Genomic DNA, 48,352 nt, shown 5'->3' on the forward strand with positions numbered 1-48,352 from the left:
CCAACGCCCCTTGTGTCGAGTGATCGTGTAATTGGTGGTGTGAGACAGGCATGTGAGTGGTCATGAACTTGCAGTGTCGGGTGCATCCGCCGATCCCCAGCAGCGTCACGAAAAGCCCGTTCCGTCGATGCGGACCAGTTTGGTAATCATCCGCAATCTGGATATTATCCTTTCCGGTCTCGCCCTGCTGTTCCTGCTGCCGGTGATGGTCGTTCTGGCGATCGTGACCTGGGTCGGCGATCCGGGGCCTATCTTCTTCGGACATGTCAGGATCGGCAAGAACGGACGCAGCTTCCGCTGTTTTAAATTCCGCACGATGGTGACGGATGCGGAGCAGCGCCTGACCCACCTGCTGCAGACGGATCCCGTCGCGCGCGCAGACTGGGAGCGCGATCGCAAACTGACCAACGACCCCCGGATCACCGGGATCGGTCGCTTCATGCGCAAATCGAGCCTCGACGAACTGCCACAGCTCTGGAACGTGATCTGTGGTGAGATGAGCCTCATCGGCCCGCGCCCGATCGTTCAGGCCGAGGTGCCTCGCTATGGTCGCTATATCGCCGATTATATGGCGACGCGTCCCGGCATCAGTGGTTTGTGGCAGATCAGCGGACGCAACGATGTCAGCTATCGTCGGCGTGTCGCGCTCGATGTGGCGTTTGCCCGGTCACAGTCGTTGAAACTGTACCTGCGAATTCTGGTGCTGACCGTACCGGCGGTCTTGTTCCAGCGCGGGTCTTATTGACCGGCTCGAAGCTGGACATGATGGAAGCCGCAACCCCATTCGACGGTCGAGGGTTGCGGCCAGTCCTTACGGTTAAAGGCTGACAGCCGCGATCACGGCAGCCCACAACATGCCGGACAATGCCAGCGCGATGATGAGTCCTCGCGGAGCCTCTATCGGTTTGCGGCTCGAGGCCCCGATCGAGCTACCGCTCGCCTGCAGACGTGCCAGATGCGGCATGCCCTTGATGCGATGGTGACGGATGCGAACCGTCGTTACGACGCGCTCTTTCATAACCTCTCCATATTATCCCGCTATTAACGGTCGGTTCGATATGTTGTTCCGTTTCAAGACAGTCAAGCGATTGATGACCATACTTCCGCTGGCAATCGGGTATCGGAAAATAAGGTTTTGGCGGGAAACTGCCTTCAGGGTCGGGCGCAGGAGCCAAAGATGAGCGGCCGAACATGGGTACGTGACAACGTTTTTTCGATCGGCAAACGCGTCCTCGGGCGGGCGGAGATCGCCCGCTATTTCGCTACGGAATCCGACCGCCGTCTCAACATCGGATGCGGCGGCAACCGCATTGCCGGCTGGCTCAACGTCGACCGGTTTCCTCCGCCCGGCGCCACCTTCGTCGATGCCGCCAGACCATTGCCGTTCGACGATGCGGCCTTCGGGGCGATCCTGTGCGAGCATATGATCGAACACATTCCCAAACCGGCCGCGATCGGCCTGCTTGGTGAGATGCACCGCATCCTGCAGCCGGGCGGAATGGTCCGGATCGTCACGCCCGATCTCGACTGGTTCTCGCGCCGCATCGTCGAACCGGTTCCCATCGATGCCGACGACGACGCCTATCTCACCTTCCTGACCCGCTGGCACCGGCAGGCTGAGCTGTCATGGTGCGATGCGATCAACCTCTGCTTCTCCGAGCACGGCCATTGCTACATCTGGAGCATCAGCGAGCTGCGCCGACGAATGGAGGCCGCGGGCTTCGTCGATATCGTCGTGACGCGTGCCGGCCATCCGGATGCCCCGGTCTTTGCCGGCGCAGACGGTCATGGCAGGTTGATGGGCGACCTGCCCAATGCCCTGGAAGCCTTTGGCCTGGAGGGGCGATTGCCGCTCTGACCCCGTCCCGCCGCGAGGGGGGCGGCGAGTTGATCGAGTCTAGCCGATATGCCCGGAAATCGCCGTGATGAAGGCAGTCACCGGCTCGCGGAATATCACCGCCACCGCAATGAAAGCGGCAGGCCAGCGCAAGGCCTCGATCAGGCGAATCGTGAACCGTTTCCAGTCCATCTGGCCTACATCGTCCAAAATCCGTCTCCCCCGGCTCGCAAAACTTGGCCTGTCATAGCGTTCGGCCGGCAAAAGACATTAATATCTTTCGGCTACACCGGCGGCATGGCCACGAAACCCAGCACCGCTTATCCATCCTGGCTGGCGCAGGAAGAGCGCAAGTCCGATCGCGTCGCCGTTGCATGGCAAGCGACGATCTCATCGGTCAAGTTCGACGCCGAAACCTGCGCGATCCTGGACATCACGCAACTCGGGTGCCGGATCGCGCTGGCCCATGGCGTCAGCGTTGGTACCTATGTGTCGATCGACCTGCCGCAGACCGTCAGCCTCGAAGGGTGGGTCGCCTGGAACAGGGGCGGCGAGATCGGCGTCGATTTCAGCCACCCGCTGCCCGCCGAACTCCTCGCCGGGATCATCCACCGCAACGGGGATGCCGCGGTTAACCGGTAGGGGAGTAAAAGGGTAAAGCCCGCGCTTACCCTTTTCCCGCCGCCCGTAGCGCGGGGCGTTTAGTCCTAACGCCGCAATGCCATTCGCCACAGCGGCGAGGAGTATTGCGTCATGCGGACAGCGCTTATGGTCCCGATCGCGCTTGCGATGATCCTCGCCGGCTGCGGCGATGACGAGGGTGGTGGTGCGCCCGGCCCCGCGCCGACGCCGACACCCTCGCCGACCGCCACCGCGACGCCGACCCCGCCGGTCGCCGCGGTCAACCAGCGCGTCGTGGCGAGCTTCGACAACCCCTGGGCGATGGTGTTCCTGCCCGACGGGCGCATGCTCGTCACCGAAAAGCCGGGCCGGTTACAGCTGGTGACGCAGGCGGGCGCCAAGACGCCGGTCGCGAACGTGCCGCGCGTCACCTATTCGGGGCAATTGGGATTCCAGGACGTCGTGCTCGATCCCGGCGTCGCCAGCAACAACCGCATCTGGATCAGCTATGCCGAACCGGCGACCGGCGGGCAGCAACTTGCCGTCGCCCGCGCGACATTGGTCACGACGGGAACGCCGCGGCTCGACGACGTGACGGTGATCTGGCGCGCGACGCCGGCGACGACCGGCGGGCAGCTCGGCGCACGGCTCGCCTTCGCACCGGACGGGCGGACGCTATTCATCAGCAGCGGCGAGCGCCAGCAGGGGACGCCCGCGCAGGATCTGTCGGGGACCCTGGGCAAGATCGTGCGCATCACCCTCGACGGGCCCGCCGCGGCGGGCAATCCCTTCGCGAGCACGGCCAATGCCCGGCCCGAGATATGGTCGCTCGGCCATCGCAATCCCTACGGCCTCGTCTTCGCCAGCGACGATCGCCTGTTCGAATCCGAGATGGGGCCGGCGGGCGGCGACGAGTTCAACCTGATCGAACCGGGCAGGAACTACGGCTGGCCGCGCGTGTCGGAGGGCGACAATTACGACGGCTCGCCGATCCCGCGCCACGCCAGCAACACCGCTTATGCCGCGCCATTGGTCAGCTGGACGCCGGTGATCGCGCCGGGCGGGATGATCCAGTATCGCGGGACGGCCTTTGCGGGCTGGACCGGCGACTTCCTGCTCGCCGGGCTGGCGCAACAGGGCATCGTCCGCGTCCGCGTCTCGGGCAACACCGCCAGCGAGATCGCGCGCATCGGCCTCGGCAACCGTATCCGCGAGGTCGAGGAGGGGCCGAACGGCTCGCTCTGGGTGCTGCGCGACGGCGATGGCGGCGCCTTGGTGGAACTGACCCCGCGCTGAGAGACACCCGTCACCCGTACAGCCGCTCGTCCCACCAGATCGGTTCGGGCAGGTCCCAGCGGATCCCCGCCGCGTCGGGATGGCGCGGGTTGATGAGGATGTTGCGGTCGAGCCGGGCCGGAATCGACGGGACCAGCAACAGCGCGCTGCGCGCCTCCGCATGCCAGGCCTCGCCGAACGCCTTGCAGATGCCTTCGTCCTTGCCGTCCCAGCCGGGATGCGCGGGCGGGCGGAAGATCTCGTAGCGGGTGCCGTTGGGGATGGTGATGCGGATATAATGCTGGTTGGGCGGCAGCACGCCGTTGGCGTGGACCAGCTTTTCCAGCATCGCGGTCGAATAATGTTCGGACGTGTAGATCACCGGGCTCGCCGGCGTGTTCCAGCGGCCGGGATAGAGGCGCGCGCCCTCGCTGTCGTAGATCGGATGCGCGCCGTCGGGATCGCCGATGCGGTAGCAGGTGAGGACGCGGTCCGTCGTCTGGCCGCTCATGCGCCCCCGCCATAGGCCGCCCGCCCCAGCAGGTTGATGACGAGGTCCGCGCCCGGCCCGGTCGCCAGCGCGACGTCGAGCGGCGCCTTGCCGTCGAGCATCGGATGCGGGCGGCCGAGGAATTCGCGCGCCTTTTCCGGCACCCGATAGATGTCGAGCGCGAAGCTGAACACCTTGGCGAGCCGCGCCAGCCGGTCGCCCTCCTCGCTGGTCAGCCGCTGCGAGGAGGATTTGCGCCGGCGCTCCAGCGTCGCCTTGGGGATCAGCCGGAACTTGAAGCGGGGATCGTCGGGGGCGACGCTGTCGGCGAGCCGGTCGAGCGCCGCCACCGGCAATCCGCCCTCGATCGAATAGGCCAGCGCCAGCCGCGACGCCGGCCGGCCGGCCGCGACGCCGAGCAGCGCCTCGATCGATGCCATCTGCGTCGCCATGTCACACCTCCGGTTCCAGTTGATGCCTATATGCGCCTCATATGGTGCAACGGCAAGCCGCTCATGCCTCGTCGCGCGAGAGCGGCTTGCCTTTGGCGGCGATCTGTACCGGCTTGCCGATCACCGCGCGGCCCTCCGGCCAGCGGCGGGCGACGCAGCGCCCCTTGGCGATGCGCGCGATGGTGACCGCATCGCCCTGATTGCCGCCGAGCACGTGATAGGCGGCGGCATCCTCGCCGACGTAGAAGCCGACATGGCCGCCGCCCGGCCGCTCGAACACCAGCACCGCGCCCGGCGCCAGCCGCTCGGGCCGCAGCGCCAGTCCCCAATTCGCCCAGGACAGCGCCCGCACCGCGATCGGCGCCGCGCCGATCCCGTCCTCCGCCAGGCAGGAGGCGACGAACACGCCGCACCACGGCACGCTGTCGGCATTGTAGATCATGCCGAGCACGCGGGTGCCGAGCCGCTTCGCCCAGCCGAGGATGGTCGCGCTGTTCGCCGCACCGGCCGCCTCGCGCGTGCCGAGCCGCGCGCGCGCCGCCTGCAGCCAGGCCGGTTCCTTCGCCACATCGTATCTCCCGTCTGCCGCCCGTTCTGGCCCTGTCTTTGTGTCGCAGCGCTTGTCGCCCGGCAATCATCCGATAGACGGGGGCGATGGATCTCGACGACCAGTTGCGCCGCTATTTCGGCACCGACGACCTTGCCGCGGTGCCGCCCCCGGCGCTGGCCGCGGGGATCGAGCATATGCGTGTCGACCTCGGGCTGGAGCGGGACCGGTCGCGCCGTTTCGCACTGTGGACGTTGCTGTACATGCTGGATGCCGCGCCGGACCTCGACGTCGCCTTCGCGGATCCCGCCGATCGCGACGCCGCGCGCAACTGGATGGACCTGTCCGCCCGACTGACGCCCGACGAACCCTGATCGGCATTCGGGCCCGGGGCGATGGGTGTCTGGTAGAAGAAGACATGGTTCGCGCAGAGGCGTGGAGGACGTAGAGGTGCCGTGCTCGCGGCTTCGCATCATACCATTGCGATGACAGGGCCGCGCCTCCGCGCGCATCCACTCCTCAGGTGCGATAGAGCGCGATGCCCAGCGCCAGCATGCCGGCCATGGCGACGAAGAGGAAGACGATCATGACCATGATCGTCCGGCGCACGAGAGGGCGGTTTTCCATGCCGGCGACCCTAGCCCGGTTCCGCACCGCGCATCACCCGGATTAACCATCGGCGCGAACACGCGATTTCGCTTGCCGTCGGCGCCATGAGCGTTCACGCCATCCTCTGGTCACTACGGAGACCGGCGCCCCGTCCTACGGACAGCACCCAAGGCGGGGCGCTACCTGTCACAATCCCCCCTCGAAGACGAAGGCGAAGCGCAACGGCGCTGCCCGCCCGACGCCGCGCGCCGGCGTCACCGAAACCAGGGTCAGCGTGCCGTCGGCGATGACGACAGGCACGCCGAGCACCAGATCGACCCGCTTCGACCACGCTCCGCCATAGACGGTCGAGCGCAGCACGACGCAGCCGGCCCGGACGCAGGTCGTCCCCACCGGGCAGCGGCTGTCCTCGATCACGCGATCAGGCCGCACCCGCGGGCCGCCGGCATAGGCCAGTTGGCCGAGCCGGACGGGGCCTTCGACCGCGGTCGCACTGCAACCGGCCAGCGTCGCCAATACAAGCGCCGCCAGCCGGTTTCCCGCCGTCACGCGCTACGTGCCGAGCGGATCGAACATGTCGTCGGGATCGACGTCATGCGTCGCCTGCGCATGCACGTCCGCCTCGGTTTCGGGTCCCAAGGGCGCGCTGTCCGGCTGTTCCGCGGGTTCGGGATGGTCGGGGTCGGCGATGGTCATTGCTCGTGCGGGTCCTTGACGAACCCCTCCAGATCCTCCGCCTCGAGGTCTTCCTGCGGCGTTCCCTCGTTGGCGGCATCGTCGTCGGCATCGTTCGGGGGCGTGGGATCGTCGGGCATGGTATGTCCTTTCAGTGGAAGGGCATCAACGGCCGACCCGCCGGATCGGCACCCGATCCCCGCACGCATGCGTTGCCCCCAAGGCCTCTTCAGGAAAAAGGAACGCAGCATGACCGACGATCCCGCCACCCGACCCGACACCGACACGCCCGCCACCCCCGCCGACGCCGTCGCCCGCCCCGAACAGCCACCGATGGACGACGACGCAGGAGAACTCGAGGTGGAGGACGAGGCGGCGAAACTGGGCGACTTCGCCTGACGCATCCCGTTCAGCATGGGTGAATCCGGCCGCTGTAGGATCGCGCCATGGCCAGGCGACCGAACAGCACGCGTGCACGCCGCCCCGTCGATCCGGATCGCCGGACACGGGCGGGGCGCGAGACGCTGTGGCAGCGGATCAGGCGCTGGTGGCGGGTGATCCGGACCGGCTTCTGACGTCCGCGGTCAGTGCAGCGACGGCACGGTCGCATCGTTGTCGGCGATCAGGCGACCGATCAACAGGCGCAGCGCGTCATGAGACACCGGCTTTTCGACGATCGTCGCATCGTCCGGGCAGCCAGTGAGATGTTCGGGATAGCCGGTGACGTAGAGCACCGGGATGCCGGGGCCGCCGGCGGTGATACGGGCGACCGCGGCAACGCCCGAACCGTGCCGCAGCTTGACGTCGGCGACGATGACGCTGGGCACATGCCGGATCGCCGCAGCCTCCGCAGCGGCCTGCGTGTCGACCACCTCGACGCTGTGCGCCCCTGCCAGCACCGCCGCGTCCGACACGAACTGGCCGAACAGGTAGGAATCCTCGATAATCAGGACATGGGGAGCGGCGTCCGGCTGGGTCGCCGCTGTCGGGGTCAGGGCAGGGGGCATGGCGACTCCGTCATTGTACATGACAAAATGTCTTTGCAGGTCAAAGCGTTCCGCCAGCGCAGGCACGCGTCAGGGGTCGCCCGCGCCCTCCGGCTCGGGCGGCGCGGGATCGCACAGGGCGATCGTATCGGCCTCCTCCGACACCGCGAACCCCACATCCTCGAGCGCGAGCTTGAGGTGGATGCGGGTCAGGTGATCGGGCTCCTTGAACGAAAAGACGCATACTGGTTCGAAAAGCATCCGCCGCCAACGGCAGGCGCGATTCCCCGTTCCATTCGTTAACCATCATAATGGTTTAACCTGCGGCGAGCCGTTGCGTGCGGAGGACGCCGTCAGCGCGCCTCCCTGTCGATCAGCGTTGCGGCCTCCTGCGTCGCGGCCGCGGTCGTGGTTTCGCCGGACACGAGATCGTCCGCCAGCAGCATCAGTTCGTGCGCGGTCGCCGATCCGGTGTCGGCGACCTCGCCCAGCGTCACGCCGCGCCGGCGATCGATCGCCGCATCCCATTGCCGGCGGACCGCGGCCCAATATTCTCCGGTCTTCGCCCAATAGGCCTCCGCCGCGGCAACCGGGAAATCGCTCGCGGGGACGTAGGTGTTGACGACATACTCGTGGACGAAGGTGACCGGGCGGCCGTCTTTCGCACCGATCTTCGCATTGTCCTGTTCGTGCACCCAGCCGTTCGGCGTCAGCACATGGCGGTTGGTGCCGACATAATGATCGTAGGGCACGCCGCGGGTCGCATCGCGGCGGGCGAGCGGACGGCGGGTCTCGTCGCTGGTCCAGCGCGTCGCGCCATCGTCGTAGCGCCAGCGGCCGATCCCGCCGTAACGCGGGGAATCATCGGTCTGCCATACCGTCTGCGCCCAGGCGCCACGCCGCTCCACCTCCGGCACCGCGTGTTGCGTCCAGCGCCCGGGCCCCGTGTAGACAAGCATACGTGTCGGCTCGTAGACCCAGTCCTGCCGCCAGTGCTTGATGACCATCGTCTTGCCGTTGCCGTCCGCGACGACGAGCAGATGCTGGAGCACGACGCGATCGGGCGTGTCGACCAGCACGCGCACCACCTCGTGACCGCCGCTCAGCTTGGCCGGAAACGGCGTGTAGCCGGCGACGAGCGGCGTCGTCTCGCGCATGTCGAACGTCACCTTGAACGTGCCCGCCATGGCGAGGATCGCGGCATGGTCGCGGGTACGATCGCCATATTGGGCGGTGGCCTGAACGGCAGTCTGGGCGTGCGCCGACGCGGCGAGCGCAACCGGCGACACGGCGAGCGCGAAGGCCAGGAGATAGCGGGTCATGGTCATGTCCTTTAGAAGCTGAGGCTGAGCGAGGCGCCGGCGTTGCGCCCGGGCTGCGAAAAGGCGTCGCGGATGGTCGAGCTGGCGGTCAGCCCGCGCACGTCGCTCCACCAGAAATACTTGCGGTCGGTGATGTTGAAGATGCCGGCGCGTACCGTCGCACCCTCCATCACCCGCAGGCTCGCGGTCGCGTCGAACACCCAGAAGCCGTCCGGCGTGAAGCAGGCGGTGGTCGCGGTGTTGCAGCTGTTGTTGGTGTCCGACCGTCGCTTGCCCGCCGAATGCGTCGCCGCGACCTCGGCGCGGAACGGCCCGCCGTCGGGCTGGTAGAACAGGCCGGCGACCAGCTTGACCGGCTCGATACTGTCGAGCGGCTGCGTGCCGGCAACGCCCGCGGTGCGCATCGTCCCCTTGGCATAGGAGGCCGCGGCGCGGATGCCGATGCCCGGCGCCGACCGCAGCTCCCCGCGCGCCTCCAGCCCCTCGATCGTCACCCGGCCGCGGTTGATATATTGATAGACCGCCGGGTTCGCCGCGGTGAAGGCACCGGACACCTGGACCTGATCGATGAAGTCGCGGAAGCGGCTGCTGAACGCGGTGCCGCTCAGCGACCAATACGCACCGTTCAGGCGCACGCCGCCCTCGATGCTGCGGCTCGTCTCGGGCTTCAGGTCGGGGTTGGGGATCGAGCGGTAATTGGCGACCAGATTGGCGAAGCCGTTGTTGATCTGGTTCGGCTCGGGCGGCTTGAAGCCCTGCCCGTAATTGGCGAACAGGCGCACGCCCTCCACCAGCTTCGCCACCGCGCCGATCCGCGGCGTCCACTTCGATCCGCTCTGCTTCCTCGGGCTGAAGGTGGTGAACAAGGGATCGGCCTGCGGATCGAGCCGGTAATGGTCGTAGCGGATCGCCGGGAACAGCGTCAGCAGCCCGTCGCCAATCGCGATCTCGTCCTGCGCGAACACGCCGATCAGCGCATAGTCCGTCGTCGGAAAGGCGCGGGTCGGATAGGTCTCGCCCGCCGGCGGCACCGTGCCGTCTCGCACACCCGTCTGGCGGGTGTGCGAGTAATCGGCGCCATAGGCGAACAGGTGGGTGAGGGGGCCGGTCGCGGTGCGGCTCTCCAGCTGCAGCGTGCCGCCATAGACGCGGTTGTCGAAGCGGTTGATGCGGATGCGGTCAGCCGCGGTGTTGCGATCCTCCCAGCCGGTCTGCACCGTGCCGCTGTCCTGATAATAGGCCGCGGCGCGGATGCCGCTGACGAAACCGGACCCGGTGTAGCGATAGTCGATCGTGCCACGGTCGCGCGCCACCGTGTCGTGCGCGCGCAGCCCCAGCACCGATGTCGCGGCGAGCGGCGGTTTGGCGATCGCGCTCAGCACGTTCGTATCGACCGCCGAGGCGAAGCGTTCGTAGGTCGCGCGCACCCGGCTGTGATCGTCGGGCGTCCACACCAGCCGCGCGAGCAGTGCGTTCGATGCCACGTCCTGCGGATTGGGCGCGGTGCGATCGGTGGTGGCGCTGGCGTTGGCGCCGCGGTTCTCCAGTTCATGACCGTCGCGGCGGGTATAGGCGACCATTGCCTGCACGTCGCCCTGCCGCCCGGCGACGACGAAGCCCTTGGTCCAGGCATCGTCCGATCCGTCGTAACCGACGCGCACGCCGCCTCCGACGTCCGCCCCGTCGCGCAGGAAATCCTGCGGGTCCTTGGTGATGAAGCTCACCGCGCCCGCCACCCCGTCGCTGCCGTACAGCGCCGATGCCGGCCCGCGCAGGATCTCGACCGAGCGGACGAGGTCGAGGTCGACGTAATCGCCGCGCCCGACCGATTGCGCGCCGAAGCTGAACCCGTCCGGCACGCGCACGCCGTCGACGGTGATGAGCACGCGGTTGCCCTCCAGCCCGCGGATGTTGAAGCCGCTGTCGCGGTCGCGCCCGGTCGCCGCGCCCGCCGCGGTGAAGCGCGCCGGCGCGCGCCGCACCGCGACGCCCGGTTCGTAGCGGACCAGATCCTTGATGTCGGTGACGAGGCGGTCGTCGATCGCCTTCGCATCGATCACCGACACCGTCTGCGGCACGTCCTCGACCCGCTTCTCGCCGCGCGTCGCGGTGACGGTGATGTCGGTGACGCTATCGGTGCCATCGGTGTCCGCGGCGGGCTGGACGCTGACCTGCGTCCGCGCGCCGTCCGCCTCGCCCCGCGGCCCTTCGGCCAGCGGCGCCGCAGCAAGCGGCGAGGCCGCGACAAGAAACCCCGCAACGGCCGTGCCGCGCAGGAGGTGAGCGATCATCATATGCCTTCCCCTTTGATGCGACATCAGTTATTGAGAATCACTAGCGTTATCAAGAGGGGTTTTGCGATGCGTGTTTCGACGATGGTTCTGGCGGCAACCGCGCTGCTCGCCGCTCCTGCTGCGGCGCATATGCCCTATCTGCTGCCGGCGCTGTTCGACGCGGGCAGCCGCGACCGGGTGACGCTGGAGGCGGCGTTCACCGAGGATGCCTTCCGTCCGGAGGTCGCGATGCGCGATGCGCCGTTCGAGGTCACCGCGCCCGACGGCACGACCACGCGTCTCGCTGCGCCGCTGCTCGCCGGCGACCGCACGCTCGCCGAGGCGGCGCTGCCAGCGGACGGGATCTACCGCCTGTCGTCGGGCCAGCGCGCCGGCCGGATGGGTAAAATGTACCGCATCGGCGCCGGCTGGGCGATGGCAGGCGAGGGCGCCGCGCCGCCCGCGGGTGCGGCGCTGGTCGACGTGCGCAGCATGACGCTCGCCGACGCCTATGTCCTGCGCGGCCGCCCCGGCACGCAACGCGGCGCGCTCGCCCCGCGCGGCAAGGCGCTGGAGATCCACCCGCTCGCCGACCCCACCGCGATCGCGCCCGGCACCGCGCTCCGCATCGCCGTCCTCTACGACGGCAAGCCGCTCGCCGGCGTCCCCGTCGCGCTGTTCCGCGAAGCCGGCCTCTACGACGGCCGCAAACAGCCGGCATCCGCCACCACCGACGCGGCCGGCACCGTCGCGATCACCGCCCCCGACGCCGGCCGCTACCTCCTCCTCGTCCGCCACCGCCCCGCCACGCCCGGCCCGGACGGCGTGCACGCGAGCTACACCACGACGCTGGCGTTCGAGGCGGGTTGAGGGGCCCGACCGGACGCCGACCGTTCCAGCTATACGCGCGCACTATGCAATGAGCCGGAATCGCTCTCGCATTGCTACGCGCGACGCGCCTAATCGCATGCCCCTCACAGGTACGAGCGGGGCGTTTCATGAATATCCTATCTGTCGCGGTCGGGGTGGTGTTGGCTTTGCTGCCGTCCGCCGTGCAGGCGCAATCGGCCGCGGGCGATGTCGCGCCACCGGCCGCGATCACCGTCAGCGGATCGGCGGCCATCGTCTCCGACTATCGCTTCCGCGGCGTGTCGCAGTCGGACCGGCAGATGGCGGTGCAGGGCGGGATCACGCTCGCGCATACCAGCGGCGTCTATGGCGGCATGTGGGCGTCGAACCTCGCCGGCTGGGGGACGTTCGGGGGCGCCAACATGGAGCTCGACCTGATCGGCGGCTACAAGGCGAGGGTCGCCGGTAACGCGACGCTTGACGTCGGGCTGACCTGGTACATGTACCCGGGCGGCGCGGCGAAGACCGACTTCGCCGAGCCGTACGTCAAGCTCACCGGCACCACCGGCCCCGCCACGCTAACCGCCGGCGTCGCCTATGCGCCCCGGCAGCAGGCGATCGGCCGGTGGTATGCCACCGGCGCCGATGCCGCGGCCGGCACCTACACCGATCCGGGGGACAGGGACGATAACCTCTATCTGTGGGGCGACGGCGCGGTCGCGCTGGCGGGGACGCCGTTCACCGCCAGGGCGCATATCGGCCACAGCCGCGGGCAGGACGGCCTCGGCCCCAATGCCACCGCGGTATCGCCGACGGGGGACTATTGGGACTGGTCGCTCGGGGCCGACGCGACGTGGCGCAACCTGACCCTGTCGCTCGCCTACGTCGACACTGACATCTCCGCGCGCGAATCCGCCTATCTGCGCCCCAGCTTCAGCAAGGGCCAGGACGGCAGCGGCAGCATCGCCGGCAGTACCGCGCTCGTCGCGTTGACCGTGGCCTTCTGAAGGAGCCTGGAAATGCAGGACCTGCTCTGGATTCTCGTCATGTTCGGGCTGGTGGCGGCGACTCTCGCCTACGCCCGGCTGTGCGACGACGCATAGGAACCCCGCCATGACCCTCGACCTCTGGCTCGCGGCGCTGACCGCGCTCGGCCTGCTCGCCTATCTGGTGGCGGTCCTGATCCGCCCCGAACGCTTCTGAAGGGAGCGCAACCCATGACATTCCAGGGCTGGTGCCTGATCCTCGGCTTCGTCGCCATCCTGCTCGCGCTGACCAGACCGGTCGGCCTGTGGCTGTTCGCGCTCTACGAAGGCCGCCGCACCCCGCTGCATGCCGTGCTCGGCCCGGTCGAGCGCGGTTTCTACCGCCTTGCCGGGATCGATCCGCACGCCGAGCAGGGCTGGCGCCGCTATGCCGTCCATTTGCTGGCGTTCAACGTCGTGCTGATGGCCTTCACCTATGCGGTGCTGCGGTTGCAGGGCGTGCTGCCGGGCAATCCGCAGGGGCTCGCCGGGCTCAGTCCGCATCTCGCGTTCAACACCGCGATCAGCTTCGCCACCAACACCAACTGGCAGAGCTATGGCGGGGAATCGACCATGTCGAACCTCAGCCAGATGCTCGGCCTGACGATCCACAATTTCCTGTCCGCCGCGACCGGGATCGCGCTCGCCTTCGCGCTGTTCCGCGGCTTCGCCCGGCGTGAAGCGAAGGCGATCGGCAATTGCTGGGCCGACGTCACCCGCGTCACGCTCTACCTGCTGCTGCCGGTCAGCATCGTCTATGCGCTCTTCCTGATCGCCAGCGGCGTGCCGCAGACCTTTGCCGGCGTCGTCGACGTGTCGACACTGGAGGGGGCGAAACAGTCGCTGCTGCTAGGGCCCGTCGCCAGCCAGGAGGCGATCAAGATGCTCGGCACCAACGGGGGCGGCTTCTTCAACGCCAACAGCGCGCACCCGTTCGAGAATCCGACCGCGCTCACCAATTTCGTCCAGATGCTGTCGATCTTCCTGATCGGCTTCGGCCTGACCTGGACGTTCGGCAAGGCGGTCGGCAACACCCGCCAGGGCTGGGCGATCCTGTCGGCGATGCTGATCCTGTTCCTCGCCGGCGTCACCGTCACCTATGCCCAGGAAGCCGCAGGCAACCCGGTGCTCCACCAACTGGGCGTCGCGGGCGGCAACATGGAGGGCAAGGAGGTGCGCTTCGGCATCGCCGCCTCGTCGCTGTTCGCGGTCGTCACCACCGCCGCCTCCTGCGGCGCGGTCAATGCGATGCACGACAGCTTCACCGCGCTGGGCGGCATGATCCCGCTGTTCAACATGCAATTGGGCGAGGTCGTCGTCGGCGGGGTCGGCGCCGGGATCTACGGCTTCCTGCTGTTCGCCATCCTCGCCGTGTTCGTCGCCGGGCTGATGGTCGGTCGCACGCCGGAATATGTCGGCAAGAAGATCGAGGCGCGCGAGGTCAAGCTGGCGGTGCTCGCCATCGCCGTGCTGCCGCTGATGATCCTCGGCCTCACCGCTGTGTCGTCGGTGCTGGGGCAGGGGCTCGCCGGACCGCTCAACACAGGCCCGCACGGCTTCAGCGAGATCCTCTACGCCTTTACCAGCGCGGTCGGGAACAACGGCTCCGCCTTCGCCGGGCTGACCGCGAACACGCCCTATTACAACGGCCTGCTCGGGGTCGCGATGTGGGTCGGGCGGTTCTTCGTCATCGTGCCGATGCTGGCGATCGCCGGCAGCCTCGCCGCCAAGAAGCACACGCCGGTCAGCGCCGGCTCGTTCCCGACCACCGGCGGCCTGTGGATCGGCTTGCTCGTCGGCATCGTGCTGGTGCTCGGCGGCCTCACCTTCCTGCCGAGCCTTGCGCTCGGTCCCATCGCCGATCATCTCAGCATGATCCGCGGCACCTTGTCCTGAGGGAGCGCCACCGATGGCCCGCTCGACCGCCACATCGCTGTTCACCGCCGACCTGATCGTTCCCGCGATCCGCGACGCGTTCCGCAAGCTCGATCCCCGCCAGCTGGTGCGCAATCCGGTGATGTTCGTCACCGCCTGCGTCGCGCTGCTGCTCACCCTGCTGCTCGGCCTCGGCGCCGACGGGCTGACGCTGGGGTTCAAGCTCCAGCTCGTCGTCTGGCTGTGGCTGACCGTGTTGTTCGGCACCTTCGCCGAAGCGCTGGCCGAGGGACGCGGCAAGGCGCAGGCGGCGAGCCTGCGCGATACCAAGGCCGAATTGCGCGCCAAGCTGCTGACCGGGGTCGGCGACACCTGGGAGCTGGTTCCCGGCAGCCGGCTGGGGATCGGCGACGTCGTGCTGGTCGAGACCGGCGACCTGATCCCGTCCGACGGCGAGGTGATCGCCGGCGTCGCCTCGGTCAACGAGGCTGCGATCACCGGCGAAAGCGCGCCGGTGATCCGCGAGGCGGGCGGCGACCGCTCCGCCGTCACCGCCGGCACGCGCGTCATCTCCGACAGCATCCGGGTGCGCGTGACGGTCAACCCGGGTCAGGGTTTCCTCGACCGGATGATCGCGCTGGTCGAGGGCGCCGAACGGCAGAAGACGCCGAACGAGATCGCGCTCACCATCCTGCTCGTCGGGCTGACGATCATCTTCCTGATCGCGGTCGCGACCATCCCCGGCTTCGCATCGTACGCCGGCGGATCGATCCCGGTCGCGATCCTCGCCGCGCTGCTCATCACGCTGATCCCGACGACGATCGCGGCGCTGCTGTCGGCGATCGGGATCGCCGGCATGGACCGCCTCGTCCGCTTCAACGTGCTCGCCAAGTCGGGCCGCGCGGTCGAGGCGGCGGGCGACATCGACGTGCTGCTGCTCGACAAGACCGGCACGATCACGATCGGCGACCGCCAGGCGAGCGAATTCCGCACCGTCGGGGGCACGGGCGAGGCGGAGATGGCGGAGGCGGCGCTGCTCGCCAGCCTCGCCGACGAAACGCCCGAGGGTCGCTCGATCGTCGTGCTGGCACGCGAGCGCGGCATCGCCACGACGGCGCTGCCCACGCACGCGGAGGTCATCCCCTTCACCGCGCAGACCCGCATCTCGGGCGTCCGCATCGGCGACACGCTGGTGCAGAAGGGCGCGGTCGATTCGATCCTGCGCGCGCATCCCGGCCTCGGCGAGACCGCCGCGGCGACCGAACTGCGTCGCATCACCGACGCGATCGCCCGCGCCGGCGGCACGCCGCTGGCGGTGGCGAAGGATGGCAGGCTGCTGGGCGCGATCTTCCTCAAGGACGTGGTCAAGGCGGGCATCCGCGAACGCTTCGGCGCGCTGCGCGTGATGGGGATCCGCACGGTGATGATCACCGGCGACAATCCGCTGACCGCCGCGGCGATCGCGGCAGAGGCGGGGGTCGACGACTTCCTTGCGCAGGCGACGCCCGAGGACAAGCTGGCGCTGATCCGCCAGGAACAGCAGGCGGGCAAGCTGGTCGCGATGTGCGGCGACGGCACCAACGACGCGCCCGCGCTGGCGCAGGCCGATGTCGGCGTGGCGATGAACACCGGCACGCAGGCGGCGCGCGAGGCGGGCAACATGGTCGACCTCGATAGCGATCCGACCAAGCTGATCGAGGTGGTCGGGCTCGGCAAGCAGCTGCTGATGACGCGCGGGGCGCTCACCACCTTCTCGGTCGCCAACGACGTCGCCAAATATTTCGCGATCATCCCGGCGATGTTCGTCGCGCTCTATCCCGGCCTCGGCGTGCTCAACGTCATGGCGCTGGGCTCGCCGCAATCGGCGATCCTGTCGGCGATCATCTTCAACGCGCTCGTCATTCCGGCGCTGGTGCCGCTGGCGCTGAAGGGCGTCGCCTATCGCCCGATGGCGGCGGGGCCACTGCTCGCGCGCAACCTCGCGGTGTACGGATTGGGCGGCCTGCTCGCACCGTTCGCGGGGATCAAGCTGATCGACCTCGCCGTCGGCGGGCTGGGGCTGGCGTGATATCGACATTCCAACATGTCGACACTTCGGCTCTACCGATTTGTTTCGCTGTCCAGCTGGTCCGGCCCGCGCTGGACACCCGAACAAGGACCCTCTCATGACCTCCGACCTCACCACCGCCGTCCGTCCCGCGCTCGTCCTCACGATCCTGTTCGCAGCCTTGCTGGGGATCGGCTATCCGGTGGCGATGACCGGCATCGGACAGGCCCTCTTCCCGGCACAGGCGAACGGCAGCCTCGTCACCGCCAATGGCCGGGTGATCGGCTCGACCGTCGTCGGCCAGGCGTTCGTGTCGGACCGTTATTTCCGGACGCGTCCGTCCGCCGCGGGCAAGGGCTATGACGGGCTCGCCTCGTCGGGATCGAACCTCGGCCCCGCATCCCATGCATTGGTCGACCGCGTCGCCCCCGACGTCGCCCGTCAGCATGCCGGGGGCATCCGCGGGCCGCTGCCCGCCGACCTCGTCACCGCCAGCGGGTCTGGCCTCGACCCCGATCTGTCGCCCGCCGCGGCCTATGCGCAGGCGCCGCGCATCGCCCGCATTCGCGACCTGCCGCTCGCCCGCGTCCGCGCGCTCGTCGCCGATGGTATCGCGGACAGCGCGTTCGGCGACCGCCACGTCAACGTGCTCGCGCTCAACCGCGCGCTGGACGCCGCCACCCGCCGATGAACACGGCCGAGCGCCCCGATCCCGACGCCCTGCTGCGCCATGCCGCGCAGGAGGGCAGGGGGCGCCTCAAGATCTTCCTCGGCGCCGCCCCCGGCGTCGGCAAGACGTTCGAGATGCTGTCCGAAGGTGCCGCGCGCCGGCGTGAGGGCCTCGACGTCGTCATCGGCGTGGTCGAGACGCATGGCCGGCCCGAGACCGAGGCGCTGACCCACGGCTTCGAGATCGTGCCGCGCCGCGCCGTCGCCTATGAAGGCCACATGATCCGCGAGATGGACCTCGACACCATCCTCGCCCGCGCGCCGGCGCTCGTGCTGGTCGACGAGCTCGCCCACACCAACGCCCCCGGCTGCCGCCACGCCAAGCGCTACCAGGATGTCGAGGAGCTGCTCGCCGCAGGGCTGGATGTCTGGTCGACGGTCAACATCCAGCATGTCGAGAGCCTCAACGACGTCGTCGCCGGCTTCACCCGCGTCCGCGTCCGCGAGACACTGCCCGACCGCATCCTCGAAGCGGCCGAGGTCGAGGTCGTCGACATCCCGCCCGACGAGCTGATCGAGCGGCTGCAGGCGGGCAAGGTCTATCTGCCGCAGGAGGCGACGCGCGCACTGTCGCACTTCTTTTCGAGGACCAACCTGTCGGCGCTGCGCGAGCTGGCGCTGCGCCGCGCCGCGCAGGCGGTCGACACGCAGATGCTCGAGCATGTCCGCGCGCTCGGCATGGGCGGAACCTGGGCGGGCGGCGAGCGCGTCGTCGTCGCGGTCAGCGAACTGCCCGGCGCCGACGGGCTGGTTCGCGCCGCCAAGCGGATCGCCGACGCGCTGCACGCCCCCTGGACCGCGGTGTTCATCGAGACGCCGCGCACGCAGGGGTTCGGCGAGGAGCAGCACCGCCGCCTCGCCGCGGTGATGAAGCTCGCCGCGCAGCTCGGCAGCGCGGTCGCCACCGTCCCCGCCGCCAGCGTCTTCGAGGGCCTCAAGACCTATGCCGCGGAGGCACGCGCGACCCAGCTGATCGTCGGCAAGTCGCAGCGGTCGCGCTGGTTCGAATTGCGCCACGGTTCGATCGTCGACCGGCTGGTGCGCGAGACGCCCGATATCGCCGTCCACGTCCTGCCGATGCCCGCCGCGCCCACGCGCCAGCCGACCTATCGGCCATTGTCGGGGCAATGGGGCCGATGGACCGGTTATGCCTGGACCGGCGCGATGGTGCTGGCGATCACCGCGCTCGGCAGTGCGCTGTTCCACATCCTCGACCTCGGCAATATCGCGCTGCTCTACCTGTTGCCGGTGATGGCCGCGGCCAGCCTGTTCGGCCTGCGCACCGGGCTGTTCGCCGGCCTCGCCTCCAGCATCGCCTATAATTTCTTCTTCCTGCCGCCGACCGCCACGCTGACGATCAGCAATCCCGAAAACGTCCTGTCGGTGCTGGTGCTGCTCGGCGTCGCGGTGGCGACAAGCCATCTCACCGCGCGGGTGCGCGCGCAGGCCGACCTCGCCGGTGCCAGTGCGCGCGCCAATGCGGCGCTCGCCGGTTTCCTGCGCCAGCTGACCCGGCTCGGCGACGATCAAGCGGTCGCGCAGGCGATCTGCGTCGAGATCGGCCGGCTGTTCGACCTGCGCACCCTGTTGCTGGTGCCGGAGGCGACCGGCCTCGTCGTGCAGGCGGCGAACGGTGCCGATCACCGGCTGGAGACGATGGAGACGGCCGCGGCGCAATGGGCGTATGACACCGGCCAGCCCGCCGGGCGCGGCTCGGCGACGCTTGCCGCCTCGGGCTGGTTCTTCCAGCCGCTGGTCGCGGGCAACCGCACGCTGGGCGTGCTCGGGTTGGCACGCGAATCCGGCCGCGACCCGCTGCGCTCCGATCAATTGCCCCTGTTCGCCAGCCTCGTCGAACAGGCGACGCTGGTGCTCGAACGGTTGCGGCTGGAGCATGAGATGCGCGATCTCGACGCGGTGCGTACCCGCGACCGGCTGCGCGCCGCGCTGCTCTCCTCGGTCAGTCACGACCTGCGCACGCCGCTGACCGCGGTGATCGCGGCCGCGGCGCAGCTCCACCACGGCGCGACGCCGCAGCTGATCGCGACGATCGAGAGCGAGGCGGCGCGGCTGCACCGGTTCGTCGCCAATCTGCTCGACATGGCGCGGGTCGAGGCAGGCGCGCTGACGCTCGCGGTCGAGGCGACCGACCTCAGCGATGCGGTGACCGGCGCCGCGCATGATGCGCGGGCCGCGCTGGAGGGGCACGCGGTCCGCCTCGACGTGCCCCCCGACCTGCCGCTGGTGCGCGCCGACCCGCAATTGCTCCATCATTGCCTGCTCAACCTGCTCGACAATGCCGGCCGCTACGCCGACCCCGGCACGCCGATCGTCGTCGAGGGCCGTCACCGCTTCGGCGAATTGCGCCTGTTGGTCCGCGACCGGGGCCCCGGCATCCCGCCCGGCCGCGAGGCGGAGGTGTTCGAGACGTTCCGCCGGCTGGAGGGATCGGACCGTGCCGCGGGCGGCACCGGCCTCGGCCTCGCCATCGTCAAGGCCTTCGCCGAGGCGATGGGGATGGCGGTCGAGGCCGCCAACCGCGATGACGGGGACGGCGCGGCCGGGAGCGGGAGCGGCGAGAAGGGCGCGGTCTTCACGCTCGTCTTCCCTGCCGCGCTGATCGTCCGCCACCCCCCGGAACCCGCCATCTGATGCCTGCCAGGATCCTCATCGTCGACGACGAACCCGCAATCCGCCGCCTGTTGCGCAACACGCTGGAGCGCGCCGGCTATGGCGTCGTCGACGCGATCGACGCGTGCGAGGCGATGCTGCGCGCGATCGCCGACGAACCCGATGCGATCCTGCTCGACCTCGGCCTGCCCGATGCCGACGGGCTCGGCCTGATCCCTCAGCTGCGCAGCAAGCTCACCGCGCCGATCCTCGTCGTCTCCGCCCGCGACGCCACCGACGAAAAGGTCGCCGCGCTCGACCTCGGCGCGGAGGATTACGTGACCAAGCCGTTCGACACGCAGGAGCTGCTCGCCCGCCTGCGCGCCGCCCTGCGCCATCGCGGCGTGTCGGAGGCGACGCAGCACATCGTCCAGCGCGGCGACCTCGTCATCGATCTCGACCGGCGCCTCGTCCGGCGCGCCGGCGACGAGATCCACCTGACCCGCAAGGAATATGACGTGCTCGCGGTTCTCGCCCGCCACATCGGCCGCGTCGTCACCCACGACCGGATCATCGCCACCGCCTGGGCCGGCGACGACGACCCGCGCATCGAATATCTCCGCATCGTCGTGCGCAACCTGCGCCAGAAACTGGAAGCGCCGGCAGCCGTGGGCAGCGTGATCGCCAACGAACTGGGGGTGGGATACCGACTGAAACCGGACGGCTGAGGCGCCCGGTACGTCACCGCCGGATCAGGGTGTGGACCGGCCCGGCGGATGATGACGGCACGCGCCTGAGGAGCTCATGTGTCCGTCCAGCTGTGATCCGTCCAATACGCGACCTCCGCGCCGATGCACGATGAACAGGTGCGCCGCACAGTCGTCAGCAGATCCTTCAACTCCCCGCACGTTGCCATGAACGGTCCGGCGATCCGGGCGATGTCCAGCGCGCTTCCGGGCTGGTTGGCTGCGTTCATGGCATGCACCGCCTGGTTGATGTTGCGGCCGATCCTCAGCACCTCCTTGCGGAGTTTGCCGAGCTCGCTCTGGGTCGCCGGTGCTAAGCGCAAAACCCCCGCCTTGTCCCAGAGCTGCCAGCGCAACGTACGTTTGATCCACTCGGTTCGCGTGAGCCGCATCGATCCACCGACCGTGTCGATCGCTTCCAGCTCGCTGCGATCCATCCGCACGGTGACCCGGACATGATCGTCCGCCCGCCCTCCCGCGAAGGTCGCGGGAATCGGCAAAGCGTCATTCTCCGGGGCGAGTGCCGCGCGGGCAAGGGTCTGGGCCATCCAGGCACTGCGCGATTGCCCGTTCGCATGCGCCACGCGGTCGATCTCGGCAACCAGATCGTCCTTCAATCGCAGGCTGACCATCATGTTGTGCAAAGCCCCGTGCAGCGGTCCGTCGGAGCCGGTGTAATACATCGGTGCCAGGAGGCATATCCTGCCATCCCTCGGACATCACGAATCCACCGAAGCAAACATCTCACCAGCACGCGGGAAACTGGCATGGACGCGGAGTGGGGGGCAGGTTTCCGTGGGGACCTGAGAAACCCAAACAGCGTGCAGGGATGGTCGCGGGACGGACCGGTTTCGGATATCCAAGTGATGGCGGAATGCGGTGCCGGATCGCCTCATACGGGCAAACGTGGTACATGTTCCGGACCCAGGATCGCGCCATGTCCGACATTCGACCGCTTTGCCTCGCCGCCCTGGTATCTTGAGACATTACCTTGACCGCGCCGATAGCATTCTTCGCCGATCACCCCGTCACCCGTCAGGCCGAGCAAGTACGACGTCAGCGCGAGATAGACTTTGCGCGGGGATCGGTACGCCTCGAGGGCGGGCATCTTACGGACGAAATCGAGCGCCTCAATGCGCGCTATGTAGCGGGACAGATCGAAAGCGATGGGCTTACAACGGCGATCCTGGCGTCCGAGACTGCACGATCATGGCATGGCCCGGAGGATTAAACGTGCGGCAGATTCTCTGCACCCCATCCGACGCCATTTGAGGTTCGCATATGCCGTTCGCCTGTGCCGATCCGAGCATGATATTCGAACCATCGAGCGCGGAAACGCAGTGACGGATTGCGCGCGACGATCACGCCCGTGATGCGCTGACACTGAGCGTATCGGCATCGGCCGATCACAACACCACGACAGGCGGCGGATCGAAAAATTCAGGCGGTATCGAGCGACGCGGCTACAGGAACCGCTCGCCGGCATGATCCTTGAACAGCTCGGCATTGCGCACGTAATCGGACAATACCTGCACCGATTTGTGCCGGCTGACCTCCTGCAGCTTGAAGATCGTCGCCCCCTGTGCCGCCCCTTCGGTCAGGAAGCCGGCGCGCAGCGAATGGCCTGCGAATTGCGTCGGATCATAGCCCGCGGCCGCCGCATGCTGCTGCACCAGCCGAGCGATCGCGCGATCCGACATCGCGGCCGGCGTCAGCACGTCACTGCGCGACAGGCGGCGGAACAACGGCCCCTCCTGATGCCCTGCGGCAGCCATCCAGGCGAGTAGTAGCGCCTTCGGCCTGATCCGCGATCCTTCCGGAATCGCGATCACCGCGCCCTGCCCGGTCCGGTCGGTCTTCGACCGCGTGATCGTCAGCCGCAGTCCTTCCGGCACGATGCCGACATGCGCGACGTCGAGCGCGACGATTTCCGACCGGCGCAGCGCCGCGGCCATGCCGACCGCCAGGATCGCCCGATCGCGAACCGCGCGCAGGCCGTCGCCCTCAATCGCCGCCAGCAGGTTGCGCAGCGCCGCAGCATCGGCGGGCCGCTTCTGTTTCTTCGCCCCGCCATGCTCCGCACGAATACCGGCGAGCACCTCCGCCAGCCGCCCCGCGGTCGGCATCGCGGTCGGCGCCGGATGGCCCCCCGTGCGATGATGATGCCCGATCGCCGCGACCCGCCGGCTGATCGTCGCGGGATTGAGCCCCGCCGTCGCCTGGTCGCTCGCGAACACGGCGACGACATCCGGATTGGCCGGCAGCGCGACGAGGTCATGCGCTACGCACCAGGCGGTGAAGATCGCCCAGTCGGAATCATAGACCCGCCGCGTCGCGCTCGATCGCGCCGCTTTGGCATAGGCAGCGGCGCGCTCGATCTTCTCGTTGAGGATCGCCGGGAGCGCAGGTTGGACGATCGGGACCGGCAGGATCGGTTCATACGCAGGATCGTCCGGATCGATCAGCGGGGGGAGCGCGGCCATGTGTTTCGTTTGCCACGGCCGTTTTCGCTGCGCCAGCCCTGTGTCCGAGAATCATTGTTATCGGACAGTTAGGCGTTTCTTTTTGGGTTCTGCCTTTTGAGCCGAGGCATCCATACGCACGCCTGCGGTATTCAGCGCGGTAGGCGCTTTGCCTATGCCGTGACGTCATTCATGACGCGCCAATGGATATGAAAATTCTCACCGAAAATCTGATTTATGACGACCGGGTCCGCCTCAGGCTCTGTCAAGTGGAACTGCCTAATGGTGCAGGCATCTAGATGCCTTCGCACCCGAAACCGTCGCACTTAAAGAGACAATGGGAGAGGCCGGGCTCGTGCTTGACCGTTTGGAGTTCATCGCTAAAATTTGGTTTCGATCAGCCATAAGGACAAAGCGCCTCTCGCTTCACCTTGCTACAGATAACTTGAAGGACAGGGTCGAAGAAGGCGGCGCCGCCGTGGGAGAAACGAGTACATCGAGGTCAACGAGCTAACGCTTCGTAAGATAGCCACTCTAGCAAAAAATATTAGCGCGACAGACCCGAAGACATTGCTCCTTGCACGAACCCTCGGTTATCGTCATATAATATATTTTAAATAATTTACCACTTAAAGCACTGACAACAGAACACTCAATATCATCATAATCTCTATTAAAATACGTGACCCCCTTCCTTTTTCTATTAAATAAGTGATATCTATAATCTATCATGCCGATGATTAATTATAATCACTGAGTCCACAGCCCGTCTCGTCGAGGACAAGCGATGAACTATAATAGTATTGCGAAATGGGGATAAATATGTCAGGCATGTTGCATTACTATTGAGCGAACGCAATGATTTTTCGTATGATACTGCGCGACACCCAGCCCCGCGTACTTATGGCATGGGTCGTACTACTGGTAGCTGCTCTTGGCGGTGGATCGTCTTGGCCCAACGTTCTGTCTCTGCTTTATGTTCGCCCTGTATTGGCTTTTGTTGGCATTGCCGCGTTATTCTTCTTTCGCCACCAATTTAAGGGCTTGAACACGGCAGCGCTATTAATTGCCATGCTTATCGCTTGGATCGCGATCCAAATGATTCCCCTCCCCCCTTTCCTCTGGCGCCACCTACCTGGACACGATCTTATCACAACTATTGGCGTCGCAGCAGGCGTGCCGACAGTGTGGCGCCCCATCAGCATTTCTCCAGATGCGACGCTTAATGCGCTACTAGCCTGCATCCCGGCCTTGGCAGCCTTGGCGGTTGTCGCGCCACTGAATAGCCGCACACGTCGATCATTGATTGGCCCCCTGCTCATCCTGACGCTCCTCAGTATGGTACTTGGCGTCATGCAGATCGCAAGTGGCGACACCTCATTTATATTCTTTCGTCAGTCCAATGAAAACACAGCGGTGGGAATGTTCTCCAATCGCAACCATTACGCCCTCTTGCTCACATTTGGTTTACCGCTGTTTAGCGCCTGGTCTTTGAAAGAAGGAAATAAATCATCGCAGAACAATCGTCTCTTTCGTTTTTTTATCTCTGGCACCGGCTCTTTGCTTATTCTTGTTATGATTATCGCAACAGGATCCAGAGCCGGACTTGCATTATCAGTGCTTTCTGCAGCTTTATCGGGCGCAATATTTTGGCGTAACTTTAATTTTAATTACTCCAAGCCACTGTGGCGGCAACGAAGCATGATAATTACTATCGTGGTTTGTATCATAATTATATCTTCCATTCTTGCGGCCACAGTAATTTTTAAAGGCATCGCCTTTGAACGCCTGTTTAAAACAACAAGCGAGTTGGCCACAGAAAAACGCGTCACACTCACACCGGTCATGTTCTCGGCAATTGCTATATATTTTCCGTTTGGATCCGGATTTGGAACCTTTGACCATATGTTTCGCCAGATCGAACCGGACTGGGCGCTATCCCCTACCTATTTCAACCATGCCCACAATGAACCGTTCGAGCTGCTGTTAACCGGTGGGCTGCCAGCGGCATTGCTACTAGTCGCCTTTGTGGTTTTCGTGATCCGGCTCTGCCGCAATGCAATGACGGCACCGCCCGGGCCATTGGCCGCCAGTGCTCAAGCGGGTGCCACGATGATTGTTCTGACGATGCTGGCAAGCCTCGTCGATTATCCTTTGCGCACCCCCCTAATGGACGTTGTTGTGGTGTTCGCGGTCGCCTTCGCCGATGTCGGTAGCCGGTCAACGACGCGGTCGTCATCCCCGCAGCGACGCAGTAGCGCGGTTGCGCTTGATGGCAGACGCGGGTAGATCGTGGAAAATTAATCGACCTTATCTTCTGATCGCTCCTGTCCCTGGAAATCGTCTTCCTCATGAAATCTCGAATGATTTTGGCGGTCGTTACCGCCTGTTCTCTGGCCGGAGGTTGCGCCAGCGAGAAGTTCGTTGGTCGACCGGAACTGACGACCGTCGTTCAGAACGAGCTCCCCCCCCCCGATCGTGCCGATCTGATCGTCCAACGCCGCTCTTACGTCGTCGGTCCTTTTGACCGGGTGTCGATTGACGTCTACGGCGTACCCGAGATCAGCCGAACCGTGAACGTCGATGCCAGCGGCGTCGTCAGCCTGCCGCTTGTGGGCATCGTGCCAGCTGCCGGTAAGACGGCCACAGAGCTCGCCGCGGCCATCGCGGAGCGATTGCGGGGACGGTACGTGCGTAACCCGGAAGTCACGGTCAACACAGAGACAGTCAACCAAACGATCACCGTAGAGGGCGAGGTCGAGCAGCCCGGTCTCTATCCCGTAACTGGTCGCATGACGTTGATTCGCGCGGTCGCAACGGCGCGGGGGCTGAACGAATATGCCAATGCTAATCACATCGTCGTGTTCCGGCAGGTGAATGGCAAGCAGATGGCGGCGCTGTACGACCTGCGCGCCATCCGCCAAGGCATGTACGAGGATCCCGAGGTTTTTGCGAACGACGTGGTATCGGTAGGTGAATCCGGTAGCGCGCGGATTTTCCAGCGCGTCGTGGCAAGCTCGGCATTGCTGGCCGCGCCTCTCGTCGCCATTCTTAACTAACGGCGGCAAAAAGACTGTCATGACCTCTATAGACAACGTTCCCGACGTATCGGACGCAGTACACTATTATCCCGCTCCGATGGCGCAGTCCGACCTGATTGACGATCGCAAAGGCTCGTTTCTGACCCAGCTGCTGACAATCTTGCGTCGCCGCAAGTGGATCATCGTCGGTGCGGTCGCGCTGTGCCTAACGCTCGGCCTCATCGTTACGCTGCTGATGAAACCGCAATATACGGCGACATCGACCGTCGAAATTCAGCGGGAAACGGGCAATTTTGCCGACGTGCAGGGTGCCGACCAAAAAGGCGGTTTTCTCGACCAAGAATTCTACGCAACGCAGTATGGCCTTTTGCAGTCCCGCGCGCTTGCCGAACGTGTCGCAACTAACCTTCGACTGAGCGACGATCCGACTTTCTTTGCAACGTTTGATTCCGGGCTGGCCGAAGATTGGTTCCGCGGCAGGACGCCAATCCCGGGCGCCAGCACGCGCGACCTGCGGGTTCGCATTGCCGGTGAACTGCTGCTGGCGCATTTTGAAGTCAACCCAGGCCGCATGTCGCGACTAGTTGAGCTGCGCTTCACAAGCGCCAATCCCGACCTGTCGCGCAAAATTGTCGATGCTTGGTCGAACAATTTCGTCGAGGCGACGCTCGAACGGCGGATGGATGCGACGTCCTATGCCCGCGGCATTTTGGAACGCCGCCTCGCGCAGTTGCGCACCCGGATCGATGCATCCGAGCGGCGCTTGGTTGACTACGCTTCCGCACAGGGCATCGTCAATTTACCGGGCGGCTCGTCGGCAGATGGGTCGAGCAACGAGCGCTCGCTGGTGGGCGACGATCTAGCCAGTCTTAACCGCGAACTGACCCAAGCGACCGCCGACCGCATCAAGGCAGAAAGTCGCTTAGGGTCGGGTTCCGCTAGCACGACTGAAGCATTGACCAATCAGACGATCACTGGCCTGCGACAACGTCGGGCGGAACTGGGCGCCGAATATGCGCGCCTGATGTCACAATTTGAGCCCAGTTATCCACCTGCAGCCGCACTGAAGAACCAGATCCAGCGTCTTGACGAAACGCTAAAGGCCGAAGAGAACAGGATCGGCGGCACGTTGCGCTCGACCTACGATGCCGCACGCGAGCGCGAGGATGCGCTGCGGGCCAACGTCAATTCGCTGAAGTCTGGCGTTCTCGACTTGCGTCGCAGGAGCATCCAGTACAATATTATCCAGCGCGATGCGGACACCAGCCGTCAGCTGTATGACGCTCTGCTGCAACGCTACAAGGCGATCGGCGTGGCGGGCGGCATTGGTGCGACCAATATATCCGTTGTTGATCCGGCAGAAACGCCGCGGCGTCCGTCGCGTCCGCGTCCGCTCGTCAACATGCTGCTCGCGCTCGTCGCCGGCCTTGGCCTCGGCGTACTCGCCGCATGGGCGATGGAACAGATCGAACAATCGATCAGCGATCCGATCGAGGTCGAACAGGATCTGCGGGTTCCTTTGCTCGGCGCCATCCCCAAGCTGATCGGCGAGGAACCGATCACCGCGCTGCGCGATCGCAAATCGATGACCAGCGAGGCCTATGTCTCGCTGCTTACCCGGCTGTCGTTCTCGACCGATCATGGCGTGCCCAGGGTTCTCGCCGTGACCAGCTCACAGCCCGCCGAAGGCAAGACCACGACCAGCTTCGCACTGGCATCGGCGATCGCCCGCACGCAGCGGAGTGTCATCTTGGTCGATGCCGACATGCGGTCGCCATCGCTGCATCACCTGACCACGCTGGAAAACGACATTGGCCTCAGCAACTATCTGGCCGGCGACGACAGCGTGCTGGAGCATATACGGCCGCTCGACCAGTCGGGCCTGTTCGTGCTAGTCGCTGGTCCGCGTCCGCCCAGTTCGCCGGAGCTGCTGGCCAGCGAACGGTTTGACCGGCTGATCTCCGAGCTGTCGCAGCGGTTCGATCACGTCATCTTCGACGCCCCGCCGGTCATGGGCTTGGCCGACGCGCCGACGATCGCCAGCCGCGTGTCCGCCAACGTCTTCATCATCGAAGCACACCGGACGTCGAAGAAGTCGGCCGAGACGGCGATCGAGCGCCTGAAGGCATCGCGTGGCAACATCGTCGGTGCAGTGCTGACCAAATTCGACAACAAGCGCTCGCACTATGGTTATGGCTATGGGTACGGCTATGGCTACGGTCATTCCTACGGTGCGAAGGACGGCTAGATCTTGGCCGTCGACCGAATGCGCACTGACCTGTCGCGCGGGACAACCAGCCCCTCCGCCGTGCAGATGACGATCGGCTTTGCGGTCGCATCGGTCCTGGCCGTCGCCGTGTTCGTGCTGACCCTGCCGTTCGTGACGGCGGTCGGGACATCGCCGTTCCAGACCGTGGATCGACGCGTGGCGGCGCTGGTCCCCCATCTGCTTACGGGCACCGACCGGGCCAGCCGAAACGTACAGATTGCGGAAGCCAAAGCGATCATCGCCCGCGATGCGACGAGCATCGGCGCCGTGCGTTCGCTGGCGTTCCTAGTCGCACAGGCCGGTCAGGCGGCCCATTCGGTGCGCCTGCTCAACCTTGCCGAACGTCTGAGCCGCCGAGACATTGCGACCGAACTGGCGCTGATCGAACTCGCCGTCGCCCGCGGGGACATCGCCACGGCGCTCACCCATTACGATCGGGCCCTGACCACGAAACCGGCGATGGCGGACACGCTGATCCCCATCCTCGTACCCGCCTCCATCAATCGCGATGTCGCCCGGCCGCTGGCCCGGATGATGGCACAGCGTCCGGTGTGGTGGCCCGATCTGCTCGACGGGCTGATCGCCTCGGGGGATCCCGAACCGACGGCCCTTGTTGCCCAAGCCCTTGCGTTGCACCCCGAACAGGCCACGGAGGGATGGCGGCTCAGCGCGGTGATCGACAAACTGGCAATGACCGGCCACGCCGATACAGCATTGCGGCTGGCGCAGCGCACACGCCCTGAGCTGATCGGAAACCTCGTCAATGGCGGTTTCGAGACGGAGGGCAATCTGCCGCCGTTCGACTGGAAGCTGACCGACAGCGAAGAGCTGGCCGCTACGCGCGAGGCGCGGGCAGGTGCGACCGGACAGTTCGCGCTGTCGCTCGTCGCGACGTCGCGCAAATCGGGTACCGTCGCGCAGCAATTGCTGCTGCTGCGTCCCGGTCGCTATCGGATCGGCCTGCGCGCCGGCGACCTGCCCGACGATCCCGCCAGCCGCCCCCGCATTGTGCTGCGCTGCGCCGTCAACGGGGGCGCGACACTGGCGAACGCCACCGTCGATCGGCTGTCTTTTTCTCGCGACGTCACCGTACCTACATCCTGCGTAGGGCAGTGGTTGGAATTCGGCATCGCCACCTCGCCGATCCATCATGACACAGTGTCTTGGATCGACGACGTTTCGGTACGCCCGCTTCAATGACGCAAGGATCATCGGCGCTGGTCATACAACGCGCGGAAAGGCCCAGATCGCCATACGACACGCTGTTCGTCATCATCGCAGCAGTTTTGCCGCTGACGCAGCTTGTCCAAGTCAAGATCGTCGGTGTCCTGCTCTTGCAGGACATGCTGGATCCCGTACTCTTGCTGATGTTGCTGGCGATGGGCCCTGCGCAGGCGCGTCTAGCGGAAATCAAGACCAGCGTGCTGCTGATCCTTCTATGGCTGCTAGGCGCAGTCATTACCGACATCTATCTGGGGACCGTCACCGCAGATCTGTTGCGCGGCTGGTCGCGCATCGGCCTGTTCGCCATCCATCTGACGACCTTATGGCTATTGTCCGATGGCGGACGCATCAGGGTTCTCGCACCCTATTTCTTCTGCAGCGGCTTCGTCGCCATCGTTGGAACGATCATCAACCCCAGCGACTTTACCGAAATGGATGCCTTCAAGTTCGGCGCCGGCGGGGGATTGCTGCTGATGGCCGGCGCAATTGGTTCGATCTCTAGGATCCGCCAGGCGTTTGGCGGGTTGCTCCCGAGCATGCTGATCGGCGCGATCGCCCTCCTTGCCCTGCTGAAGGATTCCCGCTCCACTTTCGCCGTATGCAGCCTTGCCGCCGCCTACAGCGCGTTCGCCGCGATCGTATCACGCAACGACAGGGCGGTGCGCTACGTCACGCCCGTGTCGTTCGCGGCGTTTGCTGGAATGGGTATCGGCTTGGTCCAGGTGCTCACCATCATATACGGCAAGATGGCGGCGAACGGATATCTGGGCTTCGCTGCCCAGATCAAATACACTATTCAGAGTGGCGGACACAGCGGCCTGTTGCTGGCGGGACGCTCGGAATCGCTGGTATCGGTCCAAGCGATCATCGATTCTCCGATTATTGGGCACGGGTCATGGGCGCAGGACCCGTATTATGTCCGCCTTTATTTCACCCGATTGGCGGAACTGGGGCTGCCGGCGCCGGTGGATTATTATATCGCGACGTTTGGCTATCTCATTCCAACCCATTCCTACATATTGGGTGCCTGGGTCGAAGCGGGCATTCTCGGCGTGCCGATCTGGATCTACCTGATCTTGCTGACCCTGAGGGCGCTCTACGCTATCCTCAAGCAACACATGTTTCCCAACGTGCTCGTGACAATCGCTGGCTTCAGCCTGTTGTGGGACATTCCGTTCTCACCGTTCGGCACCTCGTCGCGATTTCTGGTACCGGCACAGATCTGCATCATGCTCGCCGCACTGCGATCGCTGGGGCTGACGCAGCGGCAAGATGTGCGACGGGCCAGCCCCCCCTCGCCTACGCCTGGCGGGTTGACCAGGTGATCAGGCGAAGCCGCCGAGGTCGATCGCGGCCTTGGCGAACCTTGCCGAATGTGCCTGATTGCCGCGGCGCAGCGCCGCTTCAGACATGCGCCGCCACAGCGCCTCGTCCGACGCCAGCTCGCCCATGAAGAACGCCATGCCTTCGGGGTTGTCGCTTTCGATCAGGAACCCCTCGACACCGCTGTCGATCTGCGTGTCCCGTGCGCCGCAGTTCAGCGACAGGATGGTCGGCAGGCCCATCACTTGCGCCTCGATCACTACGATTCCGAATTGCTCGGAAATGCTGGGCAGCATCAAGCAAAGCCCCCGGCCTAGTTCGTGCGCAACCTCTGCCGCGGACAGATTGCCTCGGATATCGACCATGTCGGCGATATCGAGCTGATCCATATGCGCGCGTATCTCGGCCTCCATCGGTCCCGACCCGCACAGGATCAGGCGCCGCGGCGTAGCCGTATCGTTCCGATAGCGGGCATAGGCATCAAGCAGCACCAGATGGTTCTTCTTGGTGACCAGCCGCGCGACGCAGACGAAGTTTCGTTCGGCAAAGGGCACACCATCTGGCGCCGGCGCCACGTCCGCAGCCTCGCGCACACGTTCAGGAACGATCGCATAGGCATCGAGCCGAATATTGCGCTGGTCGATGCCCAGAAACCGCAGATAGTCGGCGCAGCGCAGGCTGGCTGCGATCCCGCCGGTATAGGGCGACATCATCATGCGCTTGCCGACTTCGCGCCAGAGATAACGTGTATAGTCGTCGAACTTTGAATCCGACATGATGAGCGTGCGCCGGCCGAGCAGTCGCAACGTCCATGCGGCAAGGAAGACATATGGGCGTTCGTAATGTGCGAACAGTACGACCTGGACGTTATGCCTGACGCAGGCGGCGACGATCCTACGTGTCATCGCGAGCGTGCCTATACGTCCCCGCTCTTCGCCACTGGCCAGCGTGAGCTTCGTGAAGTGGTTGGTGTCGTTCTGACCCCAGCCATAGACGTCGCTGTCCGCGAACAGCTCCAGCCCGATCGCCCGGCTACCCGGCGGCAATGCCGCATCGAGCGTGCTACACTGGTCGAGATGGATCGGGCCAAAATTGTCGCAGACGAACGCAATGTTGCCCATCGTCATCTAGTTTTGCCTTTTTTGAAGAGGGGATGGGCAATCTTGGTCGCCAGAGCGCGGGGATCCAAGACCTGCCGCATGAGGCGCACTGCGGGACGGAGCCTCTTTTCGAGCGCGGCGGGGGGGCGTCCGTTCACGTCAGCGAACATCCGGTCCATGTCGCCCTTGTAGCGTTCAAACAACTGGCCACCGCCGCTGATCGATCCCGGATACAGCCGGAACAGCCCCCAATCGCGCCAAACGCGTTTGAAGCGCACCCCGGCACGCGCCATCTGCAAAAAGGCTTCGCCGTCCCAGCAGGTGCGATTGGCAACATTGAACCCCCCGACGCCGCGCAGGGCCGCCGTCCGGATGAACGAGGCCTGCTGAACGATCATGACCTGCTCGCGCACGTAGAGGTTCGGCGTCATCCGCGCACTCGAAAGGATGCGGCGGACGCGGCGGCCCTCGGCATCGATGACCCAGCCGTTGCCATAGACGACGCCGCAACCCTGATTCTCGGCAAAGGCCGCGACCGCTTCGGCCACAGCGCCGGGCATCAGCGCATCGTCGGCGTTGACATAGGCGAATATCTCGCCCGTCGCGGCGGCCAGCCCCCTGTTGAGCCCGTCGGCGGGGCCGGTGTCGGGGTCCAAGATGACGTGGTCAATACGGTCGCGATACCGCTCGATCAGTTCGCGGCTACCATCGGTGGAGCCCGGATCGACGACGATATATTCGATGTCCGCACCGATTTGATCCAGTACGGACAGCATCGCCTCTTCCAGAAACGAACACTGGTTGAACGAGATGGTGACGATACTGACGGTCATGAGGTGGGCCTGCTGGCAGTTTGACGCGAGCGCGGATTATCGCGGCGTATAGGTGCAGCTCATGCCGACATCGATCGACATGCTGTAGGTCCTGCCGCCATAATCATAGGTGCAGACCTGCTTTCCGCCCGCGATCGAACTGCCGCGCAGGGTGGCAAGCGCGGGAACGGTGGGCGGCAACGGCGTCGCGGGACAATCGGTATTGCGATCGACGGTCACCGATCGCGCGACCGGATTGGTGTAGCTACCGCGCGCGTCGTCGTAAAAGCACAGTCGCATGCCATCACGGATATAGCTGTTGATCAGCTTGGCCGATGCGGGAACGGCCCAGACCGATGCCAGGGCAATCAATAGGGACGATATTTTACGCATGCCGCGGCCTACTATGGCGCGGTCGCCAAGTCACTCCGCTATTCCCGCGATCGCTGCAACCAGCGCTTGGTGCCCGTCCTGCGCGATGCCATCCAGCCGGGCGGCATGGCCCCGCGCCGCCAGCGCCATGGCCGCCAGATCGCTCGTCTGTGCCAGATCGCGGATATGCGCGCAGGCGGCGGTGACGAAATCGTCGGTTACCGGGACGATTCGGGCGGCTGGGGTTCCTTCGAACAGGCAGATGCAGCCGTGCCGCGGCGCGATAACAGGTACGCCGTGCGCCAGTGCCTCAAGCAAGACCAACCCAAACGATTCCATGTGTGTCGGAAAGACGAAGACATCGATCGTCGCAAAGAACGCGGCCTTGCCCGCTGAATCCAGCCACCCCAGCCATGCGATGCCGCTCGCTGGATCGTCGGCCCGCCGCCCGATCTCGTCCGCAAGCGCGGGCGGAGCCGCCGGGCCGGCTAATCGCCCGACCACTGCCATGCCCTCGTCGCGCAGTCGATCGACGATGCGCAGGAATTCATCGACGCCCTTTTCGCGAGTTAGGTTGGACAGCAGGCCCAGACGTAGGACTTCGGATCGCTCCCTACGAACGGGCCGCGCCGACGGCTCAATGCCATTCGGCGCAATGATCGTCTGGCGGACCGCGGGATAAAGCGCGCGCAGATCCTCCGCCATGCGGTCGCACAATACCACATGCTGCGCGGACGGACCGGCGATTCGCGTCAGCCAGGCGATTGGCCGGGTCTGAGCGACCAGATAATTGTAATTGTGATGATGCAGGAACGTCGCGAGACCGAGCAGCCGCGCCACGCCTGCGAACAGGCAAGAATAATAGCCCCCCGATCCCGCATCGACGGCACAATATAGCGCGCGTGCGCCGCTCATCCTCGCCGCCAGCAGGCGCGGCACCGCGCCCGCGACCCTGACAATCTTGCTGGCGTGATAGCGCAGCCCGCGCGCATGGTTGCCGGGCATCACCGGAATGACGTCGACGGTGGTAACCGCAGCGATCCCCGCCACGGTCTGTGCATGGACGAAGGCCATGCCGTGCAGGGGTGGCGGCATCGGACCGATCGCGACGACCCGCCTCATACGTGGTGGTCGAGATACCAAGCGTAGGTCGCCTTCACGCCGTCTTCGAGTGCGATCGACGGCGCCCAGCCGCTGTCGCGCAGGCGGTCGCCCGACATCAGCTTGCGCGGCGTGCCATCGGGCTTGGTAGTGTCGCAAACGATGCGGCCTTCGAACCCGACGACGCTGGCGACCAGCCGTGCTAGGTCGAGGATCGCGATATCTTCGCCCGACCCCACGTTGATATGCTGCGCTGCCGAATAGCCCGTCATCAGATGGACGCAGGCGTCCGCGCAATCGTCGACATGCAGAAATTCGCGGCGCGGTGTGCCGCTCCCCCAAATTTCCAACTCCGGCGCACCAACCAGCTTGGCCTCATGCGCCTTGCGGATGAGTGCGGGCATGACATGGCTCGAATCAAGGTCGAAATTGTCGCCCGGACCGTATAAGTTCGTCGGCATAGCCGAGATGAAATCGCGCCCGTGCTGCAGACGATAGGCTTCCGCCAGCTTCAATCCGGCGATCTTGGCGATCGCATACCACTGATTGGTCGGTTCCAGCGGGCCCGTCAGCAGTGCGTCCTCGACGATCGGCTGTTCGGCGAATTTGGGATAGATGCACGACGAGCCCAGCAGCAGCAGCTTAGGCGTACCCGCGCGGTGCGCCGCCTCCAGCACATTCGCCTCGATCATCAGATTGTCGTACAGGAAGTCGGCGGGCAGGCGGTCGTTGGCCAGGATGCCGCCGACCTTTGCTGCCGCCATGAAGATCACATCGGGATGCTGTGCGTCCAGCCAGGAGCGGACCATCGCCTGATCGGTCAGATCGACCTCCGCGCGCGTCGCGGTCAGGATCTCGCAGGATTCCCGTTGCAGCCGGCGCACGATCGCACTGCCCAGCATGCCGCGATGTCCGGCGACCCATATCCGTTTGCCGGTCAGGTCGAACGTCTGCCATTCACTCATACGCAATTCCTATCTATCGCATGATCGACCGCCTGCGCGACCACCTCGCCCATGGCTTTTCGACGGGCCTGGCCATCGTCCATCAATCTTTGCCGCGATTCTGGTCGCGGCGGGTCATCGGCCAATGCTGCGGCCATGGCCTGCGCCAAGGTCGGCGCATCGCCAAGCGCTACATAACGCGTAACATGCTCTTCGATTTCGCGATTGACCGCGATGTCGCTCACGATTGTCGGCAGCCCCAGTGCCACCGCATCGAAGACGCTCCCCCCGCCGGGTCCACCCTCGAACGAGGTCGGCTGGACCACCGCGACGGCACCGCGCAACAGCGCGATCTGGTCAAGCTTGGGGATGAGCCCTAGGAAATGGACGCGCTTCGCCAGCTTCAGTTCCTCGACCAGCACCCGCAATGCGGCGAAATGCCCCGGTGCACGGGCATCGTGCGTCGCACCGGTGGTGACCAGTTCGACCGTCTCATCGGTGAGCATCGCCAGCGCCTGCAGCGCGACGTCGTGGCGCTTGTGGACCCAGAACTGGTTCGAGATGATGAAATATCGCGGCCCGATGCCATGACGTTGGCGAACCTCCTGCGGGTTGTTGTCGAACCACGTCGGTGCCGGCGCTGCCGAAAACGGCAGCGCGAATATCCGCGCGCGCATGGGGCCGAGATAACGTTGCGCATCGGCCAGCACTTGGCGCGCGTTGACGATGATTGCAGGGGCCCGATCGACCATCGTGCGGAACGAGGTATCACGCCACGCCCGCTCGCTGGCGGTGAACAGTTCAGGATAGGCGCGGTGCTGGAAGTCGTAGAGATAGCCGACCCAGGGCACGGCAAATCCCTCCGGCAGAGCGGCTGCGAACGGCAGGACGGCGTCGATCCTTCGCGCAGCGCACAGTTGCAGCAGCGCGGCATCGCCATGTGCAATCGTCTCGACAGGCATATCAGGCATGCCGTCGCGGCTCAGCTTAGCGATCACCGCTGCGGGATCGCGGCGCGGCGGCAATACGAACGGCTGTCGGCGCAGGATCGTCTTGCCCAGCGCGCGTACAATGCTACGCAACCTAGCCCTGCCGTAACGCGGGGGATCCCGGCGATAAACCAACAGGAAAGACCAGTCGGGCTTGGCGAGCATCAGTCCATCGATGATCGACATCAGGAAATCAGTCGCACCTGCCAGACCCGCGAAATCGTCTAGGACGATTGCGATGCGGCGACCCTGCCCTTTATCGACCGGGTTCATCGCCGTTTTGCGGGAATGCCGACATAGACGCCCCCGGACTCGCAATCCTTCACGACCACCGACCCCGATCCGATCATAACGTCCCGCCCGACGACCAGCCGCTTGGCCGGGCTGCCCTGGTTGATCGCCGCGTTCGTCCCTACCCAAACGCCCATTTCGAGCTCGACGTAGCCGGATAGGTTGGCGCCAGGCGCAATGTTACAATAATCGGCGACGATGACGTCATGGCCGATCGTACAGTTCAGATTGAAGACGCAGGCGTTGCCGACCTGAATGTTGTTGGTGAACCGCACGCCCGCGCAGATGATGACGCCCGACGATCCCGCGATGATGTCGCGCTGGCCCAGCCCGAACGATGCGGACGGATGGATCAGGTTGGGAAAATGCACCGTGTCTCGATATTTTTCGAAGACGGACTGGCGCACCGCGTTGCCACCGATGCCGATCGCAGCCTGCACCGCCCCCATCGTGGCGAAATTGTCTTCCCCGATCACGTCCGACGTATCGATCCGCATGCCCTCGGGCGGCGACGATTCCGCAACGAACGTGACGCGGAGTCCCAAGTCCGCGGCGACATCGCGGACTTCGCGGGCAAAACCGGATGTTCCCAGTACGTACAGGTCTTCCATGCTGCAAACCCTCATCGCTTATCAGGTGTAAAATTCGGCGATCGTGTCGCAGATCCGGGCGATCTGATCCTCGCTCAGACCCGGCCAGCTGGGAATGCTGATGCCCCTGTGCCCGATGTCCTGCGCGACCGGCAGGTTCTGATAGGTCGCCGCATACATCGGCATCGTGTGGACGGGGAAGAAGACCGGGCGCGTCTCAATGCCCGCTTGATCTAGGACCTCGCGCAGCGGATCGCGATCGTCCGCATGGCGGCACAACAGCGAAATCATCCAGTGGCTATGGACCGTATCCTCCGGTTCTCGCTGGAACGTCACCGGGACGCTCGCCAGTCGGTCGCGATAGTCCTCCGCAATCCGCTTCTTGGCGACGAGGAACTGAGCCGCCCGCTGCATCTGGGCGCAGCCGATCGCTGCGCAGATGTTGGTCATGCGGTAATTGTAACCGATAACGTCGTGCCAATATTGGCGATGCGCGGCGAGCCCCTGCCCCTTGAGGTGCACCGCGCGTTCGTACAGCGTCTGGTCGTTCGTGACGATCATCCCACCCTCGCCAGTGGTGATCGTCTTGTTGCCGAAGAAACTGAAGGTCGAGATGGTGCCGAAGGTGCCGACGTGGCGGCCCTTGTACATCGTCCCGATCGCCTCGGCGCAATCCTCGACTACGAACAGTCCGTGCTCAGTGGCCAGCGCCATCAGCGCGTCCATGTCACAGGCCGCACCATAGAGATGCACCGGCATGATCGCACGCGTGCGCGATGTGATCTTGCGGCGGACGTCGTCGAGATCAATCTGCCAACTGTCAGGTTCGCTGTCGACGAACACTGGCACTGCACCGGTATAGGCAACAGCATTGGCCGAGGCGATATAGGTCAGCGTGGGGACGATTACTTCGTCCCCCGGTCCGATGCCCAGCGCCTCAAGCGCCAGATGCAGCGCGACCGTACCGTTCGAGACGGTGCTGGCGAAACCAACACCGACGAAATCGCGGAATTCGCTCTCGAAACGGCCGATATAGGCCCCCTTCGAGGAAATCCACGTCGATTGGACACAATCGGTGACATATTCCAATTCCTTGCCGCTCAGGTCGGGCTGATAGACAGGTATCCGGTCTTGCACGTTCGTACTCCTGGGTCGAACCGGGCTGGATCGTCTGCGATCCGCACCCGCTCGTCGGTCAGTATGCGCTTGCCTCAGCCTATCGGGGAGAACAAGGCTCATGGGGTCAGTCGATACGATCCAATGAGTATACCGCAGGCATGCCGGCCTGGACCGGAACGTCGGCGACCAGCCGGCGATACACGCGCCGCACGATGACGATTGAGGGAAGAATGCTGATCGTGAGATAGGCGGCGGCCGTGATCCAGATCGTCCACATCGCGCCGAGATACGGCACCAGCGTTAGTTTCGCGATCGTCGCGACCGCCGCCATCGCCACCGCGAACCATACCTGCACGCGCAGGGTGTTTGTCGCGTTAAGAAACATCGACATTGCGACCCCAGACGCTTCCAGTACCTTGAACAAGGCAAAGCCGACCAACAGGAACACCGGCGGGGCGATGCGCCCGCCCAGCCAAAGTGAGAACAGCAGCCGGTTGGCGACGACGATGCAGATGCCTGCGACCGTGGTAAAGGCGACCGCGCCGAGGACCGAACGCTTTAACGTGGTGCGAACCCAGTCGAAATCGCGCCGCGCTACGGCCTCGCCATAGGCGGGCCAGAGCGGACTTAGAAAGACGCCGAAGATCAATGCGACAAACGAGAAGAGCCGGTCGACCGTTGCATATGTACCCGCTTCGACCGGGCCGAAGAAATGCGTCACCATTAGCGCGTCCAGCCTGAAGGCGATGACCGCAACGATCTGGACGAAGAAGAACCCCGTACCGATCTTCAGAGTGGCGCGGGCTTCCAATGTGGATACCGCCTGAAGCCTCGGCAGCAGATCGCGACGGCGTAATGCGAAGAATACGAGGTTATTGAGTAGAAGAGCCAGCTGTTGGCTACCGAACAGGCTGACCACCATCGCCGGCGTGCCGAGATCGAGTTTGATCGTCGCAACGACCATGACGAACGACAGCATTCCGCCGATGCCCGTCCATACGTTGACCTCATACCCCTGCTGCAATCCAAGCTGGACCTTGCTCGCCAAGCCTGCCGGGATCCCAACGGCGAAGCAGAGCAGAAAAGCCAACACGACCTGCCCCGCCTCGACCTTCGCCAAGGGCAAGGTCACGTTAAACATGCCAGCCCAGTTCACCAGCGGATACAGGATCAGCGCCGCCACGGCGATGATAGCGCCCAGGCCGCACAGGAACACCGCGCCGCTCGATATGGCGACTTTGATCGCGTCGTCGTCGTCACGGCCGGAAGCCGCCGCGACCCGGTTGAGGATGCCGTTGCCGATTCCAAAATCGGCAAAGGCCATCAATGCACCAAGCGAACTGACCACCATCCACATGCCGAAACGTTCCGCGCCGAGATGCGACAGCGCCATCGGGACTGTAACCAGCAGCACCGCAGCCGATCCAAACCGTGCGAGGACACTCGTGATTGCGGTGGAATACAGGCGGCGGAAGCGCAGCGCACCGCGTTCGCGGGCCGCCATCGCTTCGAAGTCCGAATCGATCCGCATCAAAAGCCACCAAGCCAGGGTCTGTCCAAGGTCTCGAGTCCGCCGGTGCGATAGACTACCGATCGCAGTTCCAACAGCAAAAGCGCCTTCGCTTCGGAAGGGTGATCAGCTTTTGGCGTTCGCTAGTGCGCTCTTCAGCAGCCTCACGTCTTCCTCGACCATCTCGCGCGCCAGTTCGCGTGCGGACGTCTCGTGCTTCCAGCCGAGAACCTCGCGCGCCTTGGTGGGATCGCCGATCAGCAAATCGACCTCGGTCGGGCGGAAATAGCGCGGATCGACCTCGATAATGCAGCGCCCCGTTGCGACGTCATAGCCCTTTTCCTCGACGCCCTCGCCGCGCCATTCCAGCTGGATGCCGACGTCCAAAAAGGCCCATTCGACAAAGGTACGGACCGGCGTGGTCTCGCCCGTCGCCAGCACGTAATCGCCGGGTTCGTCCTGCTGCAGCATCATCCACATGCCGCGGACATATTCTCGCGCATGGCCCCAATCGCGCTTTGCGTCCAGATTGCCGAGGAACAGCCTGTCCTGTGTTCCCTCGCCGATCGCAGCCGCCGCCCGCGTGATCTTGCGGGTGACGAACGTCTCGCCGCGAAACGGGCTTTCATGATTGAACAGGATGCCATTGGAGGCATGGATGCCATAGGCCTCGCGGTAGTTCACCGTGATCCAATAGGCATACAGCTTTGCGACGCCATAGGGCGAGCGCGGATAGAAGGGCGTCGTTTCGCGCTGCGGTACTTCTTGGACCAGACCGTACAGCTCGGACGTCGATGCCTGATAGAAGCGGGTCTTCTTTTCCATTTTCAGGATGCGGATCGCCTCAAGAATGCGCAGGACTCCGATCGCGTCGGAATTCGCGGTATATTCGGGCGTCTCGAAGCTGACCTGAACGTGGCTTTGCGCAGCAAGATTGTAGATCTCGTCGGGCTGAGTTTCTTGGATCAGGCGGATCAGGTTCATCGAATCCGTTAGGTCGCCGTAATGCAGCGTCAGCTGGCGGTGATCGACATGCGGGTCCTGATACACACCGTCGATCCGCCCGGTGTTAAACGACGACGAACGCCGCTTCACGCCATGGACACGATAACCCTTGTCGAGCAACAGGCGGACCAGATACGCGCCGTCCTGACCGGTGATACCGGTGATAAGTGCAACCTTGGACATAGTATTCGTCACCTTTGTGTCATCATGAACAGATCGCGCCCAAACGTGGCATGCATCATGCCAATGCGTTGTGATCGGCGACCTGCGCCTCAATCCATTCGTAGGTCTTCGCCAGCCCCTCGCGCAGGGGCCTTGAGGGGCGCCAGCCGAGCTGTTGCTCGATTAACCGGTTGTCCGAATTGCGACCGCGGACGCCGAGCGGTCCAGGAATGTGATTCTTCTCGATCGTCTTGCCGGCAATATCAGCAACGATATCGACCAGCTGATTGATCGTCACCATCTCTTCCGAACCGATATTGACAGGTCCCTCGAAATCCGACCGCGTCAGGCGCGTTGTCCCCTCGAGACACTCGTCTATGTAGAGGAATGAGCGGGTCTGCTGCCCGTCGCCCCAGATGTCGATCGCATCGCCGCTTCGCGCTTCGGCCACCTTGCGGCATACCGCGGCAGGCGCTTTTTCCTTGCCGCCCTGCCAAGTACCTTGGGGGCCGAAAATGTTGTGGAAGCGGGCGACCCTGTTGCCCATCGCATAATTGCGGTTATAGGCGAGGAACAGTCGTTCGGAAAATAGCTTTTCCCAGCCGTATTCACTGTCGGGGGCCGCCGGATAGGCGCTGGATTCGATACAATTGGGGTTGTCAGGGTTCTCCTGATTGTAGGCCGGATAAATGCAGGCGGACGACGAATAGAAGATGCGCCCGCACGACACTTGCTGCGCCTGACTCACAACGTTGAGGTTGATAATCGCCGAATTGTGCATGATGTGCGCATCGTTTTCGCCGGTGAAGATATAACCCGCACCACCCATGTCGGCGGCAAGCTGATAGATTTCATCAAAGCGCCGGTCGATCACGTTTCGGCAGACATCCTGTTCGCGCAGGTCACCGAGGATGAATTCGTCCGCCGCGCTCTCACCGAATTCGGGGCGCTTTACATCGACACCGCGGACCCAGAACCCTTCGTTCTTGAGGCGACGGACCAGATGCCCACCGATGAAGCCGCCCGCTCCGCACACCAATGCAGTCTTCGTCATCGACCCGTAGTTCCCTGGATTTTATAAAAAATTGTTTCGAATGCCGCGACGATCCTGTCGATCGGAAACGTCGCCTCGGCATAAGCCCGCGCATTGTCGCCCATTGTCCGGCGCAGCGCTGAATCCGTCCGCAACGTCCGCAACGCGGCGACGAACCCGTCCTCGTCGTCGGGTTCGCACACCAGGCCGGCATTGTGGTTGGTAATAATCCGCGCTGCCAGATTGTGCGCCGGAATCGCTGCCACGATCGGCCGACCGACCGACAGATAGGTCAGCACCTTGGATGGGACCGAAAATACGCCAGCATCTTTTTCTAGGATGACGGTCAGAATGTCGGCCGATGCCAGTGCGGCGGGAAGATCGCGGAACGGCAGCCAGCCGCGCACCTTCAGATTGCCATGCGTCGCGGATTTTACGGCAAGGCTCGCTGCGGCCTGCCCTTCAGAAAACACAAGCACGTCCGCATCGGTGTCACGCGCAGCGGCTGCGAGCAGATTGGGGTTGTGCTTAAAGCCCAGTGTTCCCGAATAGACTATGCGAAACGCTGCTTCATCTAGATTGGCGTGGGTCCATGCGTTGTCGCGCGGCAGTTGCGGGATGTCCGCGATCGGTGCCCAATTTTCGATCACCGAGATACGGGCCGGATCGCGCCGCGCAGCCGCGGGCAGCGCGCCGATAAAATCCTTGGATATGACGATGATATGATCCGCCGCGGATAGCAGCTTAGCTTCCATCCGCTGGAAATACTGCCCAATGACTCGCCCGACGATGCCCAGCTTGTCCTGCAGGATACGCCGGATCGCCTCGCCATACAGGTCCTGCACCCAGAAGATGAAGCCGGCATTCGCTGTACGCGCCGCCTTGTGTATCGCCTGCTGCACATCGAGCGGGGCGTTACCCGACAGGACGATATCGGGTCGGAAGGACACAATCTGCTCGGCCATCCTTTTGCCGAGTTCCATCTCCTGCAGCCGCCGGCGCAGAAAGGAATCCTTGGCGAAAGGTGCCCGCGTCGTCACCGTGACGATCGACAATGTCGCGGGATCGTTCAGATCGCGCTCCAGCTTGCCCTTGGGGGTCTGAAAGCTCGCCGCACTCAGATGAAGAACATCGTACCCGCGCGCGGACAAAGCACGCGCTAGCTCGACGGGGAAAGCATGCCCCGAATAATCACTAACAATAATCCGCATGACATCTGTTCCGACGCAATCTTCGATGCCGCAAAGCCGAAAGGCACCGGACCGAGACTGTCATACCCTCCGCAAGCGTATTCGATTAACCGAGGCTCAGCCGTTGCCACAAAGCCCGGAGCCGATCCACCATTTTGTCGTCGGGGGTTTCCGATCCGGACAGTTCGCCCGCCCGCCAAGCGGACTTGCAACCGGACGCAGCGGCGGGCATGGCGAGATCCGAAGGCGAATGGGATATCCGAATGAGCGCGAAACGACAGTATAATCTACGCAAGCGTGTTCTGGTGACCGGCGGTGCGGGCTTTTTGGGGTCCCATCTGTGCGAGCGCCTGCTGGAGCGCGATTGTGAAGTCCTGTGCGTCGACAACTTCTTTACTGGATCGCGTGCGAACATCGAACATCTGCGCGAAAACCCGAATTTTGAGCTAATGCGCCACGACGTGACCTTTCCGCTCTTCGTAGAAGTCGACGCCATCTATAATCTGGCCTGCCCCGCCTCGCCGATCCATTATCAGCACGACCCCGTGCAGACGACCAAGACGTCGGTGATCGGGGCGATCAATATGCTTGGCCTCGCCAAGCGGCTGCGCTGCCCGATCTTCCAGGCGTCAACAAGCGAAGTGTATGGCGACCCGACGGTCCATCCGCAGACCGAGGACTATTGGGGCAACGTCAACCCGATCGGCAACCGGTCGTGCTATGACGAGGGCAAGCGCTGCGCCGAAACACTGTTCTTCGATTACCATCGTCAGCACGATCTCCGCATCAAGGTGGCGCGGATTTTCAACACCTATGGTCCGCGCATGCATCCGGCCGATGGCCGCGTCGTCTCCAACTTCATCGTCCAGGCGTTGCGCGGCGAGCCGATCACGATCTACGGATCGGGCCAGCAGACACGCTCATTCTGCTATGTCGACGACTTAATCGAGGGGTTCCTGCGGCTGATGGATGCCGATGGCGTCACCGGACCGATCAATTTGGGCAATCCGGTCGAATTCACGATGATCGAGCTGGCGAACCTGGTGCGCGAGGTGCTTGGCTCGGGCGTGGCTTTCGAATTCCATCCCCTACCCCAAGACGATCCTCGGCAGCGCCAGCCCAATATCACACAGGCGCGCACGCTGCTCGACTGGGAACCGCGCGTCGCACTGCGTGATGGAATCAAAAAGACGATCGCCTATTTTGATGCGTTGCTGGCGTCGGGCGATCGCACAACCAATGTCACCGCCTGACCGGCATTTCCGCACCAGAGGATTTCACAAAAGGCATCGAAACATATATGTCCCCGACCAAAAAGATCGCGTCTTTTATCGCTCGCCATGCTCCGACCGCGCACGATCTTGCCAACATATTGGTCCGGGGCCGCTTCGAGCTTATGCCGCCTCGCGTCACCTATGCCTTGGGCGAACTGCATGGCAGGATCCGCAGTACTTTCGACTTTGACAACGGGCATTATTTTGAGGTCGGAGCAAACAACGGTTTAACGCAATCCAATACTGCCTATTTGGAGTTTTATAGAAATTGGCGCGGCATCTTGGTCGAGGCGGTGCCACACAAGTTTGTCGAATGCGTCAGAAACCGGCCCGATGCCGAAGTATTCCATGCCGGCTTGGTGGACTTCGGCTATAGCCGCGAGAGCTTGGAAATCATTTATTCCGATCTGATGTCGATGACGGCGTCGAGCGAAAAAGATCAGGCGACCCAGTTGGAAGCCGCCGCAAAACATCTCAAAGAGCCGGGGATGCTAGGCCAGCGATTCCTGACGCCCGCCCGGACCGTCATGTCTATCGTCGACGAACTGTCCTATCCCGTCGTCGATCTGTTCTCGCTTGATGTTGAGGGCGCTGAAGCAAGCGTGCTGGGCGGGATCGATTTTTCCCGGTGGAGACCGAAATCCTTCCTTATCGAAAGCGACGATCCAGCGGCCATGCATGCGCTGATGGCCGGCTATGGCTACGATCTGTCCGAACAGTTCTCGTTCCATGATTTCCTTTATCGGACGAAGGGTTGACGTAAAGGACCGGAACGATGCCATCGGTTCCCGACCTGTGTCCGCATCAGGGAACACTAGCAAAGGTCGATGCGCCATGACCGTCATTCATCGCCGCGGGATACTGAGCCGGGGCGTTCTGAGCCTCGCCATGGCGGCCGGGTCCGCGACCTCCACGCAGGCACGACCGGCGCTGTTAAACGACAGGCGTATTTCGCTTGCCGACTTCGGCTTCGTCGGCGACTGGAACGAGCATAGCCGACGCGGCACCGACGATACCTTGGCGTGGCGCCGCGCGATCGCCGCGGCCGACGAACGCAAGGTGGGTACAATCCTCATACCTTGGGGCGGGACCGGCTCATCCTATGTTGCTAGCTCGATCGTTGACGGGCCGTTGCCGTCGGGACTCGTGTTCGAAGCGGAAAAGCCGGTCGATCCTGCCGGCGGATCAGGCGGGTTCGTCGTCTATGGCGGTGCCGATACGTGCTGGAACATCGATCATCGCGGGCGTGGCGGAAGCGAGGGGCGGTGGACGTTCCGGGGCTTGGGGTTCCGCACGCTTGATCCCCGCGCAACGATGTTCGATTTCAACCGCACGACTAAACACGGCACCGTGCGCGATACCGATCCCCAGAAATACAGTTCGCTTGAGAACGTCCGTTTCGAAGGCTGCTTCTTTCAGGGCGCCGGCGGTGGCACGAAGCAAACCGGCGATGCGATTCGCGGCGCCAAGTTGTTCCAGTTGATCATCGATGAAACGACGTTCATCCGCGACTTCCGACGCGGGGTATGGCTCTACGGCTGCGACAATTGCACGATTGCGGTGCGCAGCTTCCTATGCGCGCGATCGGTGATGGTTGAGGCGTCGGGCACGTTCGGCAACGACAACCGAATCAACAGCCGCTTCCTTGGCGGATCACCGGCGGCATCCAGCGAGGACGTGTATTTCGTCTGGGACAATTGCAACTCGACCGCAATCCACGAACCCTATCTCGAGGAACTCGACCACGCGCGGGCGACCGCGCTTATGTATCTCGACGGCTATGAAACGCTGGTGCTCCGGCCCCATATGGCCGGGCGTCCGGCCTTTCGTTTGGGACCGAACGGACGTGACGTGGTGATGATCGCGCCGTCGATCACGCGGTACGAGGTCGCCCACCACCCGGTCATTGATTCCCCCGCCAGTTGGGATTTTGGGTTCGAACAAAGCGATCATCGCATGACGGTGATCGCCGCATCCAAGAATGCGCAGCAGACCTTCGGAACTCACCCGCGCCTTTTGTGGGTGGGTGCAGTGCCGGCCGGGGGAAACGACAGATTGCCGTTTCGCGTCCCCACCGAGGCGCCTGGATTGGCGACCCCGGCGGGCTATGGGCCTGCACTGCGCCATCTGTCGGCGCTGCACTGGTGGGCACGGTCGGCGGGAACCGTGGCGTCCGGCGGCATCGCCGACATGGTTTCCGACGTCGGCGCCAGCGGCGGCTGGGCAATCCATCTGTCGGCAGCGACCAAACAGGGCGGCATGTCCGCGCAACTGGTGGTCGGTCGCGACATCTTTCCGCGCGAGCACCTGCGCGTTCGCATCCGGTTCCGCTGCGCAGACACCACCGGATGGTTCTCCATCCTCGCGCGTGGCACACGCGGGTTCTGGAAATCGATACCGGTCGGACCGGCAAATGGTGAGGGCTATCGCACGATCGAACACGTCGTAGATCTTGCCGGCTGGCAGGCCGGCGAGATCGTCGAACATACAATCTATCAGGGCGACGCACCGCGTGCCGACATGTGGATCGACTTCATCCATTACAGCCGGGAAGCACCGGCGTCCTGATCGCACACAATCCGATACCTTCGTGATGGTCTGGCAATACGATACCACTTTGCTCTAGGGGCATCGCCTGCGATGCGCGTGGTAGCGCACGGTACTAAGGGCATACGGTTTCATGCGCATCACGATGATCGGTTCGGGCTATGTAGGCCTGGTGTCGGGCGCCTGCTTTGCGGATTTCGGGCATGACGTGACGTGCGTAGACAAGGACGAGGGCAAAATTAGCGCACTCAAGGCGGGGCGGATGCCGATCTTCGAACCCGGTCTCGATGCACTGGTCGCGAGCAACGTCACGGCGGGGCGGCTGACCTTTACCACCGACCTCACCGCCTCGGTGGCAGGCGCCGACGCGATCTTCATCGCGGTCGGCACGCCATCGCGGCGCGGCGACGGCCATGCCGACCTCAGCTACGTCTTTGCCGCGACCGAGGAGATTGCTGCGGCGGTCACCGGGCCGACGGTAGTGGTCACCAAATCGACCGTGCCGGTCGGAACCGGCGACAGGGTCGAGGCGATCTTGCGCGAGAAGCGCCCGGACGTGCAGGTACAGGTCGTCTCCAATCCCGAATTCCTGCGCGAGGGCGCGGCGATCGGCGACTTTAAGCGGCCCGACCGGATTGTGATCGGCACCGACGATGAGGATGCGCGGCGCGTCATGCGCGGCGTGTACCGCCCGCTCTACCTCAACGAGTCGCCGATCCTGTTCACTGGCCGACGAACCAGCGAACTCATCAAATATGCCGCCAATGCGTTCCTCGCGACCAAGATCACCTTCATCAACGAGATCGCAGACCTATGCGAGTCGGTAGGTGCAGATGTACAGGACGTAAGCCGCGGCATCGGCCTCGACAATCGCATCGGTAAAAAGTTCCTCCACGCCGGCCCCGGCTATGGCGGGTCGTGCTTCCCCAAGGACACGCTGGCGCTGCTGAAGACCGCCGAGGATTTCGAAAGCCCGGTCCATATCGTCGAGGCGGTGGTCAAGGTGAACGACAGCCGCAAGCGCGC

Annotated in this window: 51 protein-coding genes; 25 read left to right on the forward strand and 26 right to left on the reverse strand. The window is 64.4% G+C overall.

Features of this window, described 5'->3' with window-relative positions:
- The first annotated feature begins 127 nt into the window (after positions 1–127).
- Positions 128–745: a sugar transferase gene (locus AC1RTO_RS18640; protein WP_493162334.1), complete on the forward strand. Its 618-nt coding sequence runs from the start codon at positions 128–130 to the stop codon at positions 743–745.
- Positions 746–817: 72 nt separating this feature from the next.
- On the opposite strand, the gene AC1RTO_RS18645 is transcribed toward AC1RTO_RS18640, so the two are convergent.
- Positions 818–1,018, reverse strand: coding sequence for a hypothetical protein (locus tag AC1RTO_RS18645; protein ID WP_493162335.1), 201 nt, complete (start codon positions 1,016–1,018; stop codon positions 818–820).
- A gap of 159 nt (positions 1,019–1,177) precedes the next feature.
- Between AC1RTO_RS18645 and AC1RTO_RS18650 the strand changes: the two genes are divergently transcribed.
- The gene (locus AC1RTO_RS18650; RefSeq protein ID WP_493162336.1) at positions 1,178–1,858 is read left to right on the forward strand and encodes a class I SAM-dependent methyltransferase; all 681 of its coding nucleotides are present in this window, start codon (positions 1,178–1,180) and stop codon (positions 1,856–1,858) included.
- Between the two features lie 39 nt (positions 1,859–1,897).
- Here AC1RTO_RS18650 and AC1RTO_RS18655 read toward each other — a convergent pair whose 3' ends face one another.
- Complete coding sequence (locus AC1RTO_RS18655; RefSeq protein ID WP_493162337.1) at positions 1,898–2,029, reverse strand: hypothetical protein; 132 nt, start codon at positions 2,027–2,029, stop codon at positions 1,898–1,900.
- Positions 2,030–2,134: 105 nt separating this feature from the next.
- On the opposite strand from AC1RTO_RS18655, the gene AC1RTO_RS18660 reads away from it, so the two are divergent.
- Positions 2,135–2,479: a PilZ domain-containing protein gene (locus AC1RTO_RS18660; RefSeq protein WP_493162338.1), complete on the forward strand. Its 345-nt coding sequence runs from the start codon at positions 2,135–2,137 to the stop codon at positions 2,477–2,479.
- Positions 2,480–2,590: 111 nt separating this feature from the next.
- Positions 2,591–3,754: a PQQ-dependent sugar dehydrogenase gene (locus AC1RTO_RS18665; RefSeq protein WP_493162339.1), complete on the forward strand. Its 1,164-nt coding sequence runs from the start codon at positions 2,591–2,593 to the stop codon at positions 3,752–3,754.
- Between the two features lie 10 nt (positions 3,755–3,764).
- Here the strand turns inward: AC1RTO_RS18665 and AC1RTO_RS18670 are convergent, their stop codons facing one another.
- The 3 genes from AC1RTO_RS18670 to AC1RTO_RS18680 form a co-directional block, all read right to left on the reverse strand.
- Positions 3,765–4,244 carry an RES family NAD+ phosphorylase gene (locus AC1RTO_RS18670; protein ID WP_493162340.1) on the reverse strand — a complete coding sequence of 160 codons (480 nt, stop codon included), beginning with the start codon at positions 4,242–4,244 and terminating at the stop codon, positions 3,765–3,767.
- Entirely contained in the window at positions 4,241–4,675 is a 435-nt protein-coding gene (locus AC1RTO_RS18675) for an Xre family toxin-antitoxin system antitoxin (protein WP_493162341.1), read from the reverse strand. Before AC1RTO_RS18675 ends, AC1RTO_RS18670 begins: the two co-directional genes overlap by 4 nt.
- A gap of 61 nt (positions 4,676–4,736) precedes the next feature.
- Complete coding sequence (locus AC1RTO_RS18680; protein WP_493162342.1) at positions 4,737–5,243, reverse strand: TIGR02594 family protein; 507 nt, start codon at positions 5,241–5,243, stop codon at positions 4,737–4,739.
- An 86-nt stretch (positions 5,244–5,329) separates the two neighbouring features.
- Here AC1RTO_RS18680 and AC1RTO_RS18685 point away from each other — a divergent pair, with 86 nt between their 5' ends.
- Positions 5,330–5,596: a hypothetical protein gene (locus AC1RTO_RS18685; RefSeq protein WP_493162343.1), complete on the forward strand. Its 267-nt coding sequence runs from the start codon at positions 5,330–5,332 to the stop codon at positions 5,594–5,596.
- A gap of 421 nt (positions 5,597–6,017) precedes the next feature.
- Here AC1RTO_RS18685 and AC1RTO_RS18690 read toward each other — a convergent pair whose 3' ends face one another.
- The 3 genes from AC1RTO_RS18690 to AC1RTO_RS18700 are packed head-to-tail and all read right to left on the reverse strand — an operon-like array spanning position 6,018 to position 6,646.
- A complete protein-coding gene (locus tag AC1RTO_RS18690) occupies positions 6,018–6,380 on the reverse strand; it encodes a hypothetical protein (RefSeq protein ID WP_493162344.1) in 363 nt (120 codons plus the stop codon).
- Positions 6,381–6,383: 3 nt separating this feature from the next.
- Entirely contained in the window at positions 6,384–6,527 is a 144-nt protein-coding gene (locus AC1RTO_RS18695; protein WP_493162345.1) for a hypothetical protein, read from the reverse strand.
- On the reverse strand, positions 6,524–6,646 hold the full coding sequence (locus AC1RTO_RS18700; RefSeq protein WP_493162346.1) for a hypothetical protein: 123 nt from the start codon (positions 6,644–6,646) through the stop codon (positions 6,524–6,526). Before AC1RTO_RS18700 ends, AC1RTO_RS18695 begins: the two co-directional genes overlap by 4 nt.
- Before the next feature lie 109 nt (positions 6,647–6,755).
- Here AC1RTO_RS18700 and AC1RTO_RS18705 point away from each other — a divergent pair, with 109 nt between their 5' ends.
- The gene (locus tag AC1RTO_RS18705) at positions 6,756–6,905 is read left to right on the forward strand and encodes a hypothetical protein (RefSeq protein WP_493162347.1); all 150 of its coding nucleotides are present in this window, start codon (positions 6,756–6,758) and stop codon (positions 6,903–6,905) included.
- A gap of 47 nt (positions 6,906–6,952) precedes the next feature.
- The gene (locus tag AC1RTO_RS18710; RefSeq protein ID WP_493162348.1) at positions 6,953–7,081 is read left to right on the forward strand and encodes a hypothetical protein; all 129 of its coding nucleotides are present in this window, start codon (positions 6,953–6,955) and stop codon (positions 7,079–7,081) included.
- A gap of 9 nt (positions 7,082–7,090) precedes the next feature.
- On the opposite strand, the gene AC1RTO_RS18715 is transcribed toward AC1RTO_RS18710, so the two are convergent.
- From AC1RTO_RS18715 to AC1RTO_RS18730, 4 genes are all read right to left on the reverse strand, one after another.
- Positions 7,091–7,513, reverse strand: a complete 423-nt coding sequence (locus AC1RTO_RS18715) for a response regulator (protein ID WP_493162349.1) — start codon at positions 7,511–7,513, stop codon at positions 7,091–7,093.
- A 69-nt stretch (positions 7,514–7,582) separates the two neighbouring features.
- Positions 7,583–7,753, reverse strand: a complete 171-nt coding sequence (locus tag AC1RTO_RS18720; RefSeq protein ID WP_493162350.1) for a hypothetical protein — start codon at positions 7,751–7,753, stop codon at positions 7,583–7,585.
- A 92-nt stretch (positions 7,754–7,845) separates the two neighbouring features.
- Positions 7,846–8,814 carry a DUF6607 family protein gene (locus tag AC1RTO_RS18725; protein WP_493162351.1) on the reverse strand — a complete coding sequence of 323 codons (969 nt, stop codon included), beginning with the start codon at positions 8,812–8,814 and terminating at the stop codon, positions 7,846–7,848.
- A gap of 11 nt (positions 8,815–8,825) precedes the next feature.
- The gene (locus AC1RTO_RS18730) at positions 8,826–11,105 is read right to left on the reverse strand and encodes a TonB-dependent hemoglobin/transferrin/lactoferrin family receptor (protein WP_493162352.1); all 2,280 of its coding nucleotides are present in this window, start codon (positions 11,103–11,105) and stop codon (positions 8,826–8,828) included.
- 84 nt (positions 11,106–11,189) lie between these two features.
- Here AC1RTO_RS18730 and AC1RTO_RS18735 point away from each other — a divergent pair, with 84 nt between their 5' ends.
- From AC1RTO_RS18735 to AC1RTO_RS18770, 8 genes are all read left to right on the forward strand, one after another.
- Positions 11,190–11,957, forward strand: coding sequence for a DUF4198 domain-containing protein (locus AC1RTO_RS18735; protein WP_493162353.1), 768 nt, complete (start codon positions 11,190–11,192; stop codon positions 11,955–11,957).
- 128 nt (positions 11,958–12,085) lie between these two features.
- Positions 12,086–12,943: a TorF family putative porin gene (locus tag AC1RTO_RS18740; RefSeq protein WP_493162354.1), complete on the forward strand. Its 858-nt coding sequence runs from the start codon at positions 12,086–12,088 to the stop codon at positions 12,941–12,943.
- A gap of 106 nt (positions 12,944–13,049) precedes the next feature.
- Entirely contained in the window at positions 13,050–13,139 is a 90-nt protein-coding gene (kdpF, locus tag AC1RTO_RS18745) for a K(+)-transporting ATPase subunit F (RefSeq protein ID WP_041864902.1), read from the forward strand.
- Positions 13,140–13,153: 14 nt separating this feature from the next.
- Positions 13,154–14,857 carry a potassium-transporting ATPase subunit KdpA gene (gene kdpA / locus AC1RTO_RS18750; protein WP_493162355.1) on the forward strand — a complete coding sequence of 568 codons (1,704 nt, stop codon included), beginning with the start codon at positions 13,154–13,156 and terminating at the stop codon, positions 14,855–14,857.
- Between the two features lie 13 nt (positions 14,858–14,870).
- A complete protein-coding gene (gene kdpB, locus AC1RTO_RS18755) occupies positions 14,871–16,904 on the forward strand; it encodes a potassium-transporting ATPase subunit KdpB (RefSeq protein ID WP_493162356.1) in 2,034 nt (677 codons plus the stop codon).
- A gap of 97 nt (positions 16,905–17,001) precedes the next feature.
- Positions 17,002–17,574 carry a potassium-transporting ATPase subunit KdpC gene (gene kdpC, locus AC1RTO_RS18760; RefSeq protein ID WP_493162357.1) on the forward strand — a complete coding sequence of 191 codons (573 nt, stop codon included), beginning with the start codon at positions 17,002–17,004 and terminating at the stop codon, positions 17,572–17,574.
- Entirely contained in the window at positions 17,571–20,264 is a 2,694-nt protein-coding gene (locus AC1RTO_RS18765) for a DUF4118 domain-containing protein (protein ID WP_493162358.1), read from the forward strand. Before kdpC ends, AC1RTO_RS18765 begins: the two co-directional genes overlap by 4 nt.
- Entirely contained in the window at positions 20,264–20,950 is a 687-nt protein-coding gene (locus AC1RTO_RS18770; protein WP_493162359.1) for a response regulator transcription factor, read from the forward strand. The genes AC1RTO_RS18765 and AC1RTO_RS18770 overlap by 1 nt, the downstream gene beginning before the upstream one ends.
- 74 nt (positions 20,951–21,024) lie before the next feature.
- On the opposite strand, the gene AC1RTO_RS18775 is transcribed toward AC1RTO_RS18770, so the two are convergent.
- Positions 21,025–21,651 carry a hypothetical protein gene (locus tag AC1RTO_RS18775; protein ID WP_493162360.1) on the reverse strand — a complete coding sequence of 209 codons (627 nt, stop codon included), beginning with the start codon at positions 21,649–21,651 and terminating at the stop codon, positions 21,025–21,027.
- A 308-nt stretch (positions 21,652–21,959) separates the two neighbouring features.
- Between AC1RTO_RS18775 and AC1RTO_RS18780 the strand changes: the two genes are divergently transcribed.
- The gene (locus AC1RTO_RS18780) at positions 21,960–22,199 is read left to right on the forward strand and encodes an antitoxin VbhA family protein (protein WP_493162361.1); all 240 of its coding nucleotides are present in this window, start codon (positions 21,960–21,962) and stop codon (positions 22,197–22,199) included.
- A gap of 232 nt (positions 22,200–22,431) precedes the next feature.
- Here the strand turns inward: AC1RTO_RS18780 and AC1RTO_RS18785 are convergent, their stop codons facing one another.
- Positions 22,432–23,451, reverse strand: coding sequence for a site-specific integrase (locus AC1RTO_RS18785; RefSeq protein ID WP_493162362.1), 1,020 nt, complete (start codon positions 23,449–23,451; stop codon positions 22,432–22,434).
- An 849-nt stretch (positions 23,452–24,300) separates the two neighbouring features.
- Between AC1RTO_RS18785 and AC1RTO_RS18790 the strand changes: the two genes are divergently transcribed.
- The 5 genes from AC1RTO_RS18790 to AC1RTO_RS18810 all read left to right on the forward strand — a co-directional run bounded on the left by AC1RTO_RS18790 (position 24,301) and on the right by AC1RTO_RS18810 (position 31,289).
- Positions 24,301–25,719, forward strand: coding sequence for an O-antigen ligase family protein (locus AC1RTO_RS18790; RefSeq protein WP_493162363.1), 1,419 nt, complete (start codon positions 24,301–24,303; stop codon positions 25,717–25,719).
- A 74-nt stretch (positions 25,720–25,793) separates the two neighbouring features.
- Complete coding sequence (locus AC1RTO_RS18795; RefSeq protein ID WP_493162364.1) at positions 25,794–26,489, forward strand: polysaccharide biosynthesis/export family protein; 696 nt, start codon at positions 25,794–25,796, stop codon at positions 26,487–26,489.
- Positions 26,490–26,568: 79 nt separating this feature from the next.
- Complete coding sequence (locus AC1RTO_RS18800; protein ID WP_493162365.1) at positions 26,569–28,719, forward strand: GumC family protein; 2,151 nt, start codon at positions 26,569–26,571, stop codon at positions 28,717–28,719.
- Positions 28,720–28,722: 3 nt separating this feature from the next.
- The gene (locus AC1RTO_RS18805; RefSeq protein ID WP_493162366.1) at positions 28,723–29,940 is read left to right on the forward strand and encodes a tetratricopeptide repeat protein; all 1,218 of its coding nucleotides are present in this window, start codon (positions 28,723–28,725) and stop codon (positions 29,938–29,940) included.
- A complete protein-coding gene (locus tag AC1RTO_RS18810) occupies positions 29,937–31,289 on the forward strand; it encodes a hypothetical protein (RefSeq protein ID WP_493162367.1) in 1,353 nt (450 codons plus the stop codon). The genes AC1RTO_RS18805 and AC1RTO_RS18810 overlap by 4 nt, the downstream gene beginning before the upstream one ends.
- On the opposite strand, the gene AC1RTO_RS18815 is transcribed toward AC1RTO_RS18810, so the two are convergent.
- From AC1RTO_RS18815 to AC1RTO_RS18870, 12 genes are all read right to left on the reverse strand, one after another.
- Positions 31,290–32,414 carry a glycosyltransferase family 4 protein gene (locus AC1RTO_RS18815; RefSeq protein ID WP_493162368.1) on the reverse strand — a complete coding sequence of 375 codons (1,125 nt, stop codon included), beginning with the start codon at positions 32,412–32,414 and terminating at the stop codon, positions 31,290–31,292.
- On the reverse strand, positions 32,411–33,220 hold the full coding sequence (locus tag AC1RTO_RS18820) for a glycosyltransferase family 2 protein (protein WP_493162369.1): 810 nt from the start codon (positions 33,218–33,220) through the stop codon (positions 32,411–32,413). The genes AC1RTO_RS18815 and AC1RTO_RS18820 overlap by 4 nt, the downstream gene beginning before the upstream one ends.
- A 36-nt stretch (positions 33,221–33,256) precedes the next feature.
- Positions 33,257–33,592: a hypothetical protein gene (locus AC1RTO_RS18825; protein ID WP_493162370.1), complete on the reverse strand. Its 336-nt coding sequence runs from the start codon at positions 33,590–33,592 to the stop codon at positions 33,257–33,259.
- A gap of 30 nt (positions 33,593–33,622) precedes the next feature.
- Entirely contained in the window at positions 33,623–34,486 is an 864-nt protein-coding gene (locus AC1RTO_RS18830; protein ID WP_493162371.1) for a glycosyltransferase family 4 protein, read from the reverse strand.
- A gap of 203 nt (positions 34,487–34,689) precedes the next feature.
- Positions 34,690–35,637 (reverse strand): GDP-L-fucose synthase, encoded by a 948-nt coding sequence (fcl, locus tag AC1RTO_RS18835; RefSeq protein WP_493162372.1) that lies wholly within the window; start codon positions 35,635–35,637, stop codon positions 34,690–34,692.
- The gene (locus AC1RTO_RS18840; protein ID WP_493162373.1) at positions 35,634–36,878 is read right to left on the reverse strand and encodes a glycosyltransferase; all 1,245 of its coding nucleotides are present in this window, start codon (positions 36,876–36,878) and stop codon (positions 35,634–35,636) included. The genes fcl and AC1RTO_RS18840 overlap by 4 nt, the downstream gene beginning before the upstream one ends.
- Positions 36,875–37,507 carry a PglD-related sugar-binding protein gene (locus AC1RTO_RS18845; RefSeq protein WP_493162374.1) on the reverse strand — a complete coding sequence of 211 codons (633 nt, stop codon included), beginning with the start codon at positions 37,505–37,507 and terminating at the stop codon, positions 36,875–36,877. The genes AC1RTO_RS18840 and AC1RTO_RS18845 overlap by 4 nt, the downstream gene beginning before the upstream one ends.
- Positions 37,508–37,528: 21 nt before the next feature.
- Positions 37,529–38,623 carry a DegT/DnrJ/EryC1/StrS family aminotransferase gene (locus tag AC1RTO_RS18850; protein ID WP_493162375.1) on the reverse strand — a complete coding sequence of 365 codons (1,095 nt, stop codon included), beginning with the start codon at positions 38,621–38,623 and terminating at the stop codon, positions 37,529–37,531.
- A 106-nt stretch (positions 38,624–38,729) separates the two neighbouring features.
- Positions 38,730–40,136 (reverse strand): lipopolysaccharide biosynthesis protein, encoded by a 1,407-nt coding sequence (locus tag AC1RTO_RS18855; protein WP_493162376.1) that lies wholly within the window; start codon positions 40,134–40,136, stop codon positions 38,730–38,732.
- A gap of 105 nt (positions 40,137–40,241) precedes the next feature.
- The gene (gmd, locus tag AC1RTO_RS18860; RefSeq protein ID WP_493162377.1) at positions 40,242–41,303 is read right to left on the reverse strand and encodes a GDP-mannose 4,6-dehydratase; all 1,062 of its coding nucleotides are present in this window, start codon (positions 41,301–41,303) and stop codon (positions 40,242–40,244) included.
- 55 nt (positions 41,304–41,358) lie between these two features.
- On the reverse strand, positions 41,359–42,336 hold the full coding sequence (locus tag AC1RTO_RS18865; RefSeq protein WP_493162378.1) for an NAD-dependent epimerase/dehydratase family protein: 978 nt from the start codon (positions 42,334–42,336) through the stop codon (positions 41,359–41,361).
- Positions 42,333–43,526 carry a glycosyltransferase family 4 protein gene (locus AC1RTO_RS18870; RefSeq protein WP_493162379.1) on the reverse strand — a complete coding sequence of 398 codons (1,194 nt, stop codon included), beginning with the start codon at positions 43,524–43,526 and terminating at the stop codon, positions 42,333–42,335. Before AC1RTO_RS18870 ends, AC1RTO_RS18865 begins: the two co-directional genes overlap by 4 nt.
- A 242-nt stretch (positions 43,527–43,768) precedes the next feature.
- Between AC1RTO_RS18870 and AC1RTO_RS18875 the strand changes: the two genes are divergently transcribed.
- The 4 genes from AC1RTO_RS18875 to AC1RTO_RS18890 all read left to right on the forward strand — a co-directional run.
- Entirely contained in the window at positions 43,769–44,758 is a 990-nt protein-coding gene (locus AC1RTO_RS18875) for a UDP-glucuronic acid decarboxylase family protein (protein ID WP_493162380.1), read from the forward strand.
- Positions 44,759–44,805: 47 nt separating this feature from the next.
- Positions 44,806–45,537, forward strand: a complete 732-nt coding sequence (locus tag AC1RTO_RS18880) for an FkbM family methyltransferase (protein ID WP_493162382.1) — start codon at positions 44,806–44,808, stop codon at positions 45,535–45,537.
- A gap of 76 nt (positions 45,538–45,613) precedes the next feature.
- Positions 45,614–47,347: a hypothetical protein gene (locus AC1RTO_RS18885; RefSeq protein ID WP_493162383.1), complete on the forward strand. Its 1,734-nt coding sequence runs from the start codon at positions 45,614–45,616 to the stop codon at positions 47,345–47,347.
- A gap of 112 nt (positions 47,348–47,459) precedes the next feature.
- Positions 47,460–48,352: UDP-glucose dehydrogenase family protein (locus tag AC1RTO_RS18890; RefSeq protein ID WP_493162384.1), on the forward strand; the 893-nt coding region annotated here is incomplete at its 3' end.

The organism is Sphingomonas sp. GW821-FHT10F09 (assembly GCF_058809195.1).

What these genes read in the sequence shown, in the direction of transcription:
- AC1RTO_RS18845 (WP_493162374.1), bottom strand. Translation starts at nt 37,507, where the DNA reads ATGGAAGACCTGTACGTACTGGGAACATCCGGTTTTGCCCGCGAAGTC.
- AC1RTO_RS18705 (WP_493162347.1), top strand. Translation starts at nt 6,756, where the DNA reads ATGACCGACGATCCCGCCACCCGACCCGACACCGACACGCCCGCCACC.
- AC1RTO_RS18660 (WP_493162338.1), top strand. Translation starts at nt 2,135, where the DNA reads ATGGCCACGAAACCCAGCACCGCTTATCCATCCTGGCTGGCGCAGGAA.
- AC1RTO_RS18885 (WP_493162383.1), top strand. Translation starts at nt 45,614, where the DNA reads ATGACCGTCATTCATCGCCGCGGGATACTGAGCCGGGGCGTTCTGAGC.
- AC1RTO_RS18820 (WP_493162369.1), bottom strand. Translation starts at nt 33,220, where the DNA reads ATGACCGTCAGTATCGTCACCATCTCGTTCAACCAGTGTTCGTTTCTG.
- AC1RTO_RS18710 (WP_493162348.1), top strand. Translation starts at nt 6,953, where the DNA reads ATGGCCAGGCGACCGAACAGCACGCGTGCACGCCGCCCCGTCGATCCG.
- AC1RTO_RS18795 (WP_493162364.1), top strand. Translation starts at nt 25,794, where the DNA reads ATGATTTTGGCGGTCGTTACCGCCTGTTCTCTGGCCGGAGGTTGCGCC.
- gmd (WP_493162377.1), bottom strand. Translation starts at nt 41,303, where the DNA reads ATGTCCAAGGTTGCACTTATCACCGGTATCACCGGTCAGGACGGCGCG.
- AC1RTO_RS18725 (WP_493162351.1), bottom strand. Translation starts at nt 8,814, where the DNA reads ATGACCCGCTATCTCCTGGCCTTCGCGCTCGCCGTGTCGCCGGTTGCG.
- kdpF (WP_041864902.1), top strand. Translation starts at nt 13,050, where the DNA reads ATGACCCTCGACCTCTGGCTCGCGGCGCTGACCGCGCTCGGCCTGCTC.
- AC1RTO_RS18655 (WP_493162337.1), bottom strand. Translation starts at nt 2,029, where the DNA reads ATGGACTGGAAACGGTTCACGATTCGCCTGATCGAGGCCTTGCGCTGG.
- AC1RTO_RS18815 (WP_493162368.1), bottom strand. Translation starts at nt 32,414, where the DNA reads ATGACGATGGGCAACATTGCGTTCGTCTGCGACAATTTTGGCCCGATC.
- AC1RTO_RS18790 (WP_493162363.1), top strand. Translation starts at nt 24,301, where the DNA reads ATGATACTGCGCGACACCCAGCCCCGCGTACTTATGGCATGGGTCGTA.
- AC1RTO_RS18870 (WP_493162379.1), bottom strand. Translation starts at nt 43,526, where the DNA reads ATGCGGATTATTGTTAGTGATTATTCGGGGCATGCTTTCCCCGTCGAG.
- AC1RTO_RS18840 (WP_493162373.1), bottom strand. Translation starts at nt 36,878, where the DNA reads ATGAACCCGGTCGATAAAGGGCAGGGTCGCCGCATCGCAATCGTCCTA.
- fcl (WP_493162372.1), bottom strand. Translation starts at nt 35,637, where the DNA reads ATGAGTGAATGGCAGACGTTCGACCTGACCGGCAAACGGATATGGGTC.
- AC1RTO_RS18865 (WP_493162378.1), bottom strand. Translation starts at nt 42,336, where the DNA reads ATGACGAAGACTGCATTGGTGTGCGGAGCGGGCGGCTTCATCGGTGGG.
- AC1RTO_RS18650 (WP_493162336.1), top strand. Translation starts at nt 1,178, where the DNA reads ATGAGCGGCCGAACATGGGTACGTGACAACGTTTTTTCGATCGGCAAA.
- kdpB (WP_493162356.1), top strand. Translation starts at nt 14,871, where the DNA reads ATGGCCCGCTCGACCGCCACATCGCTGTTCACCGCCGACCTGATCGTT.
- kdpC (WP_493162357.1), top strand. Translation starts at nt 17,002, where the DNA reads ATGACCTCCGACCTCACCACCGCCGTCCGTCCCGCGCTCGTCCTCACG.
- AC1RTO_RS18675 (WP_493162341.1), bottom strand. Translation starts at nt 4,675, where the DNA reads ATGGCGACGCAGATGGCATCGATCGAGGCGCTGCTCGGCGTCGCGGCC.
- AC1RTO_RS18770 (WP_493162359.1), top strand. Translation starts at nt 20,264, where the DNA reads ATGCCTGCCAGGATCCTCATCGTCGACGACGAACCCGCAATCCGCCGC.
- AC1RTO_RS18830 (WP_493162371.1), bottom strand. Translation starts at nt 34,486, where the DNA reads ATGAGCGGCGCACGCGCGCTATATTGTGCCGTCGATGCGGGATCGGGG.
- AC1RTO_RS18880 (WP_493162382.1), top strand. Translation starts at nt 44,806, where the DNA reads ATGTCCCCGACCAAAAAGATCGCGTCTTTTATCGCTCGCCATGCTCCG.
- AC1RTO_RS18800 (WP_493162365.1), top strand. Translation starts at nt 26,569, where the DNA reads ATGGCGCAGTCCGACCTGATTGACGATCGCAAAGGCTCGTTTCTGACC.
- AC1RTO_RS18785 (WP_493162362.1), bottom strand. Translation starts at nt 23,451, where the DNA reads ATGGCCGCGCTCCCCCCGCTGATCGATCCGGACGATCCTGCGTATGAA.
- AC1RTO_RS18700 (WP_493162346.1), bottom strand. Translation starts at nt 6,646, where the DNA reads ATGCCCGACGATCCCACGCCCCCGAACGATGCCGACGACGATGCCGCC.
- AC1RTO_RS18875 (WP_493162380.1), top strand. Translation starts at nt 43,769, where the DNA reads ATGAGCGCGAAACGACAGTATAATCTACGCAAGCGTGTTCTGGTGACC.
- AC1RTO_RS18775 (WP_493162360.1), bottom strand. Translation starts at nt 21,651, where the DNA reads ATGTATTACACCGGCTCCGACGGACCGCTGCACGGGGCTTTGCACAAC.
- AC1RTO_RS18735 (WP_493162353.1), top strand. Translation starts at nt 11,190, where the DNA reads ATGGTTCTGGCGGCAACCGCGCTGCTCGCCGCTCCTGCTGCGGCGCAT.
- AC1RTO_RS18715 (WP_493162349.1), bottom strand. Translation starts at nt 7,513, where the DNA reads ATGCCCCCTGCCCTGACCCCGACAGCGGCGACCCAGCCGGACGCCGCT.
- AC1RTO_RS18855 (WP_493162376.1), bottom strand. Translation starts at nt 40,136, where the DNA reads ATGCGGATCGATTCGGACTTCGAAGCGATGGCGGCCCGCGAACGCGGT.
- AC1RTO_RS18685 (WP_493162343.1), top strand. Translation starts at nt 5,330, where the DNA reads ATGGATCTCGACGACCAGTTGCGCCGCTATTTCGGCACCGACGACCTT.
- AC1RTO_RS18670 (WP_493162340.1), bottom strand. Translation starts at nt 4,244, where the DNA reads ATGAGCGGCCAGACGACGGACCGCGTCCTCACCTGCTACCGCATCGGC.
- AC1RTO_RS18740 (WP_493162354.1), top strand. Translation starts at nt 12,086, where the DNA reads ATGAATATCCTATCTGTCGCGGTCGGGGTGGTGTTGGCTTTGCTGCCG.
- AC1RTO_RS18720 (WP_493162350.1), bottom strand. Translation starts at nt 7,753, where the DNA reads ATGCTTTTCGAACCAGTATGCGTCTTTTCGTTCAAGGAGCCCGATCAC.
- kdpA (WP_493162355.1), top strand. Translation starts at nt 13,154, where the DNA reads ATGACATTCCAGGGCTGGTGCCTGATCCTCGGCTTCGTCGCCATCCTG.
- AC1RTO_RS18665 (WP_493162339.1), top strand. Translation starts at nt 2,591, where the DNA reads ATGCGGACAGCGCTTATGGTCCCGATCGCGCTTGCGATGATCCTCGCC.
- AC1RTO_RS18640 (WP_493162334.1), top strand. Translation starts at nt 128, where the DNA reads ATGCGGACCAGTTTGGTAATCATCCGCAATCTGGATATTATCCTTTCC.
- AC1RTO_RS18825 (WP_493162370.1), bottom strand. Translation starts at nt 33,592, where the DNA reads ATGCGTAAAATATCGTCCCTATTGATTGCCCTGGCATCGGTCTGGGCC.
- AC1RTO_RS18645 (WP_493162335.1), bottom strand. Translation starts at nt 1,018, where the DNA reads ATGAAAGAGCGCGTCGTAACGACGGTTCGCATCCGTCACCATCGCATC.
- AC1RTO_RS18730 (WP_493162352.1), bottom strand. Translation starts at nt 11,105, where the DNA reads ATGATCGCTCACCTCCTGCGCGGCACGGCCGTTGCGGGGTTTCTTGTC.
- AC1RTO_RS18765 (WP_493162358.1), top strand. Translation starts at nt 17,571, where the DNA reads ATGAACACGGCCGAGCGCCCCGATCCCGACGCCCTGCTGCGCCATGCC.
- AC1RTO_RS18810 (WP_493162367.1), top strand. Translation starts at nt 29,937, where the DNA reads ATGACGCAAGGATCATCGGCGCTGGTCATACAACGCGCGGAAAGGCCC.
- AC1RTO_RS18695 (WP_493162345.1), bottom strand. Translation starts at nt 6,527, where the DNA reads ATGACCATCGCCGACCCCGACCATCCCGAACCCGCGGAACAGCCGGAC.